The organism is Hydrogenophaga intermedia (assembly GCF_000723405.1).
Taxonomy (GTDB): domain Bacteria; phylum Pseudomonadota; class Gammaproteobacteria; order Burkholderiales; family Burkholderiaceae_C; genus Hydrogenophaga; species Hydrogenophaga intermedia.
Genome location: NZ_CCAE010000027.1, coordinates 1 through 53,773 on the forward strand (window position 1 = coordinate 1; position 53,773 = coordinate 53,773).

At 67.0% G+C, this 53,773-nt stretch carries 63 protein-coding genes, 1 tRNA gene and 1 pseudogene (1 of these 65 cut by a window edge); 19 read left to right on the forward strand and 46 right to left on the reverse strand.

All coding sequences use genetic code 11. The features are described 5' to 3' along the window. The coding region (locus BN948_RS15345; RefSeq protein WP_162182747.1) for a glutamine synthetase at positions 1 to 692 on the reverse strand (692 nt) is incomplete at its 3' end. A 116-nt stretch (positions 693 to 808) separates the two neighbouring features. Here BN948_RS15345 and BN948_RS27570 point away from each other — a divergent pair. Both BN948_RS27570 and BN948_RS27305 read left to right on the forward strand, forming a co-directional pair. Beyond that, a pseudogene (locus tag BN948_RS27570) lies at positions 809 to 985 on the forward strand (TniQ family protein); the annotation flags it as partial. 129 nt (positions 986 to 1,114) lie between these two features. Then, on the forward strand, positions 1,115 to 1,855 hold the full coding sequence (locus BN948_RS27305) for a hypothetical protein (RefSeq protein WP_035622440.1): 741 nt from the start codon (positions 1,115 to 1,117) through the stop codon (positions 1,853 to 1,855). Between the two features lie 181 nt (positions 1,856 to 2,036). On the opposite strand, the gene BN948_RS15355 is transcribed toward BN948_RS27305, so the two are convergent. From BN948_RS15355 to BN948_RS15480, 26 genes are all read right to left on the reverse strand, one after another. Next, positions 2,037 to 2,113: transfer RNA gene (locus BN948_RS15355), tRNA-Met, on the reverse strand. A gap of 17 nt (positions 2,114 to 2,130) precedes the next feature. Then, complete coding sequence (rplQ, locus tag BN948_RS15360) at positions 2,131 to 2,526, reverse strand: 50S ribosomal protein L17 (protein ID WP_009514907.1); 396 nt, start codon at positions 2,524 to 2,526, stop codon at positions 2,131 to 2,133. 91 nt (positions 2,527 to 2,617) lie between these two features. Next, positions 2,618 to 3,601 (reverse strand): DNA-directed RNA polymerase subunit alpha, encoded by a 984-nt coding sequence (locus tag BN948_RS15365; protein WP_009514909.1) that lies wholly within the window; start codon positions 3,599 to 3,601, stop codon positions 2,618 to 2,620. 105 nt (positions 3,602 to 3,706) lie between these two features. Continuing rightward, positions 3,707 to 4,330, reverse strand: coding sequence for a 30S ribosomal protein S4 (gene rpsD, locus BN948_RS15370; RefSeq protein WP_035622443.1), 624 nt, complete (start codon positions 4,328 to 4,330; stop codon positions 3,707 to 3,709). A gap of 170 nt (positions 4,331 to 4,500) precedes the next feature. Further along, positions 4,501 to 4,905 (reverse strand): 30S ribosomal protein S11, encoded by a 405-nt coding sequence (gene rpsK / locus BN948_RS15375; protein ID WP_009514913.1) that lies wholly within the window; start codon positions 4,903 to 4,905, stop codon positions 4,501 to 4,503. Between the two features lie 18 nt (positions 4,906 to 4,923). Next, a complete protein-coding gene (rpsM, locus tag BN948_RS15380; RefSeq protein WP_009514915.1) occupies positions 4,924 to 5,289 on the reverse strand; it encodes a 30S ribosomal protein S13 in 366 nt (121 codons plus the stop codon). Between the two features lie 22 nt (positions 5,290 to 5,311). Then, the gene (gene rpmJ / locus BN948_RS15385; protein ID WP_009514917.1) at positions 5,312 to 5,425 is read right to left on the reverse strand and encodes a 50S ribosomal protein L36; all 114 of its coding nucleotides are present in this window, start codon (positions 5,423 to 5,425) and stop codon (positions 5,312 to 5,314) included. Between the two features lie 42 nt (positions 5,426 to 5,467). After that, entirely contained in the window at positions 5,468 to 5,686 is a 219-nt protein-coding gene (gene infA, locus BN948_RS15390) for a translation initiation factor IF-1 (RefSeq protein WP_009514918.1), read from the reverse strand. 3 nt (positions 5,687 to 5,689) lie between these two features. Continuing rightward, positions 5,690 to 7,009, reverse strand: a complete 1,320-nt coding sequence (gene secY / locus BN948_RS15395; RefSeq protein WP_009514920.1) for a preprotein translocase subunit SecY — start codon at positions 7,007 to 7,009, stop codon at positions 5,690 to 5,692. 23 nt (positions 7,010 to 7,032) lie between these two features. Beyond that, the gene (gene rplO, locus BN948_RS15400; protein WP_009514922.1) at positions 7,033 to 7,470 is read right to left on the reverse strand and encodes a 50S ribosomal protein L15; all 438 of its coding nucleotides are present in this window, start codon (positions 7,468 to 7,470) and stop codon (positions 7,033 to 7,035) included. A gap of 14 nt (positions 7,471 to 7,484) precedes the next feature. Continuing rightward, the gene (gene rpmD / locus BN948_RS15405) at positions 7,485 to 7,667 is read right to left on the reverse strand and encodes a 50S ribosomal protein L30 (protein ID WP_009514924.1); all 183 of its coding nucleotides are present in this window, start codon (positions 7,665 to 7,667) and stop codon (positions 7,485 to 7,487) included. 11 nt (positions 7,668 to 7,678) lie between these two features. Next, positions 7,679 to 8,197: a 30S ribosomal protein S5 gene (gene rpsE, locus BN948_RS15410; RefSeq protein ID WP_009514926.1), complete on the reverse strand. Its 519-nt coding sequence runs from the start codon at positions 8,195 to 8,197 to the stop codon at positions 7,679 to 7,681. Between the two features lie 18 nt (positions 8,198 to 8,215). Then, positions 8,216 to 8,581, reverse strand: coding sequence for a 50S ribosomal protein L18 (rplR, locus tag BN948_RS15415; RefSeq protein ID WP_009514929.1), 366 nt, complete (start codon positions 8,579 to 8,581; stop codon positions 8,216 to 8,218). A gap of 11 nt (positions 8,582 to 8,592) precedes the next feature. After that, positions 8,593 to 9,126: a 50S ribosomal protein L6 gene (gene rplF / locus BN948_RS15420; RefSeq protein ID WP_009514930.1), complete on the reverse strand. Its 534-nt coding sequence runs from the start codon at positions 9,124 to 9,126 to the stop codon at positions 8,593 to 8,595. Positions 9,127 to 9,149: 23 nt separating this feature from the next. Beyond that, entirely contained in the window at positions 9,150 to 9,545 is a 396-nt protein-coding gene (gene rpsH / locus BN948_RS15425) for a 30S ribosomal protein S8 (protein WP_009514931.1), read from the reverse strand. An 18-nt stretch (positions 9,546 to 9,563) separates the two neighbouring features. Continuing rightward, positions 9,564 to 9,869, reverse strand: coding sequence for a 30S ribosomal protein S14 (gene rpsN, locus BN948_RS15430; protein WP_009514932.1), 306 nt, complete (start codon positions 9,867 to 9,869; stop codon positions 9,564 to 9,566). A gap of 8 nt (positions 9,870 to 9,877) precedes the next feature. Next, positions 9,878 to 10,417, reverse strand: coding sequence for a 50S ribosomal protein L5 (gene rplE / locus BN948_RS15435; protein WP_009514933.1), 540 nt, complete (start codon positions 10,415 to 10,417; stop codon positions 9,878 to 9,880). Between the two features lie 2 nt (positions 10,418 to 10,419). After that, a complete protein-coding gene (gene rplX, locus BN948_RS15440; RefSeq protein WP_009514934.1) occupies positions 10,420 to 10,737 on the reverse strand; it encodes a 50S ribosomal protein L24 in 318 nt (105 codons plus the stop codon). Between the two features lie 10 nt (positions 10,738 to 10,747). After that, a complete protein-coding gene (gene rplN, locus BN948_RS15445) occupies positions 10,748 to 11,116 on the reverse strand; it encodes a 50S ribosomal protein L14 (RefSeq protein WP_009514936.1) in 369 nt (122 codons plus the stop codon). A 197-nt stretch (positions 11,117 to 11,313) separates the two neighbouring features. Next, the gene (locus BN948_RS15450) at positions 11,314 to 12,855 is read right to left on the reverse strand and encodes a glycerol-3-phosphate dehydrogenase/oxidase (RefSeq protein WP_009514938.1); all 1,542 of its coding nucleotides are present in this window, start codon (positions 12,853 to 12,855) and stop codon (positions 11,314 to 11,316) included. Between the two features lie 63 nt (positions 12,856 to 12,918). After that, positions 12,919 to 14,649 (reverse strand): ABC transporter substrate-binding protein, encoded by a 1,731-nt coding sequence (locus tag BN948_RS15455; RefSeq protein WP_009514940.1) that lies wholly within the window; start codon positions 14,647 to 14,649, stop codon positions 12,919 to 12,921. Positions 14,650 to 14,736: 87 nt separating this feature from the next. Then, on the reverse strand, positions 14,737 to 15,045 hold the full coding sequence (locus tag BN948_RS15460; RefSeq protein ID WP_009514942.1) for a DUF2160 domain-containing protein: 309 nt from the start codon (positions 15,043 to 15,045) through the stop codon (positions 14,737 to 14,739). After that, positions 15,045 to 15,857 (reverse strand): carbohydrate ABC transporter permease, encoded by an 813-nt coding sequence (locus BN948_RS15465; RefSeq protein ID WP_009514944.1) that lies wholly within the window; start codon positions 15,855 to 15,857, stop codon positions 15,045 to 15,047. Before BN948_RS15465 ends, BN948_RS15460 begins: the two co-directional genes overlap by 1 nt. Next, positions 15,850 to 16,740 (reverse strand): carbohydrate ABC transporter permease, encoded by an 891-nt coding sequence (locus tag BN948_RS15470; protein WP_009514945.1) that lies wholly within the window; start codon positions 16,738 to 16,740, stop codon positions 15,850 to 15,852. The genes BN948_RS15465 and BN948_RS15470 overlap by 8 nt, the downstream gene beginning before the upstream one ends. Beyond that, positions 16,737 to 17,822, reverse strand: coding sequence for an ABC transporter ATP-binding protein (locus tag BN948_RS15475; protein WP_009514946.1), 1,086 nt, complete (start codon positions 17,820 to 17,822; stop codon positions 16,737 to 16,739). The genes BN948_RS15470 and BN948_RS15475 overlap by 4 nt, the downstream gene beginning before the upstream one ends. Next, entirely contained in the window at positions 17,822 to 18,892 is a 1,071-nt protein-coding gene (locus BN948_RS15480; RefSeq protein ID WP_009514947.1) for an ABC transporter ATP-binding protein, read from the reverse strand. Before BN948_RS15480 ends, BN948_RS15475 begins: the two co-directional genes overlap by 1 nt. Before the next feature lie 158 nt (positions 18,893 to 19,050). Here BN948_RS15480 and BN948_RS15485 point away from each other — a divergent pair, with 158 nt between their 5' ends. The 3 genes from BN948_RS15485 to proC are packed head-to-tail and all read left to right on the forward strand — an operon-like array spanning position 19,051 to position 22,217. Further along, positions 19,051 to 19,836, forward strand: a complete 786-nt coding sequence (locus BN948_RS15485; protein ID WP_009514948.1) for a DeoR/GlpR family DNA-binding transcription regulator — start codon at positions 19,051 to 19,053, stop codon at positions 19,834 to 19,836. Positions 19,837 to 19,848: 12 nt separating this feature from the next. Then, positions 19,849 to 21,348: a glycerol kinase GlpK gene (glpK, locus tag BN948_RS15490; protein WP_009514949.1), complete on the forward strand. Its 1,500-nt coding sequence runs from the start codon at positions 19,849 to 19,851 to the stop codon at positions 21,346 to 21,348. 41 nt (positions 21,349 to 21,389) lie between these two features. Further along, positions 21,390 to 22,217 carry a pyrroline-5-carboxylate reductase gene (proC, locus tag BN948_RS15495; protein WP_009514951.1) on the forward strand — a complete coding sequence of 276 codons (828 nt, stop codon included), beginning with the start codon at positions 21,390 to 21,392 and terminating at the stop codon, positions 22,215 to 22,217. Positions 22,218 to 22,332: 115 nt separating this feature from the next. Here the strand turns inward: proC and ubiA are convergent, their stop codons facing one another. Continuing rightward, positions 22,333 to 23,211, reverse strand: coding sequence for a 4-hydroxybenzoate octaprenyltransferase (gene ubiA / locus BN948_RS15500; RefSeq protein ID WP_009514953.1), 879 nt, complete (start codon positions 23,209 to 23,211; stop codon positions 22,333 to 22,335). After that, positions 23,208 to 24,167: a hydrogen peroxide-inducible genes activator gene (locus BN948_RS15505; protein WP_009514955.1), complete on the reverse strand. Its 960-nt coding sequence runs from the start codon at positions 24,165 to 24,167 to the stop codon at positions 23,208 to 23,210. Before BN948_RS15505 ends, ubiA begins: the two co-directional genes overlap by 4 nt. A gap of 129 nt (positions 24,168 to 24,296) precedes the next feature. Between BN948_RS15505 and BN948_RS15510 the strand changes: the two genes are divergently transcribed. Continuing rightward, a complete protein-coding gene (locus tag BN948_RS15510; RefSeq protein WP_138820285.1) occupies positions 24,297 to 24,977 on the forward strand; it encodes a hypothetical protein in 681 nt (226 codons plus the stop codon). Between the two features lie 22 nt (positions 24,978 to 24,999). On the opposite strand, the gene recG is transcribed toward BN948_RS15510, so the two are convergent. Then, entirely contained in the window at positions 25,000 to 27,090 is a 2,091-nt protein-coding gene (gene recG, locus BN948_RS15515) for an ATP-dependent DNA helicase RecG (RefSeq protein WP_009514958.1), read from the reverse strand. A gap of 72 nt (positions 27,091 to 27,162) precedes the next feature. Between recG and queA the strand changes: the two genes are divergently transcribed. After that, entirely contained in the window at positions 27,163 to 28,206 is a 1,044-nt protein-coding gene (queA, locus tag BN948_RS15520; RefSeq protein ID WP_009514959.1) for a tRNA preQ1(34) S-adenosylmethionine ribosyltransferase-isomerase QueA, read from the forward strand. Positions 28,207 to 28,218: 12 nt separating this feature from the next. Here the strand turns inward: queA and BN948_RS15525 are convergent, their stop codons facing one another. From BN948_RS15525 to BN948_RS15550, 6 genes are all read right to left on the reverse strand, one after another. Beyond that, positions 28,219 to 28,653 carry a c-type cytochrome gene (locus tag BN948_RS15525; RefSeq protein WP_009514961.1) on the reverse strand — a complete coding sequence of 145 codons (435 nt, stop codon included), beginning with the start codon at positions 28,651 to 28,653 and terminating at the stop codon, positions 28,219 to 28,221. A gap of 132 nt (positions 28,654 to 28,785) precedes the next feature. Further along, on the reverse strand, positions 28,786 to 29,103 hold the full coding sequence (locus BN948_RS15530) for a non-heme iron oxygenase ferredoxin subunit (protein ID WP_009514963.1): 318 nt from the start codon (positions 29,101 to 29,103) through the stop codon (positions 28,786 to 28,788). 19 nt (positions 29,104 to 29,122) lie between these two features. Next, positions 29,123 to 30,109 carry a Bug family tripartite tricarboxylate transporter substrate binding protein gene (locus BN948_RS15535; RefSeq protein ID WP_035622449.1) on the reverse strand — a complete coding sequence of 329 codons (987 nt, stop codon included), beginning with the start codon at positions 30,107 to 30,109 and terminating at the stop codon, positions 29,123 to 29,125. Then, positions 30,106 to 30,486: a chorismate mutase gene (locus BN948_RS15540; RefSeq protein WP_035622452.1), complete on the reverse strand. Its 381-nt coding sequence runs from the start codon at positions 30,484 to 30,486 to the stop codon at positions 30,106 to 30,108. Before BN948_RS15540 ends, BN948_RS15535 begins: the two co-directional genes overlap by 4 nt. Beyond that, complete coding sequence (locus tag BN948_RS15545) at positions 30,483 to 30,977, reverse strand: aromatic-ring-hydroxylating dioxygenase subunit beta (protein ID WP_009515904.1); 495 nt, start codon at positions 30,975 to 30,977, stop codon at positions 30,483 to 30,485. Before BN948_RS15545 ends, BN948_RS15540 begins: the two co-directional genes overlap by 4 nt. After that, a complete protein-coding gene (locus BN948_RS15550; protein ID WP_009515902.1) occupies positions 30,974 to 32,269 on the reverse strand; it encodes an aromatic ring-hydroxylating dioxygenase subunit alpha in 1,296 nt (431 codons plus the stop codon). The genes BN948_RS15545 and BN948_RS15550 overlap by 4 nt, the downstream gene beginning before the upstream one ends. Positions 32,270 to 32,375: 106 nt before the next feature. On the opposite strand from BN948_RS15550, the gene BN948_RS15555 reads away from it, so the two are divergent. The 3 genes from BN948_RS15555 to BN948_RS15565 are packed head-to-tail and all read left to right on the forward strand — an operon-like array spanning position 32,376 to position 35,723. Then, positions 32,376 to 33,293, forward strand: a complete 918-nt coding sequence (locus BN948_RS15555; RefSeq protein WP_009515901.1) for a LysR family transcriptional regulator — start codon at positions 32,376 to 32,378, stop codon at positions 33,291 to 33,293. 29 nt (positions 33,294 to 33,322) lie between these two features. Next, complete coding sequence (gene tgt, locus BN948_RS15560) at positions 33,323 to 34,495, forward strand: tRNA guanosine(34) transglycosylase Tgt (RefSeq protein WP_009515900.1); 1,173 nt, start codon at positions 33,323 to 33,325, stop codon at positions 34,493 to 34,495. A gap of 46 nt (positions 34,496 to 34,541) precedes the next feature. Next, a complete protein-coding gene (locus tag BN948_RS15565; RefSeq protein WP_009515899.1) occupies positions 34,542 to 35,723 on the forward strand; it encodes an MFS transporter in 1,182 nt (393 codons plus the stop codon). Here the strand turns inward: BN948_RS15565 and BN948_RS15570 are convergent, their stop codons facing one another. The 7 genes from BN948_RS15570 to BN948_RS26215 form a co-directional block, all read right to left on the reverse strand. Beyond that, positions 35,724 to 36,920 carry an osmoprotectant NAGGN system M42 family peptidase gene (locus BN948_RS15570; RefSeq protein ID WP_009515898.1) on the reverse strand — a complete coding sequence of 399 codons (1,197 nt, stop codon included), beginning with the start codon at positions 36,918 to 36,920 and terminating at the stop codon, positions 35,724 to 35,726. It lies immediately after the preceding gene. Continuing rightward, positions 36,917 to 38,647, reverse strand: a complete 1,731-nt coding sequence (gene ngg, locus BN948_RS15575; RefSeq protein ID WP_009515896.1) for an N-acetylglutaminylglutamine synthetase — start codon at positions 38,645 to 38,647, stop codon at positions 36,917 to 36,919. Before ngg ends, BN948_RS15570 begins: the two co-directional genes overlap by 4 nt. A gap of 26 nt (positions 38,648 to 38,673) precedes the next feature. Continuing rightward, positions 38,674 to 40,446 (reverse strand): N-acetylglutaminylglutamine amidotransferase, encoded by a 1,773-nt coding sequence (locus tag BN948_RS15580; RefSeq protein ID WP_009515894.1) that lies wholly within the window; start codon positions 40,444 to 40,446, stop codon positions 38,674 to 38,676. Positions 40,447 to 40,767: 321 nt separating this feature from the next. Then, positions 40,768 to 41,559, reverse strand: a complete 792-nt coding sequence (locus BN948_RS15585; RefSeq protein WP_009515892.1) for a DUF2145 domain-containing protein — start codon at positions 41,557 to 41,559, stop codon at positions 40,768 to 40,770. Positions 41,560 to 41,570: 11 nt separating this feature from the next. Further along, the gene (locus tag BN948_RS15590) at positions 41,571 to 42,035 is read right to left on the reverse strand and encodes a hypothetical protein (protein WP_009515890.1); all 465 of its coding nucleotides are present in this window, start codon (positions 42,033 to 42,035) and stop codon (positions 41,571 to 41,573) included. A 32-nt stretch (positions 42,036 to 42,067) separates the two neighbouring features. Then, entirely contained in the window at positions 42,068 to 42,586 is a 519-nt protein-coding gene (locus BN948_RS15595) for a YiaA/YiaB family inner membrane protein (protein ID WP_009515888.1), read from the reverse strand. Between the two features lie 121 nt (positions 42,587 to 42,707). Beyond that, positions 42,708 to 42,872, reverse strand: a complete 165-nt coding sequence (locus tag BN948_RS26215) for a DUF1328 domain-containing protein (RefSeq protein WP_009515886.1) — start codon at positions 42,870 to 42,872, stop codon at positions 42,708 to 42,710. 199 nt (positions 42,873 to 43,071) lie between these two features. Between BN948_RS26215 and BN948_RS15605 the strand changes: the two genes are divergently transcribed. Further along, on the forward strand, positions 43,072 to 44,568 hold the full coding sequence (locus BN948_RS15605) for a phospholipase D-like domain-containing protein (RefSeq protein WP_158515852.1): 1,497 nt from the start codon (positions 43,072 to 43,074) through the stop codon (positions 44,566 to 44,568). 9 nt (positions 44,569 to 44,577) lie between these two features. Here the strand turns inward: BN948_RS15605 and BN948_RS15610 are convergent, their stop codons facing one another. Further along, entirely contained in the window at positions 44,578 to 45,210 is a 633-nt protein-coding gene (locus tag BN948_RS15610; protein ID WP_009519597.1) for a response regulator, read from the reverse strand. Positions 45,211 to 45,461: 251 nt separating this feature from the next. On the opposite strand from BN948_RS15610, the gene BN948_RS15615 reads away from it, so the two are divergent. From BN948_RS15615 to BN948_RS15640, 6 genes are all read left to right on the forward strand, one after another. After that, a complete protein-coding gene (locus tag BN948_RS15615; RefSeq protein ID WP_009519598.1) occupies positions 45,462 to 45,704 on the forward strand; it encodes a CsbD family protein in 243 nt (80 codons plus the stop codon). 77 nt (positions 45,705 to 45,781) lie between these two features. Beyond that, complete coding sequence (locus BN948_RS15620; RefSeq protein ID WP_009519599.1) at positions 45,782 to 46,255, forward strand: BON domain-containing protein; 474 nt, start codon at positions 45,782 to 45,784, stop codon at positions 46,253 to 46,255. 33 nt (positions 46,256 to 46,288) lie between these two features. Continuing rightward, complete coding sequence (locus tag BN948_RS15625; RefSeq protein ID WP_009519600.1) at positions 46,289 to 46,609, forward strand: BON domain-containing protein; 321 nt, start codon at positions 46,289 to 46,291, stop codon at positions 46,607 to 46,609. Between the two features lie 150 nt (positions 46,610 to 46,759). After that, on the forward strand, positions 46,760 to 47,173 hold the full coding sequence (locus BN948_RS15630) for a response regulator (protein ID WP_009519602.1): 414 nt from the start codon (positions 46,760 to 46,762) through the stop codon (positions 47,171 to 47,173). Positions 47,174 to 47,185: 12 nt separating this feature from the next. Continuing rightward, complete coding sequence (locus BN948_RS15635) at positions 47,186 to 48,589, forward strand: CHASE3 domain-containing protein (protein WP_009519603.1); 1,404 nt, start codon at positions 47,186 to 47,188, stop codon at positions 48,587 to 48,589. Continuing rightward, on the forward strand, positions 48,586 to 49,968 hold the full coding sequence (locus BN948_RS15640; protein WP_009519604.1) for a sensor histidine kinase: 1,383 nt from the start codon (positions 48,586 to 48,588) through the stop codon (positions 49,966 to 49,968). Before BN948_RS15635 ends, BN948_RS15640 begins: the two co-directional genes overlap by 4 nt. A gap of 10 nt (positions 49,969 to 49,978) precedes the next feature. Here BN948_RS15640 and BN948_RS26695 read toward each other — a convergent pair whose 3' ends face one another. Further along, a complete protein-coding gene (locus BN948_RS26695) occupies positions 49,979 to 50,149 on the reverse strand; it encodes a hypothetical protein (RefSeq protein ID WP_009519605.1) in 171 nt (56 codons plus the stop codon). A 240-nt stretch (positions 50,150 to 50,389) separates the two neighbouring features. Here BN948_RS26695 and pyk point away from each other — a divergent pair, with 240 nt between their 5' ends. Further along, the gene (pyk, locus tag BN948_RS15645) at positions 50,390 to 51,817 is read left to right on the forward strand and encodes a pyruvate kinase (RefSeq protein WP_009519606.1); all 1,428 of its coding nucleotides are present in this window, start codon (positions 50,390 to 50,392) and stop codon (positions 51,815 to 51,817) included. A 3-nt stretch (positions 51,818 to 51,820) separates the two neighbouring features. Here pyk and BN948_RS15650 read toward each other — a convergent pair whose 3' ends face one another. Continuing rightward, positions 51,821 to 52,588: a DUF481 domain-containing protein gene (locus BN948_RS15650; protein ID WP_009519607.1), complete on the reverse strand. Its 768-nt coding sequence runs from the start codon at positions 52,586 to 52,588 to the stop codon at positions 51,821 to 51,823. Positions 52,589 to 52,798: 210 nt separating this feature from the next. On the opposite strand from BN948_RS15650, the gene fba reads away from it, so the two are divergent. Next, positions 52,799 to 53,773, forward strand: partial view of a class II fructose-bisphosphate aldolase gene (gene fba / locus BN948_RS15655; protein WP_009519608.1) — the 5' portion only. It continues 90 nt past the right edge of the window; 975 of the gene's 1,065 nt are visible here — the first part of the coding sequence; the start codon lies at positions 52,799 to 52,801; the stop codon falls past the right edge of the window.

Here is a 53,773-nt window from a genome sequence, read left to right on the forward strand (position 1 = left end):
CCGCCGTCCCCGCCGCGTAGAACCATCTTCAACACGCCGTCATCAACGGCGCAAGGTGGGTTCGCGGAACGTTTACAGAACAGTTCGAAGTACTCGCGATGCTCCCAGTCGGTGACGGGGTCGCCCGCCATGTCCACGTCGGCGCCTTCGGCGGCCACGAAGCGCGCCCATTCGCTGCGCCGCAGGTGCAGCCAGTAGTGGATGAACTCTTCGCCGAAGGCTTCGCGGAAGAAGCTGGAGCCCTCCAGCACGTCCAGCGCCTCGGCCAGGTTGCGCGGCAGGATCGGAACGTCGGCGGCATAGGGCGTTTCCTGCAGAGGGCCGGGATCGAGTTGGCGACGAATGCCATCGATCCCCGAGAAGAGCTGCGAGGCCAGATACAGGTAGGGGTTGGCCGCCGGCTCGCCGACCCGGTTTTCCACACGGCTGGCTGAGTCTTCTGGGGCGGCGATCACGCGCGCCATGGCGGCGCGGTTGTCCTCGGCCCAGGTCACCCGATCCGGGGCCAGAGAGAACGGGCGTCGGCGTCGGTAGCCGTTAACCGTGGGGGTGGTGAAGCTGGAGGCCGCACAGGCATGTTTGAGCAGGCCACCGACATAGGCCCGGCCCAGCGCCGACAGCGGCTCGCCCGTCTGCGGAACGAAGGCATTGACGCCGGAGTCGCGCGCCGCCAGCGACTGGTGCAGCCACAGACATGAGTCTCAGAGCTCCTTGCTGGCTGACTCCTTCGTGGTCCATCTACTCTGGCAGCTCCGTCAACGTCGAACTCCTGGACCTGCTCCAGAAGGCGACAGGCCAGTCGCTGGGCATGACGACCTTGGTTCGATTTGCCCACACGCTTTCCTTCTGCAAACTTCTCAACCATTCGAACTCCGGCCACGTCAGATACTGTCCGCTCTGCTTCGAAGAAGACCTCAAGGCCAAGAAGCTCCCGTACGGGCGCCTTCTGTGGGAGCTCAGGGGAGTCGACTGTTGTATCACTCACGGGGTAAGGCTTCATGCCACCAGCGGGTGCTGGGCTGACGTTGGTAAGCGCCTCGCTCTTCAAGAGAGACCACGTGCCATTGGGGTGTGCCCAGACTGCGGAAGTATCGGGCGCCAATGCGAGAAGCCCGTGCTTGCGAAAGCCGAGGCGTCAGATATTGTCATTGCCACCTGCCTTGCCAACGTGCTCGCGCTCAGCGAGCAGGAGTGTGCGAGCATCGACCGCGAGTCCGTGCGCGAGGGAGTTCGGGCGTTGGTGAACCATCAGTTCAACGGCAACTCGAACGCTGCAGCAGATGCGGCGGGAGTTGGCCGTGGAACCATGTGCAACTGGCACAAGAACGATGGCACTTTCAACTTTGCGTCACTGGCGCAGTTGAGCATCGCCGGCAAGGTTGACCTGTCCAGAATGCTTAAAGGTGAACTGTTCCTCACTGAGGGCGATGTACCGCCTCAAGAACTCAGGAGGCGGCTTGGCCGGGCCTATGTTCGCTCCAACACCACCGACGTCGACATGGTGCGGCACCTCAAAGAGGCTCTCGAGCAGGACGAGACACCTACTTTGAACAAGGTCGCAACTTCGCTGGGCGTCTCGATTCCTGCCCTACGGGCGAGCGCCCCTGCTCTCGCCAAGGCTCTCGTCGCCAAGAACCAGGTAGCCAAGGAGGCTCACCGTGGCAACGTCTACTTGGATGCAGCTCGAACCTACTTGCGGACTCGCCAGGCACTTGTGGACAGTGGCAAGACCGTCAACCAGAAGAACCTGCAAGTTCATTCTGGCCTCAGCGCGGACCTGGAGAGACAAGGTCCGAGGTACCGGGCCTTGCAAGCCGTCATAGCAACGCCTGAAAAGTTCGAGCTCAAGTACTGAAAAGTTCGTTTGCCCGGATCGGCCAAAAAGAAACGGAGTGGACCTCTCGGCTCACTCCGTTCTGTTTGATATCAAGGACTTACCTATACATCAGTGCCGGATCCCGTCAACCATATCTGGTCGTTTTCCGCCATCGGCTGCCGGAATCCACACTCATTGACAAGCAAGTGCTTGATTTTGTTGGTTGCGGAGGCAAGATTTGAACTTGCGACCTTTGGGTTATGAGCCCAACGAGCTACCAGGCTGCTCCACTCCGCGTCAAGCCAAAAATTATATCACGCTTTGTCCGCGTCACCGGCCTCTGCCGCCGGCTCGGCGCGATCAACCAGTTCCACCAGGGCCATGGGTGCGTTGTCGCCGACGCGGAAACCCATCTTGAGAATGCGGGTGTAGCCGCCCGGACGGGCCTTGAAACGCGGGCCGAGTTCGTTGAAGAGCTTGACCACCACATCGCGATCGCGCAGGCGGTTAAAGGCCAGGCGGCGGTTGGCCACCGTGGGCTCCTTGGCCAGGGTGATCATGGGCTCGACAACGCGGCGCAGTTCCTTGGCCTTGGGCAGTGTGGTCTTGATGGCTTCGTGCGTGAGCAGCGAATTCATCATGTTGCGCAGCATCGCCAAGCGGTGCTCGCTGGTTCGGTTGAGTTTGCGAAGTCCGTGTCCGTGACGCATGGTGTTTCCTTTCCGTCTTTTGCCGCCGGCCGGATCAGGTACCGGCGGTTCGTCATGGTCTGGCCCGAAGGCTCAGTGGGTTGAAAAACGATCAGTGCTTGTCGAGACCGGCGGGCGGCCAGTTCTCGAGCTTCATGCCCAATGTGAGGCCACGCGAGGCCAGCACTTCCTTGATCTCGTTGAGCGACTTGCGACCCAGGTTCGGGGTCTTGAGCAGCTCGTTCTCGGTGCGTTGGATCAGGTCACCGATGTAGTAGATGTTTTCGGCCTTCAGGCAGTTCGCAGAACGCACGGTGAGTTCGAGCTCATCCACCGGACGCAGAAGGATCGGATCGAACTGCTGCGAGCTGCGCTGCTGGGGTGCCTCGGTGAAGAGGTCAGCGCCTTCGAGCTGGGCGAACACCGCCAACTGCTCGACCAGGATCTTGGCCGAGGCGCGCACGGCTTCTTCGGGACCGATCGAGCCGTTGGTCTCGATCTCGAGCACCAGTTTGTCGAGGTCGGTGCGCTGCTCGACGCGCGCGCTTTCTACGGTGTAGCTCACGCGCTTGACGGGCGAGAAGGAAGCGTCCAGCACGATTCGGCCGATCGAACGGGCGACTTCGTCACCGCGGCGCAGGGTGCCCGGCACGTAGCCACGGCCCTTCTCGACCTTGATCTGCATGTCGAGCTTGGCGCCAGCGGACAGCGTGGCGATGACGTGGTCCGGATTGACGATCTCCACATCGTGCGGCGTCTGGATGTCGGCCGCCGTAACGACGCCTTCACCGTCCTTGCGCAGACTCAATGTCACCTCGTCGCGGTTGTGGAGCTTGAACACCACGCCCTTAAGGTTGAGCAGCAGGTTGACTACGTCTTCCTGCACACCGTCGATGGAGGAGTACTCATGCACCACGCCGGCTATGGTCACTTCAGTGGGCGCATGCCCCACCATGGACGACAGCAACACACGGCGCAGTGCATTGCCGAGGGTGTGCCCGTAGCCACGCTCGAAGGGCTCCAGGGTGACCTTGGCGCGATTGGCCGAGAGTTGCTCGACGTTGATGGACTTGGGCTTGAGCAGGTTATTCAGCATTCAGACTTCCTTCAGTACCCTCGGCTCGTTACACCGATAAGGCAGACGGAGCATGGAATGGCCCGGGAGGCACAGCGTACGCTGTGCCTGACCGGGGACGGGGTATTAACGAGAATAGAGTTCGACAATGAGCGACTCGTTGATGTCCGAGCCGAACTCATCGCGATCCGGGGCTTTCTTGAAGACGCCTTCGACCTTGTCGACGGACACGTCAACCCAGCCGGGGAAACCGATCTGCTTGGCCAGCTCGAGGGCTTCGATCACGCGGGCCTGCTTCTTGGACTTCTCGCGCACGGCAACCACGTCACCGGCCTTCACCAGGAAAGACGGAATGTTGACCGGCTGACCGTTCACGACGATGGCCTTGTGCGACACGATCTGGCGCGCTTCGGCGCGGGTGGAAGCGAAGCCCATGCGAAACACCACGTTGTCAAGGCGCGACTCAAGCAGGAACAGCAAGTTGGCGCCAGTGTTGCCGCGACGGCGGTCGGCTTCGGCGAAATAGCGACGGAACTGGCGCTCCAGCACGCCATAGGTGCGCTTGACCTTCTGCTTCTCGCGCAGCTGCACGCCGAAGTCGGAGGTGCGCTGACCCGAGGTGCGGCCGTGCTGGCCGGGCTTGGAGTCGAACTTGGCCTTGTCGCTGATTGAGCGGCGCGCGCTCTTGAGCAGCAGGTCACTGGCTTCGCGACGGGAAAGTTTGGCCTTGGGGCCGAGGTAACGTGCCACGTTGATTTCCTTTTGTTTCTGCCGCAACCCACAGCGGGCCGTGATTGCGGGAGCCATCCCGCGATGGCGGGGGCGGTGGGCTTAGCAAAAATGCCACCGCAGCGTGACTGCGGTGGCGCTCGAAGAACCCAGCATTCTAGCGCGAAGCCAGAACCAGGGTGACAGCTGTCTCAGATGCGACGACGCTTCTGGGGACGGCAGCCGTTGTGGGGCACAGGCGTCACGTCGGAAATCGACGTGATTCGGATGCCGAGGGCGCCCAAGGCGCGCACCGAAGACTCGCGACCTGGACCCGGACCCTTGATTTCGACGTCGAGGTTCTTGATGCCCTGTTCCATCGCGGCACGGCCGGCCACTTCGGAGGCCACTTGGGCCGCAAACGGGGTCGACTTGCGCGAACCCTTGAAGCCCTGGCCACCCGACGATGCCCACGACAGCGCATTGCCCTGGCGGTCGGTGATGGTGATGATGGTGTTGTTGAACGACGCGTGCACGTGAGCAATGCCGTCCGCAATGTTCTTGCGGACCTTCTTGCGAACGCGGGCTGCGGCGCTGCTGGAGGGGGACTTGGCCATGGTTTTCCTTCGAACCGATTACTTCTTCAGCGACTGAGCCGCCTTGCGCGGACCCTTACGCGTGCGCGCATTGGTCTTCGTGCGCTGGCCACGCATCGGCAGGCCGCGGCGATGGCGGAAGCCGCGGTAGCAGCCGATGTCCATCAGGCGCTTGATGTTCATGGTGGTCTCGCGACGCAGGTCACCCTCGATGGTGAACGTGCCCACTTGGTCACGCACCTTCTCGAGCTCCGCATCGGAGAGATCCTTGATCTTCTTGCTGTACGCAATGCCACAGGCGTCGCAGATCTGGCGAGCGCGGGTGCGGCCGATGCCAAAGATCGCGGTCAAGCCGATTTCGGCGTGCTTGTGCGGCGGAATGTTGATGCCTGCAATACGGGCCATGTGAATCCTCTTGACGAATCGATCAGCCTTGACGCTGCTTGTGGCGGGGATCGGTGCAGATCACGCGCACGACACCGTGGCGCTTGATGATCTTGCAGTTGCGGCACATCTTCTTGACCGAAGCCGAAACTCTCATTTTCTTCTCCTAGAAATCCGGTAAACGTTCAAAACAAGCGCTTCACTTGGCGCGGAACACGATGCGGGCACGCGTGAGGTCGTAGGGCGTGAGCTCCACTTTGACCTTGTCGCCTGGCAGGATGCGGATGTAGTGCATGCGCATCTTGCCGGAGATGTGACCGAGGACCACGTGCCCGTTTTCGAGCTTGACGCGAAAGGTCGCATTGGGAAGGTTTTCGACCACCTCACCCTGCATTTCGATCACGTCGTCCTTGGCCATGGTTCAGTTGCCGAGGGAAGTCTTGAAATTCGCCTTTTTCAGCAGCGACTCATATTGCTGCGACATCATGTAGTTTTGCACCTGCGCCATGAAATCCATGGTCACGACCACGATGATCAGGAGGGAGGTGCCGCCGAAATAGAACGGCACGTTGTACTCGAGGATCAGGAACTCGGGGAGCAGGCACACCGCGGTGATGTAGATCGCGCCGGCAAAGGTCAGCCGCAGCAAGATCTTGTCGATGTGGCGCGCGGTTTGATCACCAGGACGAATGCCCGGGATGAACGCGCCACTCTTCTTCAGGTTATCCGCAGTTTCCCGACTGTTGAAAACCAGGGCGGTATAGAAGAAGCAGAAAAAGATGATCGCCGCAGCGTAGAGCGCCACGTAGATCGGTTGCCCTGGGGACAAGGCACTGGCCAAGTCGCGCAGCCAACGGGTCGACTCACCCGTGCTGATCCAACTCACCACCGTGGTGGGCAGCAGGATGATGGACGACGCGAAGATCGGGGGGATCACGCCAGCCATGTTCAGCTTGAGTGGCAGGTGCGACGACTGGCCTCCGTAGACTTTATTGCCCACCTGACGGCGCGCGTAGTTCACCAGGATCTTTCGCTGGCCTCGCTCAACGAACACCACGAAATACGTGACAAGAACCACCAGCGCGATGATGAACAACGCGATGAGCACGTTCATGGCACCGGTGCGGACCAGTTCCAGCAGACCACCGATGGCGTTCGGCAACCCGGCCACGATGCCGGCGAAGATCAGTAGCGAGATGCCATTGCCCAAGCCACGCTCCGTGATCTGCTCGCCCAGCCACATCAAAAACATCGTGCCCGCCACCAAGCTCACCACGGCCGTCAGGCGAAATCCCATGCCCGGGTCGATCACGAGCCCCGCCTGGCCTTCCAGTGCCAAGGCAATGCCCATGGCTTGAAAGATCGCCAGGCCCAGCGTGCCGTAACGCGTGTACTGAGTGATCTTGCGACGCCCTGCCTCACCTTCTTTCTTCAGCTGCTCGAACGTGGGGACCACGTACGTCATGAGCTGCATGATGATGGAGGCCGAGATGTACGGCATGATGCCCAACGCGAACACGGTGAAACGCGACAGTGCGCCACCCGAGAACATGTTGAACAGGCTCAGGATGCCGCCCTGCTGCCCTTGGAAGAGCTGCTGCAGCTGTTCCGGATTGATGCCCGGCACAGGGATGTGCGCACCGATGCGGTACACCACCAGCGCCAGCAGCAGGAAAACCAGCCGGCGACGCAGGTCGCCGAACTTACCGGTCTTAGCCAGGGACGGAGAAGCGGTTGCCACGAGGTCCTTTCGAACGGGCGTGATCAGGCAGCAGCGATCTTGCCGCCAGCGGCTTCGACAGCGGCCTTCGCGCCCGCGGTCGGCACCACATCCTTGAGCGTCACGGCTCGCTTGAGCTCACCCGACTTGATCAGCTTCACCCGCTTGGTCAGTTGCGGCACCAGGCCCAACTGCTTTAGCGTGAGCACGTCGATGTCGGTGGCCTCGATGGCGTCGATCTGGTCCAGCGTCACTTCGGCGTTGAACTGCAGTTGCGCCGACTTGAAGCCGCGCTTGGGCAGACGACGCTGCAGAGGCATCTGGCCGCCTTCGAAGCCGACCTTGTGATAACCACCGGCACGCGATTTCTGGCCCTTATGGCCACGGCCCGCGGTCTTGCCCAGGCCCGAACCGATGCCACGGCCGACGCGCCGCTTGGCGTGCTTGGCGCCGTCAGCCGGCTTGATGTTGTTGAGTTCCATGTCGTCGTCTCCGATCAGAGGACTTTGACCAGGTAGCTGATCTTGTTGATCATGCCGCGCACGGCCGGGGTGTCCTGCAGTTCGCTGGTGCTATTGAGCTTGCGCAAACCCAGACCACGCGCGGTGGCACGGTGATCCTCTTTGCAGCCGATGAGGCTGCGCACGAGCTGGACCTTGACGGTATTCGTGTTGCTCATGGTGATTCCTCTCAGCCCAGGATGTCCTCGACCGTCTTGCCGCGCTTGGCGGCAACTTCGGCCGGGGTGGTGGACTTCTCGAGTGCGTCCAGCGTGGCACGCACCAGGTTGTAGGGGTTGCTCGAGCCGTGGCTCTTGGCCACAACGTCGGTCACTCCCAGCACTTCGAAAACGGCGCGCATCGGACCGCCTGCGATGATGCCAGTACCTTTGACGGCGGGCAGCATCATCACGTTGGAGGCACCGTGCTCACCGTGCACCGCGTGGTGCAGCGAGCCGTCCTTGAGCGACACCTTGATCATGTTGCGGCGAGCCTGCTCCATGGCCTTCTGCACCGCCACAGGCACTTCACGCGCTTTGCCTTTGCCCATGCCCACGCGGCCATCGCCGTCACCGACGACGGTGAGCGCCGCGAAACCGAGGATGCGACCACCCTTGACCACCTTGGTCACGCGGTTGATCGCGATCATCTTCTCGCGCAGACCGTCTTCGTTCGCTTCGTTCTTGATGTTTGCCTGAAACTTAGCCATGTCGTTGATCCCGTTTCATCAGAACTGCAGGCCGGCCTCGCGGGCGGCATCTGCAAGGGCCTTCACGCGGCCGTGGTAGGCAAAGCCAGAACGGTCGAACGCCACTTTCTCAATACCGGCGGCCTTGGCCTTTTCGGCGATGCGCTTGCCGATGACGGCAGCAGCTGCGGCGTTGCCGCCCTTGCCGGCAGCCCCGAGTTCGGCGCGCACTTCCTTCTCGGCCGTGGAGGCCGAGGCGAGGATGCGCGAACCGTCGGCGGACACGACGCTGGCGTAGATGTGCAGGTTGGTGCGATTCACCGTCAGACGCACTGCGCCTTGCTGGGCGATGCGGATACGGGTCTGACGCGCGCGGCGCAGGCGTTGTTCTTTCTTGGTCAGCATGATCGGACTCCTTATTTCTTCTTGGTTTCCTTGATCACGACCTTTTCATCCGCGTAGCGGATGCCCTTGCCCTTGTAGGGCTCGGGTGGACGCACGGCGCGCACTTCGGACGCGATCTGGCCGACGCGTTGGCGATCGGCACCTTTGATCACGATTTCCGTGGGCGCCGGCGTTTCGACCTTGATGCCAGCGGGCATGTCCATGATCACGGGGTGCGAGTAGCCCACCGTGAGGTTCAGCTTGGCGCCCTGGGCCTGGGCCTTGAAACCCACGCCCACCAGGCTGAGCTTCTTCTCGAAGCCCTTGTTGACACCGGTGACCATGTTGTTGACCAACTGGCGCATGGTGCCCGACATGGCGTTAGCCTCGCGCGACTCATCGACCGGCACAAAGCTCACCTTGCCAGCGTTGATCTCGATCTTGACCAGCGCGTTGACGGCCAGACTCAGGGCGCCATTCGCGCCCTTGACATTGATCAGGCCGTCCTTGACGGCGATCTCGACCCCGGTAGGCACCGTGATCGGCTGTTTTCCAATACGTGACATTCAGTCTCTCCTCAATGCCAGCATCAGGCGACGTAGCACAGCACTTCACCACCGACACCGGTGGCGCGCGCCTTGCGATCGGTCATGACACCGCGCGGGGTGGTCACGATCGCCACACCAAGGCCGTTCTGGACCTGGGGGATGGCGTTGCGACCACGGTAGACACGCAGTCCGGGACGGCTCACGCGCTCGATGCGCTCGATCACGGGACGGCCGGCGTAGTACTTCAAGGTGATGACCAGCTCGCTCTTGCCGCCCTCGTTGACCACTTTGAAGTCGTCGATGTAGCCCTCGTCCTTCAGGACCTGGGCAATCGCCGCCTTCACCTTCGACGCCGGCATTGCCACGGTGGCCTTTTCGACCATCTGGGCGTTGCGGACACGGGTCAACATGTCGGCGATAGGATCACTCATGCTCATGTGGGGTTCTCCTAAGGCTTACCAGCTGGCTTTGGTGATGCCGGGGATTTCGCCGGCAAAAGCCATTTCACGGACCTTGGCGCGGGCCAGGCCGAAGTGGTTGAAGGTGCCGCGCGGGCGACCGGTGATCTCGCAGCGGTTGCGCTGACGAGTCGGATTCGCGTTGCGGGGCAGCTTCTGCAGGGCGAGGCGAGCCGCGTCGCGCTCTTCGTCCGACTTCTTGGCGTCGCCGGCGGTGGACTTCAGCTCGTTGTATTTCTTGGCGAACTTGGCGGCGAGCTTCTCGCGCTTGAGTTCACGTTGGAGTAGTGCTTGTTTAGCCACGCGCCACCTCAGTTCTTGAACGGGAAACGGAAACCAGCCAGCAGTGCCTTGCACTCGTCGTCGGTCTTGGCGGTCGTCGTGATGCTGATGTTCAGGCCGCGCAGGGCATCGACCTTGTCGTACTCGATCTCGGGAAAGATGATCTGCTCCTTGACGCCGACGTTGTAGTTGCCACGACCGTCGAACGAACGACCAGAGATACCGCGGAAATCGCGCACTCGGGGCAGGGCCACGGTAACGAAGCGGTCCAGGAATTCGTACATGCGGGCACCACGCAGCGTGACCATGCAGCCGATGGCCTGCTGTTCGCGGATCTTGAAACCGGCGATGGCCTTCTTGGCCTTGGTCACGACGGGCTTCTGGCCTGCGATCTTGGTGAGGTCGCCCACGGCGTTATCCATCACCTTCTTGTCTGCCACAGCCTCGCTCACACCCATATTGAGCGTGATCTTGGTGATGCGGGGCACTTCCATCGGCGACTTGTAGCCGAACTTGGCGATCAGCTCGGGGACCACCTTCTCGCGATAGTGTTGTTGCTGTCGTGCCATGGTCATGCCACCTTGATTTGTTCGCCGTTGGACTTGAACACGCGCACGTTCTTGCCATCCACGGCCTTCACGCCCACGCGGTCGGCCTTGCCCGTCGCGGGGTTGAAGATCGCCACATTGGACTGGTCGATCGGCATGGTCTTTTCGACGATGCCACCGGTAATGCCCTTCATGGGGTTGGGCTTGGCGTGCTTCTTGACGAGGTTGACCCCCTCGACCACGACGTGCAGCTCGTCGGTGCGCGAAAGCACCTTGCCGCGTTTGCCCTTGTCGCGCCCCGCGATCACGATGACTTCGTCACCGGTACGAATCTTGTTCATGATGGCTTCCTCAGAGAACCTCGGGGGCCAGCGACACGATCTTCATGAACTTCTCGGTGCGCAGCTCGCGCGTGACCGGGCCGAAGATGCGGGTGCCGATGGGCTCCAGCTTGGCGTTGAGCAACACTGCCGCGTTGCCGTCGAACTTGATCAGCGCGCCATCCTGGCGGCGGATGCCTTTGGCGGTACGCACCACCACGGCGTTGTAGACCTCGCCCTTTTTGACGCGGCCACGCGGCGCTGCTTCCTTGATGCTGACCTTGATGACATCGCCCACGCTGGCGTAGCGACGCTTGGAGCCGCCGAGCACCTTGATGCACATCACGGACTTGGCACCCGTGTTGTCAGCAACATCGAGTCGAGATTGCGTTTGGATCATTTGATTTAAGTCCCAACTTGAATCGTGAAGGCCACCACGGCCAACAGCGATCAGTCTTGGGCCCGTCGTCGAGGGACATCCACTGCAAGCGGCTGCTGCCGCGGCGGATGCCACCCTTCGGTGGGCAGATGGCTTGCGCCAGACACATCACTCCAAAGGAGCGAAGCCGCGCATTATGGCATGGGAGCGAGACGACGTCAAACGCTGGTCGCGGCGTACCGACGGGTGAGGTTCAGGAAGTCATCGACGCGTGGGTCGGCCACGCCTTCCTCATGCAGGATGTCCGCCACGTCGGCCGCCATCCGCTCAGCCTGGGCTGCATCCAGAAAGAGTGCGCGCCATCGGCGTGCCAACACATCTTCAACAGTGAGTGCATGCTCACATCTGGCCGCGAACCGCACCATCGCGGCACGCAGGCCAAGGCCCAGGTTTCGATCGGCGCCTGGCAGCCCCTGGATCCGCTCGGCCTCAGTGCCATACAGGTGCCAGCCCGGAGCGGCATGGATGGGAACCGAAGCGCTGGCCGGCGCGCCCACCAGACGGTGATGGGCGCTTTGCCCACCGGAACGCGCGGGCAGGCGCCCGGCGTCGAAACACCGCTGGAGCACGTCTTCGGCCATGGCGCGGTAGGTCGTCCACTTGCCGCCGGTGACGGTGACCAGGCCGTTCGGATCGACCACCACGGTGTGCTCCCGCGACAAACCCTTGGTGCCGCTGCCGTCGCTTGGGGCCGCCACGAGCGGCCTCAGGCCGACCCAGACGCTGCGGATGTCGGCGCGGCGCACCGGGCGGCTGAGCGCGCGCGAGGATTCGTCAAGAATGAACGCCAGTTCCTGCTCGAACGGCTGCGGCTCACGTGCGAGGTCCTGCCGTGGCGTGTCGGTGGTGCCCAGGATCAGTTTCCCCAGCCACGGCACGGCGAAGAGCACTCGGCCGTCCCGCGTGCGAGGCACCAGCAGGGCGTGCTCGCCGCCCAGGAACTCGCGGTCGACGACCACATGCACGCCCTGGCTCGGGCTGACCATGTGCGAGGGCGTGCCCGCGGCTTCGCGCATGGCATCGACCCACACACCGGTGGCGTTGACAACGCAGCGGGCGCGCACCCGGTGCTCCTCGCCGCCCACTTGATCACGCACCGTGACCAGGTGGCCATCACCATCCGGGGCGATGGCGGTGACTTCGGCGTGGTTGAACATGAAGGCGCCCGCGGCTTCGGCGGTGCGCGCCAGGGCAATGGCCAGGCGGGCATCGTCGAATTGGCCGTCCCAGTAACGCACACCACCGCGCAGGCCCTGCGGGTTCACGCCGGGCAAGGCGGACAGCGTGCGCGCGCGGTCCAGGAATTCGGTGGGTCCGAGGCCGGCACGCCCCGCCAGCAGGTCGTACAACTTGAGGCCAATGCCGTAGAACGGCGTTTGCCACCACTGGTGGCTGGGCATCACGAAGGGCAGCGGCTGCGCCAGATGCGGCGCAATCGTCATGATGGTGGTGCGCTCGGCCAGCGCTTCGCGCACCAGCGCCACGTTGCCCTGGGCGAGGTAGCGCACCCCACCGTGCAACAGCTTGGTGGCGCGCGACGAGGTGCCACCCGCGAAGTCGTGCGACTCGAACAACGCAACGGAGAAGCCCCGCAGGCTGGCGTCGAGCGCCACGCCCAGGCCGGTGGCACCACCGCCCACGACCACGAGGTCGAAGCGGTCCGTGTCGGCCAGGGCAGTGAAGCGTTGTTCTCGGTTCATGTGGGCGGGAAACCAGCCCCCTGGTGCCCGTGGCAACCAGGGGAGCGGGCGGTGCAGCGTCGATCAGCGGACCTTGCCCGCCTTCCAAGCGTTGAGCAGCTGATCGTAGGCGATGGTTTCGCCCTTGGGCTTCTCGTTGGCCAGCTTCTTCCAGGGCGCGGCCTTGTCACTCAGCCACTTGTTGGGGTCGCCCTTGGCGTTGAGCTTGGGCGCGCAGCGCTCCATGCCGGCGCGCTCCAGGCGGGCCAGCACCTGGTCCATCTGGTCAGCCAGGCCGTCCATGGCCTGCTGCGGGGTCTTCTCACCCGTGACGGCTTGCGCCACGTTCTGCCACCACAGCTGCGCGAGCTTGGGGTAGTCGGGCACGTTGGTGCCAGTGGGGCTCCAGGCCACGCGCGCGGGCGAGCGGTAGAACTCCACCAGGCCACCGAGCTTGGGCGCCATGTCGGTCATGGCCTTGCTCTGGATGTCGCTTTCGCGGATCGGCGTGAGTCCGACGATGGTCTTCTTCAGCGAGGTGGTCTTGGCGGTGATGAACTGCGCATACAGCCAGGCCGCGGCCGTCCTGTTGGCGTCGTGGTTCTTGAAGAAGGTCCACGAGCCCACGTCCTGGTAGCCGTTCTGCATGCCCTGCTTCCAGTACGGGCCGTTGGGGCCGGGCGCCATGCGCCACTTGGGCGTGCCGTCGGCATTGACCACCGGCAACCCGGGCTTGGTCATGTCGGCGGTGAAGGCGGTGTACCAGAAGATCTGCTGCGCGATCTGACCCTGCGCGGGCACGGGGCCAGCCTCGCCGAAGGTCATGCCGGTGGCTTCCTTGGGCGCGTACTTCTTCATCCAGTCCACGTACTTGGTGAGTGCGTAGACAGCCGCAGGCGAGTTGGCCGCGCCGCCGCGCGACACGCTGGCGCCCACCGGCGTGCACTTGTCGTCGCCCACGCGGATACCCCACTCGTCGATCGGCAGGCCGTTGGGGTTGCCGATGTCGGCGGTGCCCGCCATCGAGAGCCAGGCGTCGGTGAAGCGCCAGCCCAGCGACGGGTCTTTCTTGCCGTAGTCCATGTGCCCGTAGATGGGCTTGCCGTCGATGGTCTTCACGTCGTTGGTGAAAAACTCGGCGATGTCCTCGTAGGCGCTCCAGTTCAGCGGCACGCCCAGGTCGTAGCCGTACTTGGCCTTGAACTTGTCCTTCAAGTCCTGGCGCGCGAACAGGTCGGCGCGGAACCAATAGAGGTTGGCGAACTGCTGGTCGGGCAACTGGTAGAGCTTGCCGTCGGGTCCGGTGGTGAACTTGGTGCCGATGAAGTCCTTGATGTCGAGACCAGGGTTGGTGAAGTCCTTGCCCGGGCCCGCCATGTAGTCGGTGAGGTTGAGGATCTGGCCGTAGCGGTAGTGGGTACCGATGAGGTCCGAGTCGCTGATCCAGCCGTCGTAGATGGACTTGCCCGATTGCATCGAAGTCTGCAGCTTCTCGACCACGTCGCCTTCCTGGATCAGGTCGTGCTTGACGGTGATGCCGGTGATCTCGCTGAACGCACGGGCGAGGGTCTTGGACTCGTACTCGTGGGTGGTGATGGTTTCGGAGACCACCGAGATCTCCTTGACGCCTTTGGCCTTGAGCTTGGCCGCAGCGTCGATGAACCACTTGAGCTCGGCCGTCTGCTGGGCCTTGCTCAGGGTCGATGGCTGGAACTCGCTGTCGATCCATCGCTTGGCGGCGGCCTCGTCGGCCCAGGCCGGCAACGCGGCCCCCGTCGCGATGAGCGCAGCGAGCGCCGTGTGTCGCAGTTTCATGTTGTCTCCTTGGATGTTGATGTGCCTCCCCGCCAGCGGATCGACACGGCACCGGGGAAGCGGCGGTCCGGTCGTTGGAAAACTTGCTCAGCCCTTGCGCATGACCAGGGCAAGCCAGAACACCGAGATCACGAAACCGATCCACACCGACGGCTCCTGCGCGAGGCCAAGTCGCTCGGCGATCCATCCGGCCAGGCCGACGAAGGCGAGGTTGATGTAGGCCGCGCCGAGCAGGCCGACGAAGAGCCGGTCACCTCGCGTGGTCTTCATGGGCAGAAAGCCCTTGCGTTCGATCGTGGGCGAGCGGATCTCCCACACCGTCATGCCGATGAGCATCAGCACGATGACGGTGAAGAAGACCGCCACCGGCAGGGTCCAGACCATCCAGGCAAACATCACACCCTCCCCATGGCAAAGCCCTTGGCGATGTAGTGCCGTACGAACCAGATGACGATGGCGCCGGGCACGATGGTGAGCACGCCGGCCGCCGCCAGCGTGGCCCAATCCATCCCCGAGGCGCTCACGGTTCGCGTCATCGTCGCGACGATGGGCTTGGCGTTGACACTGGTGAGCGTGCGCGCCAGCAGCAACTCCACCCAGCTGAACATGAAGCAGAAGAACGCCGCCACGCCCACGCCGGCCTTGATGAGCGGCAGGAAGATGGTGAAGAAGAAGCGCGGGAAGCTGTAGCCGTCGATGTAGGCGGTCTCATCGATCTCGCGCGGGATGCCGCTCATGAAGCCCTCCAGAATCCACACCGCCAGCGGCACGTTGAACAGCAGGTGCGCCAGCGCCACGGCGATGTGCGTGTCCATCAGCCCCAGCGTGGTGTAGAGCTGGAAGAACGGCAGCAGGAACACCGCGGGCGGCGTCATGCGGTTGGTCAGCAGCCAGAAAAAGACGTGCTTGTCGCCCAGGAAGCGGTAGCGCGAGAAGGCGTAGGCCGCGGGCAGCGCCACGGTGAGCGAGATGGCCGTGTTGATGCCGACGTAGATCAGGCTGTTGACGTAGCCCGAGTACCAGGAGGGATCGGTGAAGATGGTCTTGTAGTTGGCCCAGGTGAACTCGGTGGGCCACAGCGTGAACGAGGACAGGATTTCCTGATTCGTCTTGAAGCTCATGTTCACCATCCAGTAGATGGGCAGCAGCGCGAACACCAGGTAGGCGACCAGGAACAGCCAACGTGCCTTGAACTTGCTGTCACGCATGGCCTTGCTCCTTGTCGGACGTGCCCAGACTCTGCATCCAGTTGTAGAGCACGAAGCAGAACAGCAGGATGATGAAGAAGTAGATGAGCGAGAAAGCCGCCGCAGGCCCCAGGTCGAACTGGCCCACCGCCTTGGTGGTGAGGTACTGCGACAGGAAGGTGGTGGCGTTGCCCGGCCCGCCACCGGTGAGCACGAAGGGCTCGGTGTAGATCATGAAGCTGTCCATGAAGCGCAGCAGCACGGCGATCATGAGCACGCCGCGCATCTTGGGCAACTGGATGTAGCGGAACACGGCCCACTGGCTGGCGCCGTCGATGCGGGCCGCCTGGTAGTAGGCGTCGGGGATGCTGCGCAGACCGGCATAGGCCAGCAGGGCCACCAGCGGCGTCCAGTGCCACACGTCCATGATCAGCACCGTCCACCAGGCGTGCTGGGGGTTGCCGGTATAGCTGTAGTCCACGCCCAACTTCAACAAGGTGTGGCCCAGCAGTCCGATGTCGCTGCGCCCGAAGATCTGCCAGATGGTGCCGACCACGTTCCAGGGAATCAGCAGCGACAGCGCCACGATCACCAACACCACCGACGCACGCCAGCCGGCGGCCGGCATGGACAGCGCCAACGCGATGCCCAGTGGGATCTCGATCAGCAGCACCGCGAGGGAGAACTGGATCTGGCGCCACAGTGCCAGGTGCAACTCGGTGTCGCGCATCACCATGACGAACCATTCGGTACCCACGAACACACGCCGCTGCGGCGAGATGATGTCCTGCACCGAGTAGTTCACCACCGTCATCAGCGGCAACACCGCAGAGAAGGCCACGCACAGAATGACCGGCAGCACCAGCCACCAGGCCTTCTGGTTCACGGGCTTGTGGTTGTTCATGCGGTGCCCTCCACCAGTTGTTCGTCGCGGTAGAAGCAGGTGTGCGCGTCCAGCAGGCGCAGGTGCACGGTGTCGCCCTCGGCCGGTGGAGCGGCCTCGGCGCCCAGCCGGCTCTTGAGCGTGTGTCCCCCAAGTTCGCAAGTGAGCAGGAAATAGGTGCCGATGTCCTGCACCCGGCTCACGCGCGCGGGCAGCGAGCGGCCGTCGCCAGCCTGGCCCAGGCGCAGGTACTCGGGGCGGATGCCCAGCTTGACCGGTCCCTCGGGCAGGCGACGGTCCTCTTGAAAGGCCAGCGGCTGGTCGTTGACCAGCACGCCGCCGCGCACCGCCTGCGCGGGCAAGAAGTTCATGCCCGGCGAGCCGATGAAGTGGCCCACGAAGGTGTGCGCCGGGCGCTCGAACAGGTCTTCGGCGGCCCCCTTCTGCACCGCGCGCCCGCGCGACATCACCACCACCTCGTCGGCGAAGGTGAGCGCCTCGACCTGGTCGTGCGTAACGTAGATCAACGTGAGCTTGAGCTCGTGGTGAATCTGCTTGAGCTTGCGCCGCAGTTGCCACTTCAGGTGCGGGTCGATCACCGTGAGCGGCTCGTCGAACAGCACGGCCGACACATCCGATCGCACCAGGCCGCGCCCGAGCGAAATCTTCTGCTTCTGGTCGGCGCTCAGGCCGGCGGCGCGGTGGTCGAGCTCGCCGCTGAGTTCCAGCATCTCGGCGATCCGCCCCACGCGCTGACGGATCTCGGCCTCGGGCACCTTGCGATTGCGCAGCGGGAACGCCAGGTTCTGCGCCACGGTCATGGTGTCGTAGATGACCGGAAACTGGAACACCTGGGCGATGTTGCGCCGCTGCGGCGAATCGCGCGTGACGTCGCGGCCATCGAAGCGCACCGTGCCCTGCGACGGCACGAGCAGCCCCGAGATGATGTTGAGCATGGTCGTCTTGCCACAGCCCGAGGGCCCCAGCAAAGCGTAGGCGCCACCGTCGCGAAAAGCCATCTTCAGCGGCAGCAGCGCGTAGTCGTCATCCGAGCGCGGGTTGGGCACGTAGGCGTGCGCGAGATCGAGTTCGATCAGGGCCATCAGCGCACTCCTTGCGGCGCGCGCACCAGCGGGCCGCGCGCGTCGAATACGAACAGGTGGTCGGGGTTGAGGTGCAGCGTAAGGCGCGCGCCCAGTTCGAACTTGTGCACGCCCACGAGCTGAGCCACCAACTCGCCCACGTCGCTGCTCACGTGCACGAAAGTGTCGGAGCCCGCGATCTCCGCCAACTCCACCCGCGAGGCGATCGCCACGTCACCGGGCAACGCGCGCGCCCGCAGGCCACCGGCGCGGATGCCGAGCACGAAGCCGTCGTCGGCCTGCGCGGGCAGGTCCAGCGGCCAGTCCACCGAGTCGGCCACGCGCACGCCGCCTTGGGCGTTGCGCCGCGCGGCCATCAGGTTCATGGGCGGGTCGCTGAAGGCGCGCGCCACGCGCAGGCTCTGCGGGCGGTGGAAGACCTCGGCGGTGGGACCGTACTGCAGCAGTTCGCCAGCGTCCATCACCGCCGTGTGGCCACCCAGCAGCAGGGCTTCGCCGGGCTCGGTGGTGGCGTACACCACCGTGGCGTCGCCACTCGCGAACAGGTGCGTCAGCTCTTCGCGCAGTTCCTCACGCAGCTTGTAGTCAAGGTTCACCAAGGGCTCGTCCAACAGCATCAGCGGCGCCTGCTTGGCCAACGCGCGCGCCAGTGCCACGCGCTGCTGCTGTCCGCCCGACAGCTCGGCGGGCAGCCGGTCAAGAAAGGGTTCGATGTGCAGCCGCGCGGCCAACGCGCGCACGCGGGTGTCGATATCGCGCTCGCCACGCAGGCGCAGCGGCGAGGCGATGTTTTGCGCCACCGTCATCGACGGGTAGTTGACGAACTGCTGGTAGACCATGGCCACGTTGCGCATGCGCACCGATTGGCGCGTCACGTCCTGCCCGTCCACCAGCACGCGGTCCGAACTCGCCGTGTCCAGCCCCGCCATCACGCGCATCAGGCTGGTCTTGCCCGCCTGCGTGGCGCCCAGCAGCACCGTGACCGCGCCCGGCACGGGCGACAGGCTCATCGGGTACAGATGGACCGAACGCCCCACGGACTTGGTGATCGCTTCCAGTGACAGCTGCATAGGGAGGTGTGGTGTGCGGCCCGCTCGAAGGGCGGCAGCAGTGTTTTCGTTTCGGCGTATCTTTGTTCGTTTCTTTTCTTTTTATGTTCGGTACATACCCTTAGAACTCCATCAGTGTTTTCCGATATGTTCGAAACACGCCCGCCGCCCGCTCCTTCATGAACCTCAACCCCCGCCACACCCAACTGCTCGACGAGGTCCGCGCCCATGGGCCGCAAACCATCGAAGCCCTGGCCGAACGTTTCGGCGTCACCCTGCAGACCGTGCGCCGAGACGTGCAGCGCCTGGCCGAAGCCGGCTTGCTGGCGCGCTTTCATGGCGGTGTGCGTCTGCCCGGCTCCACCACCGAAAACATCGCCTACCGCCAGCGCCAGGCCCTGCAGGCCGAGGCCAAGCAGCGCATCGCGCGCGCGGTGGCCGCGCGCGTGCCCAATGGCTGCTCGCTGATCATGAACATTGGCACCACCATCGAGGCCGTGGCACGCGAGCTGCAGCGCCACCGCGGCCTGCGCGTCATCACCAACAACCTGCACATCGCCTCGCTCATGAGCACCAACCCGGATTGCGAAGTCATCGTCGCCGGCGGCCAGGTTCGTGCGGCCGACCAGGGCATCGTGGGCGAGGCCACGGTGGACTTCATGCACCAGTTCAAGGTCGACATCGGGCTGATCGGCATCAGCGGCATCGAGGCCGACGGCACCCTGCGCGACTTCGACTACCGCGAGGTGAAGGTGGCGCGCGCCATCGTGGCGCAGTCGCGCCAGGTCTGGCTCGCGGCCGACCACAGCAAATTCAACCGACCCGCCATGGTCGAGCTCGCGCGGCTGGATGAGCTCGACGTGCTGTTCACCGACGCGCCGCCGCCTGACCCCTTCAACGCACTGATCGAGCAGAGCCACGTGGAATGCGTGGTGACCGCCGAGCGCGAGGCCCTGGCCTCCTGAAAGTACCGACCGATGAACCCAACCCACCTGCTGGCCCTCGACCAAGGCACCTCCAGTTCACGCAGCATCGTCTTCGACCGCCAGGGCCGCGTGGTGGCCATGGCCCAGCGCGAGTTTCCGCAGATCTACCCGCAGCCGGGTTGGGTGGAACACGACCCGCGCAATCTCTGGAACACGCAACTGGCCACCGCGCGCGAGGTGCTGGCCACGGCCGGCCTGCGCGGCGACGGCGTGCGCGCCGTGGGCATCACCAACCAGCGCGAGACCACCCTGGTGTGGAACCGCCGCACCGGTGAGCCCGTCTACAACGCCATCGTCTGGCAAGACCGTCGCGCCGAGGACGCCTGCGCCAAGCTGCGCGAGCAGGGCCACGAGGCCCTGGTGCAGCGCAAGACCGGCCTGCGCATCGACGCCTACTTCGCTGGCACCAAGCTGCAGTGGATCCTGGACAACGTCGATGGCGTGCGCGCGCAGGCCGAGCGCGGCGAACTGGCCTTCGGCACGGTCGACAGCTGGCTGATCTGGCACCTCACGCGCGGCCAGCGCCACGTCACCGACCACAGCAACGCCGCGCGCACCATGCTGTTCAACGTGAACACGCGCGACTGGGACGATGAACTGCTGGCACTGCTGCGCATCCCGCGCAGCCTGCTGCCCGACACCCTGCCCTCCAGCGCCGACTTCGGCCAGGCGCACGCCGACTGGCTGGGTTCGGCCCTGCCCATCGGCGGCGTGGCCGGTGACCAGCAGAGCGCCCTGTTCGGCCAAGCCTGCTTCCAGGCCGGCATGGCCAAGAACACCTACGGCACCGGCTGCTTCATGCTGATGCACACCGGCGAGCGCTTCCAGACCAGCCAGAACGGCCTCATCACCACGTCCTGCGCACAAGCGGCCGGGCCGGCGCAGTACGCGCTGGAGGGCAGCGTGTTCATCGCCGGTGCGGTGGTGCAGTGGCTGCGCGACGGCCTGCGCGCCATCGACTCCAGCGGCGAGGTGCAGGCCCTGGCCGAGAGCGTGCCCGACGCGGGCGGCGTGGTGGTGGTGCCGGCCTTCACCGGCCTGGGCGCGCCCTATTGGCGGCCCGAGGCGCGCGGCAGCATCACCGGCCTCACGCGCGGCACCACCATGGCCCACATCGCGCGCGCCGCGCTGGAAAGCATTGCCTTTCAGAGCGCGGCCCTGCTGCAGGCCATGAGCCGCGACGCCGTGGCCGCCGGCGGCGTGCCCGTGAGCGAGCTGCGCGTCGATGGCGGCGCCAGCGTGAACGACCTGCTGATGCAGATCCAGGCCGACCTGCTGGGCATTCCCGTGGTACGGCCCGAGGTGGTGGAGACCACCGCGCTCGGCGCGGCCTACCTGGCGGGCCTGCACGCCGGCGTGTACCAGGGCACGGACGAACTGAGCGCGCAGTGGCGCGCCGAACGCCGCTTCGAGCCCCGGCTTTCGCGCGAGCAGGCGGCCGAGAAGATGGCGGCCTGGGAGCATGCCGTTCGCCAGACAACCGCTGCCTGAGAACCGCCTGGCCTGCCCGACGCGCGGCGACAATCGCGCGCATGAACACGCCCTCCTCCCCCCTCATCACATTCATCGGCGGCGGCAACATGGCCAGCGCCATCGTCGGCGGCCTGCTGCGCCAGGGCCATGCGGCCAGCGGCATTCAGATCGTCGAGCCCTGGGACGAGCAGCGCGCGCGTCTGGCGCAGCAATTCCCCGGCGTGACGCTGTTCGGTGCCGCGGTCGCGGACCTCAAACCCTCGGACCTCGTGGTCTGGGCCGTGAAGCCGCAGACCTTCAAGGACGCCGCCCTGGCCGCCGGCCCTCACCTGGGCGGCGCGCTGCACCTCAGCGTGGCGGCGGGCATTACCAGCGAAAGCATGGCCGCCTGGCTGGGCACGCAACGCATCGTGCGCGCCATGCCCAACACGCCCGCGCTCGTGGGCCTGGGCATGACAGGCCTGTTCGCGCGCGACGGCGCCTCGGCCGACGACCGCGCGCTGGTCGAGCGCGTGGTGCGCACCACGGGCGAGCTGGTCTGGGTGGCCACCGAGCGCGACCTCGATGCCGTGACCGCGATCTCCGGCTCGGGCCCGGCCTACGTCTTCTACTTCCTCGAAGCCATGCGCGACGCGGGCGCGCGCATGGGCCTGCCGGCCGAGACGGCGCTGCAACTGGCCATCGGCACCTTCGTCGGCGCCTCCACATTGGCGCAGCGCTCGAACGAGCCGCCGCAGGTGCTGCGCGAGCGCGTCACGTCCAAGGGCGGCACCACCTACGCGGCGCTGACGGCGATGGACGCGGCGGGGATGAAGGCTTCGTTCGAGGCGGCGCTGCAGGCCGCGCAGAAACGCGCCGAGGAATTGGGCCGCGAATTCGGCAAGTAAGCCACGTCCTGCGCGGCACCTCGCGAGCGTAGCCAGACGCTCATCCTCAGCATCACGCCGGCTCGCCCATCGCGTCCGCAGGCATGCGAAACACCGCGACAGAAACGCCGCGCACTCAGACCAAGCTGAGCGCCACCCCGACAAACAGCGTGAACCCCAGCCAGTGGTTCGCGCGAAACGCCGCGAAGCAGCCCTCGCGCGAGCGCGTGCGGATCAACGTGAAGTGCCACACCACCTGGCCCAGCGCCACCGCCAGCGCGGCCAGCCACACCGTCTGCCGCAGTTGCGGCCACAGCACCACCGTCCAGATCGCCAGGTGCAGCAGGTAGAACGCCGTCACCGCCGCCACGTCGGCGCGGCCGAGCGTGATCGCCGAGGTCTTCATGCCGATGCGCAGGTCGTCGTCGCGGTCGACCATGGCGTACTCGGTGTCGTAGGCCAGCACCCAGAACAGGTTGCCCAGCAACAGCACCCAGGCCAGCGCCGGCACCGCGCCCTGCACGGCCGCAAAGGCCATGGGGATGCCGAAGCTGAAGGCCACACCCAGCACCGCCTGCGGCATCGACAGCACGCGCTTGGCGAACGGATAGGCCAGCGTGATCGCCAGCGCGGCGAAGGACAGCGCGATGGTCAGCGCGTTGGTGGTGAGCACCAGCGCGAACGCGGCGAGCGCCAGCACTGCGCCCACCGCCAGCGCCTCCTTCACCGACACCTGGCCCGACGTCACCGGCCGCTGCGCCGTGCGCTTGACGTGACGGTCGAAGTCGCGGTCTGCCACGTCGTTCACGCAGCAACCCGCGCTGCGCATCAGGATCGTGCCCAGCGTGAACACCAGCAACAAATGCCAGCCCGGAAAACCACCCGCGGCCACCCACAGCGCCGACAGCGTCGGCCACAGCAACAACAGCCAGCCAGCGGGCCGGTTCCAGCGGATCAGATCGAGCCAGAGAGAGAGGCGCGAGGGCGCGTGCGGCGCCGGTGCAATCGTGGTCACGACAGCCTCTTCACGCCCGGCAGTTCGCAGGCGTAGATGGCATTGCGCAATTCGGCGATGGCCTCGTAGCGCGTGAAGCTGCGCCGCCAGGCCAGCACCACGCGACGCGTGGGCGCCTCGCCCTCGAACGGCAGGTAGCGCACGTAGGGCGAATCGCCCAGGTCGTCGCGAGCCGACACCGCGCCATTGAGCGCCGAGCGCGGCACCGACAGGCGTGGCACCAGCGTCACGCCCATGCCGGCGGCCACCATGTGCTTGATGGTCTCCAGCGAGGAGCCCTCGAAGCTCTTGCGGATGCCCTCGGTGTCGTTGGAGAACCGCGCGAACTCGGGGCATACCTCCAGCACGTGGTCGCGAAAACAATGGCCCGTGCCCAGCAGCAGCATGGTCTCGCGCTTGAGCTCCTCGGCCGTGATGTGGCTCTGGTTGGCCAGCGGGTGGGTGTGCGGCACGGCGGCCATGAAGGGCTCGTCGTACAGCGGCGCGATGGCCAGGTTGGTGTCGGGGAAGGGTTCGGCCAGCACGGCGCAGTCGATCTCACCCAGGCGCAACTGCTCCAGCAGCTTGGTGGTGAAGTTCTCCTGCAGCACCAGCGGCATCTGCGGCGTGCGGTCGATCACCTGGCGCACCAGCTCCGGCAGCAGGTAGGGGCCGATGGTGTAGATCACGCCCAGCTTGAGCGGGCCGGCCAGCGGATCCTTGCCGCGCTTGGCGATCTCCTTGATGGCGGCGGCCTGCTCCAGCACCGTCTGGGCCTGGCGCACGATGTCCTCGCCCAGGGGCGTGACGGCGATCTCGCTGGCGTTGCGCTCGAAGATCTTCAGTTCGAGTTCTTCCTCGAGCTTCTTGATCGCCACCGACAGCGTGGGCTGCGAGACGAAGCAGGCCTCGGCCGCCTTGCCGAAGTGCTTCTCGCGGGCCACGGCCACGATGTACTTGAGTTCGGTGAGCGTCATGCGGGCTATTGTGCGACAGCCCCCCCGCCATCGGTCAATTGGCCGGGGCGAATTCGTGCATTGGCGGCATGGCATGGCGCTGCACGGTGCGACAGCATCGCGCTACGCCCCCGTTCACCGATCGCTCCGATGCCCAACGCCGTCTCCGCCCTGCGCGCGCCATCGCGCCATGTCCTGGCCTTTCTTCTGCCACTTGTCCTCGGTCTGACGGCCTGCGGCGGTGGTGGAGACTGCGTCGAAGAAGATCCGACGACAGCCGCACCGATCGGCGCGCCTTCCGCCCCATCCTCGCCGCCTGCGTCTCCTCCCGCCGACGACCCCGTGGCGGTCTACCTCGGTCAATGGGCGGGACCGTGCGACGAGATCCTCACCGAGACCTTCATCACGATCCCGGGACGGATCTACTGGATTGGCGAAGTGATGGTGCAGGAGCCGGACACCATCGTTTCTCAATGGGTGTCCAGCGGTCGCTCGGACCGGACAGTCATCGAGATCGTGCCGGCACGTCCTGGCGTGCTCACGATGATCAGCACGAAACGCGTCTACGGCAACCCCACCTGCAACGGCGCCCCCGAAGAGATACAGCAGTCCCTCACCTCGGAGGCGGCATTCTTGGGCACGAAATTCATCGACGGCCGGGACGCCGACAAGTTCGAGATCCGGAATGCCAATGGCACAAGGCTTCAGTTGATGCGGACAGAGGACGATCGGATCTATGAAGGCGACTTCAGCTTCGGCGGTGATCCGGAGGGATACCCGTACACGATGAAGCGCGACCCGTCCCTCGAGCGCCTGCCCGCCGCGCCTTGAGCGGTCGTCCCAGCGCTGGCTTTCAGGCTTTAAGGTATTCGGCCTTGCTGCCCAGCCAGCGCGCCAGGTGCTGCTCGGCCTCGCGCGGGTGGTGTTCCAGCATGGCGTGCGCGGCCTCGCGGGCCCAGTCGAGCAGGTGGGTGTCGGTGGCCAGGTCGGCGAAGCGCAGCAGCGGCGCGCCCGACTGGCGCGCCCCCAGGAACTCACCCGGGCCGCGGATTTCCAGGTCGCGCCGCGCGATCTCGAAGCCGTCGTGGGTCTCGACCATGGCCTTCAATCGCTCGCGCGCCGTCTCGCCCAGGCGCCCCCCTTCGGGCGGCGAGTACATCAGCACGCAGGCCGAGGCTGCCGCGCCGCGCCCCACGCGCCCGCGCAACTGATGCAGTTGCGACAGGCCGAAGCGCTCGGCGTGCTCGATCACCATCAGCGAGGCATTGGGCACGTCCACGCCCACCTCGATCACCGTGGTGGACACCAGAACGCCCATCTGCCCCTGCTCGAACAGCGACATCACCGCCTTCTTTTCGGCCACCGCCATGCGTGAGTGCAGCAGGCCCACCAGCACACCCGGCAAGGCCTGCGACAGCTCGGCGTGAGTGGCGGTGGCGTTGCTCAGGTCCAGGGCCTCGCTCTCTTCGATCAAGGGGCACACCCAGTACACCTGCCGACCTTCCCCGATCTGACCGCGGATGCGTTCCACCACCTCGGCGCGGCGCGCGTCGCTCACCACCTTGGTCACGATGGGCGTGCGCCCGGGCGGCAGCTCGTCGATGGTGGAGACGTCCAGATCGGCGTAGTAGCTCATGGCCAGGGTGCGCGGGATGGGCGTGGCCGTCATCATCAGCAGGTGCGGCTCCAGCCCCGCCGTGGTCTTGCCGCGCAGCGCCAGCCGCTGTGCCACGCCGAAGCGGTGCTGTTCGTCGATGAGCGCCAGCGCCAGACGCTGGAATTGCACCTGCTCCTGGATCACCGCGTGCGTGCCCACCACCAGCGCGGCCTCGCCGCTGGCGATGAGTTCGAGCATCTCCGTGCGTTGTTTCTTTTTCTGGCTACCGGTGAGCCAGGCCACGCGCTTGCCCAGCGGCGCCAGCAGCGGCTCCAGCCAGCCGATGAGCTTGCGAAAGTGCTGCTCGGCCAGAATCTCCGTCGGCGCCATCAGCGCGCACTGCCAGCCCGCGTCGATGGCAATGGCCGCCGCCAGCGCCGCCACCACCGTCTTGCCCGACCCGACGTCACCCTGCAGCAACCGGTGCATGGGCACCTGGCGCCCCAGGTCGTGCGCGATCTCCTCGCCCACGCGGCGCTGCGCGGCCGTCAGCGCGAAGGGCAGCACCGCCAACAGTTGTTCGTGCAGGCCCTCACGGCGCAGCGGCAGCGCGGGCGCGCGCAGGGCGTCGCGCTCGCGCTTGGAGACGGCCTGGGAGAGCTGCTGCGCCAGCAGCTCCTCGGCCTTGAGGCGCTGCCACGCGGGGTGGCTGCCGTCCTCCAGCGCGGCCAGGGACGCGTTGGGCGCCGGGTGATGCAAGTGCTGCAGACACTCGCGCAGCGTGGGGCTCACGCGCGCCACGCGCTCCAGCGAGGCCAGCAACTCGGGCGGCAGGGTCTCGCGCAGGTCGGCGCGCGCCAGCGCGCTCACCACGGCCTTGCGCAGATAGACCTGCGGCAGTTGCGCGCTGGTGGGGTAGATGGGCGTGAGTGCGTTCGGCAGTTCCCCCCCCGCCGCCTTGAACGAGGGGTGCAGCATGGTGTACCCCGCGAATCCACCCTTGAGTTCGCCGCGCGCGCGGATGCGCGCGCCCACCGCCAGCGTCTTCTGGTGCGAAGGGTAAAAGCTGAAGAAGCGCAGGGTGCAGGTGTCGCTGCCGTCGTCCAGCGTCACCAGCAACTGGCGCCGGCCGCGAAACTGCACCTCGCTGTGCGTGACCGTGCCCTCGATCTGCACCACCGTGCCGTCGCGCGCGTCGCGCAGTGCCACGATGCGGGTCTCATCCTCGTAGCGCAGCGGCAGGTGCAGCGCCAGGTCGATGTCACGCCGCAGGCCCAGCTTGTGCATGGCCTTCTGGGGCGCGGACAGGGCTTTGGTGGGGGCAGCGGTGCTGGCGGGTTCGGCCATGGGACAATTCTGCCTTCGCCTTTCACACTTTCTCCCCCTCCTTGGAACGGGTCCGTCCGGCCCTCAAGCGACATGACAATTTCATCAGCCCCCCGCGCCTTCACCCTGAGCGACTTCGACTTCGCTCTGCCCCCCGAACTCATCGCCCAGCACCCCGCGCCCGAACGCAGCGGCTCGCGCCTGCTCGATGGCAGCGCCACCGCGCCGGTGGACCGCGTGTTCCGCGAACTGCCCGACCTGCTGAACCCCGGCGACCTGCTGGTCTTCAACGACACCCAGGTCATCAAGGCGCGCCTGTTCGGCCGCAAGGCCACGGGCGGCGCTCTGGAGCTGCTGGTGGAGCGCGTGCTGCAGAACCACGAGGTGGTGGCGCACATGAAGGTTAGCAAGAAGCCCCTGGTGGGCGCGGTGGTGGAAATGGACGGCGGCTTCACCGCCGAACTGCTGGGCCGCTGGCCCGACGACGACGGCACCCTGTTCCGCTTCCGCTTCAGCGGCGAACCCCACGCCCTCATGGCCGCGCACGGCCATGTGCCGCTGCCGCCCTACATCGAACACGGCGACACCGCCGAGGACGAGCGCCGCTACCAGACCGTGTTCGCCAAACACCCCGGTGCCGTGGCCGCGCCCACTGCCGCGCTGCACTTCGACGAGGCCCTGCTGGCCGCGCTGCGCGCGCGCGGCGTGCACATGGCCGAGGTCACGCTGCACGTGGGCGCGGGCACCTTCCAGCCCGTGAAGACTGAGAACATCGCCGAGCACACCATGCACGCGGAGTGGTACCGCGTGCCCGAGCCCACCATCGCCGCGATCGAGGCCTGCCGCGCGCGCGGCGCTCGCGTGGTGGCGGTGGGCACCACCACCGTGCGCACGCTGGAGAGCTGGGCCGCCTTCGGCCACACCGAGGGCGACACGCAGATCTTCATCACGCCGGGATTCCGCTTCCAGGTGGTGGACCGGCTCATCACCAACTTCCACCTGCCCAGGAGCACGCTGATGATGCTGGTGAGTGCCTTCGCAGGATACGAGCGCGTGATGGCGCTCTACGCCCACGCCATCGCCCAACGCTACCGCTTCTTCAGCTATGGCGACGCGATGCTGCTGCAACGGCGCTGAGCCCGCGAAGGCTCAAGGCGTCTGCAGGCGGCTGATGTACTCGATCAGCGTCAGGATGCGCGCGCGCACCACCTCGGCCGGTTCGTAAAGACCGCGCGCTTCGCGCAGACGCTGCCCCTCTTCGATGCGGTACTCGCGCCCCCAGATCGGCATGTCGCGCACGCCGTGGCTGGGTATGGCGGCCGTGCCTTCGATCACCGCGTACATGCGGTTGACCGGCAATACACCACCGTTCTTCTTCGCCAGTTGCGACAGATCCGGCGGGCTCTTCTGCAACAGGCCACCGAGCGGGCCGTTGCCCTTGCCGTCCACGCCGTGACACGCAGCGCAGTTGTCGGTGAACTCCAGCTTGCCCAGATCGACGCTGGCCTGCGGCGCCTGCGCCTGTGCGGCCAGGGCGCCCAGCAGGCCGGCGAGCAAGACGGTGCCTTTGATCGTTCTTTCCATGAGATGCCTCCAGTGGGGTTGAATCGAAGGCATCACCATCAAACCGTGGCGATGAACCCTCGAATTCATCCTAGGAGGCGCGCACCCCGCCCATGTTGACGCGGCGCAAGTTGCGCGTGCACCCCGCTGGCGTCAGCCCAGGGCCAGATAGACCCGCCCGCCCTCCACCTTCACCGGCCAGGTCCGCAGCGCCTCGGTCGCCGGCGCGCAGGTGGGTGCGCCGCTGCGCACGTCGAAGCGGCCCTGGTGAAAGGGGCACTCGATCTCATGCCCCTCCAGAAAGCCGTCGCACAGCTTGGCGTGGCCGTGCGTGCAGACGTTGTCGGTGGCGAAGACCTCGCCATCGATCGCGAACAAGGCGATGTCGTGCCCCACGGGGGCGACGGGAATGCCCGCGCCCTCGAACAGCTCGGCCTCGGCGGCCACGTCGGTCCATTGGGTGGTGGTCATGGTGTTCGCCTCCGTGACATCAATCGGGCCGCAGGCCGGCGCGCTGGATCACCGGGCGCCAACGCGCCTCTTCCTCGCGCATGAAACGCCCCAGCTCCTCGGGCGTGCTGGCGATGACATCGAAGTACTGGCCCTTGAGCTTCTCCACCACCTCGGGCTCGCGCAGCACGGCCACCAGGGCCTGGTTCATGCGTTGCACGATGGCCGGCGGCGTGCCGGCCGGTGCCATGTAGGCAAACCAGGGCGCGGCCTGGATGTCGGGCACACCGGACTCCTTGAGCGTAGGCACGTCGGGCAGCAGCGCCGAGCGTTCGGCTGAGGTGATGGCCAGCACCTTGAGCTTGCCGGCCTTGGCCTGCGGCATCACCGTGGCGCCCGGCAGGCAGGCGAAGTGCACGTCGCCCTGCAGCATGGCGGTGACGGCCTGGCTCGACGAGGCATAGGGGATGTGCACCGCGAAGGAGTTGGTCTTCGCCTTGAGCAGCTCCACGCCCAGGTGGGAGATGGAGCCATTGCCGGTGGAGGCGAAGTTGAACTGGCCCGGCTTCGCGCGCATGGCATCCAGCCAGCCCTTCACCGAATCCACGCCCATGCCGATGGAAGCGGCGCAGACGTTGGGCGAGCTCACGGCCAGCGTGACGGGCGTCAGTTCGCGAAACGGGTCGTAGCGCAGGTTCTTGAAGAGGATGGTGTTGTAGACCAAGGGCGCGTTGACCGACAGCAGAAAGGTCTGCCCGTCGGGCGTGGCTTTGGCCACGTGCTCGGTGCCCGCGTTGCCGCCGGCACCGGGCCGGTTTTCCACGATGAAGCTCTGGCCCAGGCGCGCGCTCAGGCGCTCATTGACGATGCGCGCCAGGATGTCGGGTGAGGAACCGGGGCCGTAGGGCACCACCACGCGCACGGGGCGCTGCGGCCAATCGGGCGCTTGCGCCTGGGCCAGCGCGGCGAAGCCGCCCAGCGCGAGGCCGGCGAGCAGCGCGGCGCATGTCCTGTTGAATCGTGTCATGTCTTGTCTCCTGGTTCGACGTCGCTCATCTCGGTGAAGTCCCGCTGTTCACGGGCGATGAAGCCCGCAATCAGCGCGCGGTAGCAGGCCTCCACCACCTCGGGGTAGGCGCCGTGCCGCTCGGCCAGGGCGATGACCTTGTCGATCACCTCCTGCTGGCGCGCCGGCGCCGACACCTGGAAGGCGTCGCGCTTGAAACGCGCCGCGTCCTTCACATAGCGGCCCCGCTCGGCGAGCAGGGCCACGATCTTTTCGTCCAGCGCGTCGATGTTCTCGCGCACCTCGGCCAGGTGGCGGCACAGCGGCACGTAGGTCGGGTCATTGAACCGCCGCAGCGGGCCGCCGTGGGGATCGGGCTCCTGCCTGTTCCGGGTCATATCGGGTAGATGATGGCGTTGGGGATCATTTCGCTGTCGTACACACACAGGCGCTGCGCGAACTTCAGGCCCTGTGGGGTGCGCACCACCACGTCGAGGTAGCGGCCCACGTTGAACACGGTGCTGGGCCCGTCGAGCTTGGTGCGGAACACCGCGTAGTTGGCCTCGCAGTGCAGCGCGCCCTGCCCGTCCACGCGGCGCACCAGCGGCGCGCCGACCACATGGCGCTGGTAGTACGGGTCGTGGAACAGCGTCTCCTTGATGCCGTAGACGCGGTCGCGCAGCATGGCCTGGCTCTCGAAGGACAGCGTGGCCAGCGGAAAGCCGCGTTCGTGGTTCTCGCGCGGCTGCAGCTTGTAGACACAGTCCTCGGTGAAGAAGCCGGGCCACAGGTCCCACTGGCCGCTGTCCACCGCCGAGGCGTAGTCGGCGTACAGGGCCTGCAGCTCGTGGTACAGGCCCAGGTCCAGGGGGGCGGCGTCGCGGTTCATTGCGGGGCCTCCATCACCTGGCGCCAGTAGGCGTACATGCCGCGGATGAGCGTTTCGGTGACCATGTGGTCGGTCTCGCCCACCTCGCGCCCGCCCAGTTCGGCCAGCGCGCGGTGCGCCGGCTTGCTGTCGAAAGCCTGCTGCGAGAACTCGATCACCTCGCCGTCGTCGGCGCTGACGAAGCCGGCCGGGCCAAACAGGTTGGCCTGGCGAAGGCGGCGCTGGGTCATCTCGGGCGTGTCGTCCTCGAAGCCGAAATGCGTCCAGACGAAGTCGAAGGCGCCGTGCCCGTCGGGCTGGATGTGCCGCGTGGACACGCTGTTGACCTGCTGCTGGAAGATCACGCTGGGAAACAGCGTGGTCATGACCGCCGTGGGGCCGCCCCACCAGGGCTCGGGCACGATGTCGAGGAAGCGCGGGTCCTCCAGCTGCATGCTGGATTTGAAGCTGGAGACCTGGGTCACCTGCGCGGCGTTGCCCGTGGCCTGGCCCGCGCTGCCGCGCGTGGAGATCATGGCCGCGTGGCGGTGGTGCGCGTCCATGCGAAGCTCGGACTTGTTGTCCGCGCGCCAAAGCCCGAAGGTGACGAACCAGGTGTGCAGCAGGCCCGGGTGGTACGGGTCCTTGATGTTCTCTTGCATCAGCTTCCAGTTGCCCGGAATGCGCTGGCGGTTGTAGCCCAGGATCTTGAGTTTTCGGCCGTCGAACAGGCGGTCGAAATAGCGCAGGATGGTCGGCCCCATGTAGTCCTCCAGCGACTCGACTTCATGGTCGAAGGAGGCGAACACCACGCCGCCACGCACGGCCACCTTCAGCCGCGTGAGGTGGTGCTGCTTCGGGTCGAAGTCCGCCGGCATGCCGCCCTTGACCTGCCCGTCCTGGCGCACGCCGCGGCGCAGCGGCACGCCCTGCAGGCTGCCGTCCAGCGCGTAGCTCCACTGGTGGTAGGGGCAGACGAATTCCTTCCTGTTGCCGTGGCGTTCGCGGCAGAAGCGCATGCCGCGGTGGGCGCACACGTTCTCCACCACATGCACCGCGCCGTCCTCGGCGCGCACCATGATCACGGAACGCTCGCCCACCACCGAGCGGCGGTAGTCGCCCGGGTTCGGAATCTCCGCCTCCAGGCCCACGTAGCACCAGTGGCCCCGGTAGAAGAAGCGCTCGAGCTCGCGCTGGTGGCGCGACGGATCGGTGTAAACGGCGAAGGGGATGCGGCTGGTGTCGCCGGCTTCCCAGTGCAGGGCGTCGGGCGCGTCGCCGGGGCACGCGCCGTTGGCGGGCGTGGGGTTCATGGTCTTGTCTCCTCGGTGGGGCGAGCGGCTATGGTGGCGCGCTCCACGTCATCCGGCAACGGAATCCGGGTGATACAAGATATTCACAAATAGAATACCTACCCCCATGGAGCTGTCCGAGATCGACCTGAACCTGCTGGTGGTGCTGCACCAGCTGCTGCGCGAGCGCAATGTCTCGCGCGTGGCGGCCAGCCTGGGGCAGAGCCAGCCCGCGGTGAGCAACGCGCTGCGCCGCCTGCGCGAATGCCTGGGCGACGAGCTGTTCCTGCGCAAGCCGCACGGCATGGAGCCCACGCCCTACGCCCAGCAACTGGCCGAACCCGTGGCGCAGGCCCTGGGCACGCTGCGCGAGGCGCTCAACGTGCGCGCCTCCTTCGACCCCGCGCGCGGCCAGCGCTGCTTCACCCTCGCGCTCACCGACGTGGGCGAGATCTACTTCCTGCCGGTGCTGATGGACGCGCTGGCCGCCGAAGCGCCCGGCGTCACCCTGCGCTGCGTGCCCGTGGCGCACGACGCCCTTCGCGAGGAGATGGCCAGCGGCCACGTCGATCTGGCGCTGGGCTCACTGCCGCAGTTGCAATCGGGCTTCTTCCAGCAGGCGCTGTTCCGTCAGCCTTACGTGGCGCTGATGCGCGCCGGCCACCCGCTGGCGGCCAGCCGCAAGCCCCTGGGCGCGGCGCAGTACCGCCAGGCCGCGCACGTGCGCGTGGTGGCCGCCGGCACCAGCCATGGCCAGGTCGACACCGCGCTGGAGCGCCTGGGCGTGGCGCGCCACGTGCACCTCACGGTGCCGCACTACGTCGCGCTGGGCCACGTGCTGGCCGACACCGACCTGATCGCCACGGTGCCCGAGCGCTTCGCCCAGCGCGCGCTGGGGCCGTTCAACCTGGTCATGCGCGCGCTGACGCTGCGCCTGCCCACCAACACCATTCACCAGCTCTGGCACGCCCACCTGCACCGCGACCCCGGCCACCTGTGGCTGCGCGGGCTCGTGGCGCGCCTGTTCGGCGACCTGCCGGCCTGACGTTCACCCCACCGTTTCAAGAGACCCCCATGCTGAAGTTCGAGGTGCTGACCACCGACCCCACCAGCCACGCGCGCCGCGCCACGCTCACGCTCAACCATGGCGTCGTGCAGACGCCCATCTTCATGCCCGTGGGCACCTACGGCACGGTCAAGGGCGTCACGCCCGCCAGCCTGGAGGCCATGGGCGCGCAGATCATCCTGGGCAACACCTTCCACCTGTGGATGCGCCCGGGCCAGGACGTGATGAAAAGCTTCGGTGGCCTGCACGCCTTCGAGCGCTGGAACAAGCCCATCCTCACCGACTCGGGCGGCTTCCAGGTCTGGTCGCTCGGCGAGATGCGCAAGATCACCGAGCAGGGCGTGCACTTCGCCAGCCCCGTCAACGGTGACAAGCTCTTCATGTCGCCCGAGGTGAGCATGCAGATCCAGACCGGGCTCAACAGCGACATCGTGATGCAGCTCGACGAGTGCACGCCCTACGAGACCAAGGGCCACATCACCACCGAGGCCGAGGCGCGCCAGAGCATGGAGATGAGCCTTCGCTGGGCGCAACGCTCCAGGGCCGAGTTCGAGCGCCTGGAGAACCCCAACGCGCTCTTCGGCATCGTGCAGGGCGGCATGTTCGAACACCTGCGCCAGGAGTCGCTGGACGCGCTGGTGGCGATGGACTTCCCCGGCTACGCCGTGGGGGGCGTGAGCGTGGGCGAACCCAAGGACGAGATGCGCCGCATCATGGCGCACACCCCCCACCGCCTGCCCGCGCACAAACCGCGCTACCTGATGGGCGTGGGCACACCCGAGGACCTGGTGGAAGGCGTGGCCTGCGGCGTGGACATGTTCGACTGCGTCATGCCCACGCGCAACGCGCGCAACGGCACGCTGTTCACACGCTTTGGCGACCTGAAGATCCGCAACGCAAAGCACAAGACAGACCACCGTCCGCTGGACGAGACCTGCACCTGCTACGCCTGCGCCGGCAGCAGCGGCGTGAGCTGGGCCGACGGCGGGCGCGAGGGCTTCAGCCGCGCCTACCTGCACCACCTGGACCGCTGCGGCGAGATGCTCAGCCCCATGCTCACCAGCATCCACAACCTGCACTACTACCTGAACCTCATGAAGGAGGTGCGGGCGGCGCTGGACGCGGGCACGTTCGGCGAGTTCCGGCAGCGCTTCCACGCGGAACGCGCGCGCGGTGTTTGATCCGCACCGAAGCGAAATCCCATCGCGCGCGATTAAGCTGCGCGCGATGAACACGCCCGCGATCCCCCGCCAAGTCCTCCCCGTCCTGGTCTTTGCCCAGTTCGCGGGCACCTCGCTCTGGTTCGCGGTCAACGCGGTCATGCCCGATCTGCAGCGCGAGCTGGGCTGGGCCACCAGCGCCGTGGGCACGCTCACCTCGGCGCTGCAGTTCGGCTTCATCGCGGGCACGCTGGTGTTCGCGCTGCTGGCCATCGCCGACCGCTTCCCGCCGCGCCTGGTGTTCCTGGTCTGCGCGCTGGCGGGCGCGGCCTGCACCGTGGGCGCCTGGTGGATGGTGCGCGAGTACACCGCCCTGCTGCTGTGGCGCTTCGCCACCGGCTTCTTCCTCGCCGGCATCTACCCCGTGGGCATGAAGATCGCCGCTCAGTGGTACAGCAAGGGCCTGGGCGGCGCGCTGGGGCTGCTGATCGCCGCGCTGGTGGTGGGCTCGGCGAGCGCTCACGCGCTACGTGCTCTCGGTGACGCCCTGCCCTGGCCCACGCTGATGCTGGGCGTGGCCGCACTGGCGGCATTCGGTGGTGTGTTGCTGTACCTGGCCATCGGCGACCCGCCCGGCGCACTGGCGCGCGTGAGCCAGTTGCAGTGGCGCGCGCTCGGCACGGTGTGGACGGACGCGCGCGTGCGCTCTTCGGTGCTGGGCTACTTCGGCCACATGTGGGAGCTCTACACCATGTGGGTCATGGTGCCGCTGATCCTGGCCACGCGGCTGACGGGCACCGACCTGTCCTGGGCCGCGTTCTGGGTGCTGGGCGCCGGCGCCATCGGCTGCGCGGCGGGCGGCTGGGTCGCGCAGCGCTGGGGCAGTGCGCGCGTGGCGGGCACGCAGCTCGCCATCAGCGGCGCCTGCTGCCTGGCCGCCCCGCTGCTGCTGGGCGCGCCCGACGCGGCCTTCTACGCCTGGCTGGTGCTCTGGGGCATCACGGTGTCGGGCGATTCGCCGCAGTTCAGCACGCTGACCGCGCGCAACGCGCCGCCGCAGGCCGTGGGCAGCGTGCTCACGCTGACCAACAGCATCGGCTTCGGCATCAGCATCGTCAGCATCCTGCTGTTCGTGTGGCTGGCCGAATCCGTGTCGATGGGCGCGCTGCTGCCCTGGCTGGCCATCGGCCCCGTGCTGGGCTTGTGGGCGCTGCGCCCGCTGCTGGCCGAGGAACGCGCCGGGCGCTGATCATTCGTCCTTGGCCTCCAGGAATTCCTGCGGATCCGGCAGCGGCGTGGTGTTGACCTGCATCTCCTCGGGCCGCAACTGCTCGGTGAAGCCTTCGATCGAGCCCATGCTCTTGCGGTCTCGCCGCGCCACCGGCTCGGACATCAGGTAGGCCACCGACAACTGCCCCAGCGCGCGCAGCGAGTCGACGTGCGTGCGCTCCTGCGCGTGCGAGGCGTCGGCGCCGAAGCCGATGAGGGCGGTGCGGATGTCGTTGCCCGCTTCCACCGCGGCGGCCGAGTCGCTGCGGTAGAACTTGAAGACGTCGCGCCGGTGCGTGATGCCGTGCGATTGCGCCAGCTTGATGAGCTTGTGCGAGAGGTGGTAGTCGAACGGGCCCGACAGGTCTTGCAGGCAGATGGTGACGGCGCGTTCGTCTGTGGCCTGGCCCGGCGCGGCGATGGCGATGTCCAGGCTCACCATCTCGGCGATGTCGCCGTGCAGCGCGGCCGATGCCCCCGATCCCACCTCCTCGGTGATGGTGAACAGCGGGTGCACGTCCACCGGCAGCGGCGCTCCGCTGTCCCTGATGGCCTTGCAGGCGGTGAGCAGCACGGCCACGGCGGCCTTGTCGTCCAGGTAGCGCGCGTTGATGTAGCCACCGGGCTGCACCTCGGGCTGCGGGTCGAAAGCGATCCAGTCGCCCACGTTGACGCCGGCCTCGGCGAGATCGGCCGCGCTGGACGATGGGAGGTCCAGCCGCACCTCGACGTTGTCCCAGGTGTTCGGCTGGGTGTTGATGGCATCGCCGAAGGCGTGGCCCGAGGTCATCAGCGGCAGGCAGGTGCCGCGGATCTGCTGCGTGTCGGTGAACAGCGTGAGCCGCGCACCCTCGGAAAAGCGCGAGGACCAGGTGCCGATGGGCACCACGCCCACGCGGCCATTGGGCTTCAACTCGCGCACCATGGCGCCCAGCGTGTCCAGGTGGGCCACGATGGCGCGCGCCGGGTGTCGCTCGCGGCCCTTGAGCGTGGCGCGGATGGCGCCGCGGCGCGTGATTTCGTAGGGAATGCCCAGCCCGTCGAGACGGCCCGCGACATAGCGCACCACGGCGTCGGTCAGGCCCACGGGGCTGGGGATCGCCAGCAGTTGCAGCAGGGTCTCTTCGAGGTACGCCTCGTCGAGCGGCGGCAAGGGTTCAAGGGTCCTCTCATTCATGGGGCTGCGACCTCCGTTGGCGCGGTGCCGGGAAAGAGCAGATCGACGAAGCGCTGCGCGGTGGGCTGCGGTTCGTGATTGGCCAGGCCCGGCCGTTCGTTGGCTTCGATGATCACGTAGTCGGGCGCTTCGACCGAGGGCACGAGGAAGTCCAGCCCCGTGACCGGAATGTCCAGCACGCGGCTGGCCTGCTCCGCCGCGGTCTTGAGCGCAGGGTGAAGGCGATCGGTCACGTCGTGGATGGTGCCGCCGGTGTGCAGGTTGGCGGTGCGCCGCACGGGCAGTGATTCACCAAAGGGCAGCACATCGTCGAGCGCCTTCCCCTGGCCCGCCAGGCAGCGCTTCGTCTCGCTGTCCACCGGAATGCGCGACTCGCCGCCCGTGGCCGCGGCGCGGCGTCGGCTCTGTTTGTCGATGAGCTCGGCGATGGTGGACTGGCCGTCGCCCACCACGGTGGCGGGCTGACGCACGGCCGCTGCCACCACCTGGTGGTTGATGACGACGATGCGCAGGTCCTGGCCTTCGCAGAACTGCTCCAGCAGCACGCCGCCGCCGAACTGCGCCGCGTGTTCGATCGCGGTCTCCACTTCCTCGATGGAGGTGAGGTTGACCGCGATGCCCTTGCCCTGCTCGCTGTCCACCGGCTTGACGACGATGGCGCCGTGCTGGCGCAGGAAGGCCTCATTGTGCTCGCGGTCGCTGGCGGTGGCCTGCGCGGGCACCGCCAGGCCCGCGCGTTCCAGCAGGCGCGCGGTCACGCGCTTGTCGGCGCAGCGGCTCATGGCCACGGCGCTGGTGAGTTCGCTGAGCGATTCGCGGCAGGTGACGCCGCGTCCGCCGTGCGTGAGTCGGAAGTAGCCGTGCTCGGCGTCGATCACCTCGACGCGGATGCCGCGCCGCTGCGCCTCGTCCACGATGATGCGGGCGTAGGGGTTCAGGCCGTCGCGGTCGGCGCCCTCGGTGAACAGGGGTTCGTTGATGGCGTTGCGCCGCTTCACGGCGAACACCGGGATGTTCTGGAAGCCCAGCTTCTTGTAGAGCGCGATGGCCTGGCTGTTGTCGTGCAGCACCGACAGGTCCATGAAGGCCCGCCCGCGCGCGATGAACAGTTCGGCCAGGTAGCGCGTGAGCGCCTCGCCGATCCCGGGGTGGCTGGCCTGCGGCGCCACCGCCAGCGCCCAGAGGCTGCTGCCGCCGTTGTCGTCGCCGAAGGCGTCGGCGTGGTCCAGGCCCATGGCCACGCCCAGCACCTCGCCGCTCTGGCGGTCTTCGGCCAGCACGTAGACGCTGGTGCGGTCGCCGCGGTCGCTCCACACGCGCGCCGGGTCCACCGGCACCATGCGGCGCGAGCGGTAGATGGCGTTGATGGCCGCCACGTCGGCGCGCGAGCGCAGGCGGCGGATGGTGAAGCCCTGGCGGCGCGCGCGCTGGGGCGTGTAGGCGTTGAGTGGCAGGCGGAAGGTCTCGGAAGGATCGACAAAGAGCTGCTGCGGTGCGTGCGACACCACCACGTGCGGCTTGTCCAGGTAGAAGGCGATGTCGCGCTCGCCGGGCTTCTCTTGCAGCAAGGCCTGGGCGATGGCAGCCGGGTCCTCGAAGGTATGGCCACCGATGAGGCGGCCCCAGCCGCAGTGCACGATGGCATCGCGGCGCTCGGTGGCCTGGTGGGGAAAGGCGGAGCGCTCCAGGCGCAGGGCGCGCGGCGCGTGCTGGCGTACGGTGCTCATGTCGGGTGTCTCCTGTCTTCTGTCGTTCAACGCAGATGGGTCTGCAGCCACAGCTCCAGCAGGCCGAGCTGCCAGAGCTTGGAGCCTCGCAGCGGCGTGATGTGCTCGCCTGGCGCGGCCAGCAGCGTTTTCACGTAGCCCTCGCGGAACAGACCGCGCTCGCGCGCGGCGCGGCTGTGCAGGGCGTCTTTCACCATCTCCAGCACGCGCCCCTGCAGGTGCTTGAGCGCCGGTACGGGGAAGTAGCCTTTGGGCCGGTCGATGACCTCGCGCGGCACGATGCGTCGAGCCACCGCCTTGAGCACGCCCTTGCCGCCGTCGGCCAGCTTGTGGCGCGCGGGAATGCGCGCCGCGAGTTCGACGAGCTCGTGGTCCAGGAAAGGCACACGCGCCTCCAGGCCGAAGGCCATGGTCATGTTGTCGACGCGCTTGACCGGGTCGTCCACCAGCATCACGGTGGTGTCCAATCGCAGGGCCTGGTCCACCGGGTCGCGGGCACCGGGGGCGTGCAGGCGCTCGCTGATGAAAGCACGCGTGTGGTCCTCGCCCAGCCAGGGGTCCTGCAGCACGCCGCGCATCTCGGTCTGGTCGCGGTCGAGGAAGGCAGTGGCGTAGTCGTCCACCACGCGCTGGCTGCCCGCCAGCTTGGGGTACCAGTGGTAGCCGCCAAAGACCTCGTCCGCGCCCTGGCCGCTCTGCACCACCTTGCTGTGGCGCGCCACCGCCTCGCTCAGCAGGTAGAAGCCGATGCAGTCGTGGCTGACCATGGGCTCGCTCATGGCCTCGATGGCGGCGGGCAGGCGGTCGAGCAGTTCGGCCTCGGGCACGAAGAGGCGCTCGTGCGCGGTGCCGAAGTGGCTCGCCACGATGTCGGCGTACTGGAACTCGTTGCCGATCTCGCCGCCGACGTCTTCGAAGCCCACGTTGTAGGTGCGCAGATCGCGCACGCCCTGCTCGGCCATCAGGCCCACGATGAGGCTGGAGTCCACGCCACCCGAGAGCAGCGCGCCCACGGGCACGTCGGCCACCAGGCGGCGCTTCACGGCGGTGCGCAGACTGTCGAGCAGCAGCTCCTGCCAGTCCTCGAAAGAGCGCTGCTCGTCGGTGGCGTCCCGCTCGAACGACAGCGACCAATAGCGTTCCTCGCGCTGTTGCCCGTCGGGCTCCACGTGCAGCAGCGTGCCGGGCGCCAGCTTGCGCACACCGCGCAGCAGGGTGTGCGGCGGCGGCACGATGGCGTGCAGCGACAGGTAGTGGTGCAGGCCGATGGCGTCGATGCCGCTGTCCACGTCGCCCGCGGCCAGCAGCGCCGGCAGCGTGGACGCGAAGCGCAGGCCACCCGGCACCGGCGCCAGGTACAGCGGCTTGATGCCCAGGCGGTCGCGCCCCAGCAGCACCTTGCCGCTGTCGCGCTCCCAGATCGCAAAGGCGAACATGCCCTGCAGGCGCCGAACGAAACCCGGCCCCCAGGCGTGGTAGGCCTTGATGAGGACTTCGGTGTCGCCGCTGGAGTGGAACTTGTAGCCGCGCGCGACGAGGTCCTCGCGCAGCTCGTGGTGGTTGTAGATGGCGCCGTTGAAGACGACGCCCAGGCCCAGCATGGGGTCCACCATGGGCTGCTGCGCGGCGTCCGACAGGTCCATGATCTTCAGGCGCCGGTGGCCGACGCCAAGCCGGTCGAACACCAGCAGGCCTTGGCCATCGGGCCCGCGGGCGCTCTGCCGGTCGTTCATGCGCGCGATGGCGCCGGGGTCGACGGCGCGGCCGTCAAAACGTATCTCTCCTGCTAGTCCACACATGGCGGTGCTGCCCTCCTGTTCGGATGGCCGATTGGCGCCAAGGCAGTGCTTCGGAAACGGCGGTCGGACCGGTCAGCGCCGGACAGAACCAGGAAACAGCGGGGAGTAGGCGTCGATCGGCCGGTGCACGTCCGCGGCGGGCGGCTCGCCAGGGGCAGGCCATGCGGGAAGCGAATCGCCCGAAGGCGCCCGGCGATGCCGGGGCTCCCCCCACACGGTGACACGGGGTGCACGCGGGTTGATGATGGGGTGGAACCCGGCATTATATGAATTTGTGAATAAAAGTCAAGTTTCAATGTTGATATTTCATATTATGAAGACTCAAAGCACGAGGCGCTGAACCGGACCCGAGAGGCCGGTGGCCGGCATCCAGTCCCACACCGAATCGACGGTGACGGTCTCGATGCGGTCGGCGAACCGCTTCTCGTTCGGGTGGTCATCGAAGGCGATGTGCGCTGTGCCGACGCGCGCGCCCAGCCGCGTGAAGGCGCTCAGGCGCAGCGTGGTGGGCTGGTAGCCCTTGAAGCGCAACCAGGCCTGGGCCTGCTCGCGCGCGCGCACCTGCGGCTCGGCCGCGGCGGCCAGCAATTCGATGCCCCACTGGTTGCTCTGCTGGTAGCGCGTGCTCCACGGGTAGCTCAGCATGTTGTAGTCGCGCGTGTGCAGCGCGCGTGGGCGCTCGGGGTCGTTCAGCGCGGCCAGCAGCGGCGCCTGCAGCGCCGGCGCGGGCACCAGCCAGCTGGCCTCGTGGCGCCACAGGTCGTCCAGGAAAAACTCGCCCAGGCCCTGACGGTAGAGCGCACCCACGGCCGTGCCGCACTGGTTGAGCTTGTGCACCACACGCCAGGGGCCCTCAGGTGTCTTGTAGGCCCAGCCCAGGTGCGAGTAGCGCAGGCGGTACTGGCTCAGGTCCTGCCCGGCGCGCGCCAGCACCACCACGCGCGCGCCGCTGCGTGCGTGCTCGGCGTCCAGGGCATCGCTGGTGCGCTGGGCCAGGGTCAGGCCGCGCTCCAGCGTGGCGGCGGTCAGGGGGCGAGACTCGCAGGAGCGCCCGGCGTGGGCGGTGGGCAGCAGCGCGGCCAGCAGGGCCAGGGCGATGAATGTCTGCTTCATGTTCATGCCCCTCAGTACGTCAGGCGCTCGTTGTGCAACAGCGCACGGCCGAGTTCATTGGGGATGAAGGCCAGCACCTCGCCGACGGTGGACAGCACCACGCCGGCACCGATGACGCTGACCGTGACCAGCGTGCCCACGCCGATGGCGGTGGCAGAGGCCGCGCGGCCCGAGACTTCCACGCTCACGCGGGCGCCGTCCGCGGCGCGTTCGAGCAGGTAGACCGTGCCGGTGGCGCTGGCCTCCACGGCCTTGACGGTGAGCACGGCACCACCCACCGACAGCGCGACGGGCAACGCACTCACCGCGGCGACCGCGCCCGAGGCGGCCACGCCCGAGGCCACCACCGAAGCGACGGGCAAGAGGGACAGCGCAGCGGAGGCCTCGCTCTGGGCGCGCGCCGGCGCGGCCAGCAGTGCGAGGGACAGGCCCGACACCAGGGCGCAGCGATTCAGGAAGGCAAGAAGGGTTTGCATGAGCGTTCTCCTGGGCGTGATGTGGCGTGGGCTCAATGGCTCTGGCCGCGTTCGGCGAGGTCGGCCTCGAAGCGGTCGCGCAGGGTCTTGGCCAGCGTGAACGCGGTGGTGACGAGGTAGAGCCAGCTCACGCCCAGGTAGGCGCGGTAGGTGGGGTTGATGTCCATGCGCAGCAGGCCCCAGGCGGTGAGGCCCATGGCCACGCCGAAGCCGCCCCAGACCACCAGGCGCCAGAACGGCGTCTCGGGCCGGCGCTCGAGCCGGGCCTGCTCGCCGTCGCGGATGGCCTTGGCCAGCACGAACACGCTGCTGAGGCAGAACACGTAGCCCATCACCATGAAGGCGCGGTCCAGCGCCAGGCCGGGCAGCCAGGCCAGGCCCACGGCGCACAAGCCCACCGCGAGCGCGAAGGACACCCAGACCTGCAGTTGCCAGGCGCGGGTGTCGCGCACCACGCGCACAGGACGTGGTGCTTCTGTCGCATAGGGGGTGTGCTGCGCGCGCTCGCTGCGGGTGTCGTTGGCGGAAGAAGATGCATCTGACGCGACCATGAATCACCTGTGGGGGTGGTTGAAGAGGCCGCCATGGTCTGGGTGAACAGGTCAAAAAAGAACCGGCTTTGTGAACCGGTTCAATTGGGGGAGACAACGGGTATGAAAAATCGCTACTCTTCTATCGCCCTCGGAACAGGCCCAGCAGCATCGAGCCGAGCGCCAGCACCAGGAAGATGACGAAGAGGATCTTGGCGATGCCGGCCGCGCTGGCGGCGATGCCGCCAAAGCCCAGCACGGCAGCGATCAGGGCGATGACGAAGAAAACCACGGCGTAATGCAGCATGTCTGGCTCCTCTGCGAGGCCGTTGCGGCGACCTCCGCGTTGCGTTCACAACGACCACCGTTGTGATGGCTTCACTGTAGAAAACTCGGGTGCGCCGCGCTGCAAGCGTGCACCGCGTCCCCCTGTAGGACCGCACCGACGAACGGGCTCCGTGTCGGCCCCGTCCGACGCGGGCCTGGCTCGCACGCCGACAGGCGCCATGAGGCTCGCCGCCGCACACTGCTGGCGACCCCACTTCCCCACCATCACCACCATGCGCACCGATGCCCCCGATCGCCCGCAGCCCCTGCCTCCCGCCCGCTGGTGGTTCGCCCTGTCCTGGCTGTGCGCGCTGACGCTGCTCGCGTTGGTGGGCTGCAGCAGCCTGCCGCCGCGCGAACCGCCGCTGGCGCAGGCCGGCGGACAAGGCCTGGTCACGGTGCGCGGTGCCGACGGCGTGGTGGCCGGCGCGCAGAAGCGTCAGACCCTGCAGCAGCTAGGCAACGAGGGCCGGCACGAACTGCTGCGCCACCACCTGCGCACCCTCACGCAGACCGGCGACGCCGACCTCTACCGCGGCAACCGAACGAAATTGCTGGTCGACGGCCCGGCCACCTTCGCGGCCATGAAGGCCGCGATCGCCAAGGCGCGCTCGCGCGTGCTGCTGGAGAGCTACATCTTCGAGGACCAGGGCGTCGCCGCCGAGATCGCCGACCTGCTGCTGCAGCGCGCCGCCGATGGCGTGACGGTGGCGGTGATCTATGACGCGGTGGGCTCCATCACCACGCCGACGGAGTTTTTCCAGCGCCTCACCGACGGCGGCGTGGCCGTGTGCGAGTTCAACCCCATCAACCCTGCGCGGCGCCCTGGCTACTGGGGCATCACCCACCGAGACCACCGCAAGCTGCTGGTGGTTGACCAGCAGGTGGCGTTCACGGGCGGCATCAACATCAGCCGCGTCTACGGTTCGGGCTCGGCGTCCTGGCGGCGCTCGGCGCGCACATCGGGCGGCGCGCCGATCGACGATGGCTGGCGCGACACGCAGATCGAGATGCGCGGACCGGTGGTGCCCGCGCTGGCAACGGTGTTCGAGGCCACCTGGCGCGAACAGGGCTGCAAGGGCGAACTGGGCGGGACGCCCGACCAGCCGCTGGCGGCCGAACCGGGCGATCGCGTGGTGAAGATCCTGGCGAGCGATCCGCGCGATGAGACCAACCGCATCTACACCGCGCTGATCGCTGCCATCGACGCGGCGCAGGTCGAGGTGCACATCTCGATGGCCTATTTCGCGCCGGGGCAGGTGTTCGTTCAGGCGCTGTGCGACGCGGCGCGGCGCGGGGTGTCGGTGGAGCTCGTGCTGCCAGGGCGCAGCGACTCGTCACTGGTGCTGCACGCCGGGCGCTCGTACTACACGCAACTGCTGCAGGCAGGCGTGCAGATTCACGAGATGGACTTGGCGGTGATGCACGCCAAGACGGCGGTGATCGACGGCGTGTTCTCCACCGTGGGATCGAGCAACCTGGACTGGATCAGCTTCGTCGCCAACAACGAGCTCAACGTGATCGTGCTGGGCGAGGAGTTCGGCGGGCAGATGAACGCGCTCTTCGAGCGCGACCGCAAGGACTCGCGCGCCGTGACGCTGGAGGCATGGGAGCGCCGCGGCCTGGGCGGACGCCTGATGGAGGGCGTGGGGCGGCTGTTCGAGCGGTGGCTGTGAACGCGCCTTCTACTGAATCAAGCCGTTCTTCAGCGCGTAGTACGTCAGCTCGCTGTTGCTGGTGAGCTTGAGCTTCTCCAGCACGCGCGTGCGGTAGGTGCTCACCGTTTTCACGCTCAGGAACATGGCCTCGGCCATGGCGCCCACGGTCTCGCCTTTGGCCAGGCGCAGGAACACCTGCAGTTCACGCTCGGACAGTTGCTCGTGCAGCGGCCGCTCGGCGTCACCCACGGCGTTGTCGGCCAGCAGCTCGGCCACCGACGGGCTGATGTAGCGCCGCCCCCGCGCCACCAGACGGATGGCGTTGACGATTTCCTCGGGCTCGCATTCCTTGTTGAGGTAGCCGCTGGCACCGTAACGCAGCAGCGTGGTGGCGTACTGCGCCTCGGGGAAGCCGCTGAGGATGAGCACGGGCAGATCGGGAAAGCGCGCCTTGATGGCCTGCAGCGCGTCCACGCCGCTGTGGTCGGGCATGGAAATGTCCATCAGCAGCACGTCCACCTCGCCGCCGCGCACCAGATCGAGCGCCTCGCGGCCGTTGTTCGCTTCGCCCGTGACCTTCAGGTCCACGTGCTCGCCGAGGAACTGACGCAGGCCGGACCGCACGATTGCGTGGTCGTCGACGATGCCTACCTTGATCATGGGGGGTTCTCGTGGTGAAGGAAGCGACGCATTTTGGCAGGCCTGCGGCGCCATGCGCGTCGGACGCCTCCTACACAACCCCAGGCTGGCATCGGCGCAGTCCTACACACGCGCGGCGAGCCGCCCGACATCGTCCGCGGCCACGATTTCCTACAGTGACTCCACGGCTCGACGCCATGCGCAGCAGCCGACGCCCCTCACCCGATGGGCGTGTCCAAAACGGCACAACGCCAACCACCAAGGAGCCACACATGAACTGGGATCGCATCGAAGGCAATTGGAAGCAGATCAAGGGCAAGATGACCGAGCAGTGGGGCAAGCTCACCGACGACGACCTCGACGTCGTGGCCGGCCGCCGCGATCAACTCGCCGGCAAGATCCAGGAACGCTATGGCATTGCCAAGGACGAAGCCGAAAAGCAGGTCGCCGCTTGGGAACGCACCGTAAGCGACGACTGGTTCGACCCCCCGGGCAGCCCGCGTCGCCCGCACTGACGCACTGACCACGGCGCACCATCCCCTTCACCTTCCGGACCGGCCACCGCGCCGGTCCCTACGAGAGGAAACCCATCATGAAACCGAGTACCCGATACACCACCCTCGCCGCCGCCATCCTCGCCTCCACGCTGGTCGTGGCCTGCGGTGAACGTGAAGACGCCACCGTGGGCGAACGCCTCGACGGCACGGTGAACGAGGCCCAACAGGCCGGCAGCGAGATGCGAGAGGACGCGCGGCAGGCCGGCACGGAAATGCGCGAAGACGCCCGCCAGGCCGGCCAGGACATTCAGGCCGCCGGCAAAGAAGCCGCCGACACCATCGCCCGCGATGCCGCCGACGCGAGCATCACCGCCAAGGTGAACGCCGCCCTGGCCGCCGACACGCAACTGAGCGCCCTCGCCATCGATGTGGACACCTCCAATGGCCAGGTCGAACTCAAGGGCACCGCCCCCACCGCCGCGGCCAAGGATCGCGCCACCACCCTCGCCGCCGCCGTTGAAGGCGTGGTGAAGGTCGACAACCGACTCACCGTCGAAGCCACGAGCTAATAAACACCCCCCGAGCAACAACAGGAGATTTCCATGATTTCCAGCAAACTGACTCACGCCGTTCTGGCCGCCTCGGCCGCCCTGATGGTGGTCCAGGTCACCGGCTGCGCCGTCGCACGCGACCAGCAGACCGTGGGCTCCTACATCGACGACACGACCATCACCACCCGCGTGAAGGCACGTTTCGCCGAAGACCCGGCGGTGAGCGCGATGTCGCTCAACGTCGAGACGCTCAAGGGCACGGTGCAGCTGTCGGGCTTCGCCAAGTCGGAAGCCGAGCGCAACGCCGCCGGCCGCCTGGCGGCAAACACCCCGGGCGTGAAGTCGGTGAAGAACGACATCGTCGTTCGCTGACCCCGCTGCGGGGCTTCCCCCGCTCCAGTAGGACGTGTCCTACAACACAATCAGCGGACAGGAGGCCCCGGCGGGCACGCGATCACGGCATGATGGCCGTGTTCGCGCTTCACCCGCCGAACCCTTGCCCGCCAACGCCCCCATCGCTCCGTGTCTCCGCTTCGCACTTTCATCGTCGAGGACAACAAGGTCATCTACGACAATCTGGTGTCCACGCTCCAGGAGCTGGCCAACGTCGAGGTGATCGGGCACGCCCGCAACGAGACGGAAGCGGTGAACTGGCTCAGCAAGGTCAACGCCGACGACGCCCGCTTCGACCTCATGATCGTGGACATCTTCCTCCTCACCGGCTCGGGCCTGGGCGTGCTCAAGGCCGCGCAGGACGCCCACCTGCCGGGCCGGCGGGTGGTGCTCACGAACTACGCCACCCCCGACATCCGCAAGCGCTGCGCCCAACTCGGTGCCGACCGCGTGTTCGACAAGTCTTGCGAACTCGAGGACCTGATCAGCTACTGCGAGCGCATCTCCGACGGTTCGGCCACCGCCCCTGGCGATCTGCAATAAGGCGCGGCAGCCATGCCGACGCCCGCCCCCAGCCCCTGGCGCCAGGCCCTCTGGCGCACGCCCCTGGCTGTGGGCCTGGCGGCACTGCTGGCCATGGGCGTGTTCATCGGGGCCGAGTGGACCTACCAGCGCGCGCTGGAATCGCTGGTGAACCTGGGGGGCCGCGACACCGCGCGCAACGCCCTGCAGACCGTGATGCGGCGCCTGCTCGACATCGAGACCGCGCAGCGCGGCTACCTGCTCACCGGCAGGGTGCAGTACCTGGCGCCTTACCAGGCCGCGCGGGGCGACCTGATCAACGCCATCGGCCGGCTGCACGAACACTACCGTGGCGACCCCGAACTCAGCCGCCTGGTCGAATCCCTGGAAGAAACCGCGCTGCAGAAGGTGTCGGAGGCGGCCGAGACCATCTCGCTCTACGACGCCGGCTCGCACGACGCCTGGCGCGGTCTGATGCTGACCGACATCGGGCGCGAAAAGATGGAGTCGGTGCGTCGCATGGCCGACGTGCTGCTGGGCAACGAGGAGCGCCGCATCGCGCGCGAACGCGCCGCCATCTACCGCACGCTGGAAGTGGGCCGCCTGGGCGTGCACGGCCTGGCGCTGCTGAGCCTGCTGGCCTACGTGTTCTTCCTGCGCAGCAACGCCGAGCTGCAGGCCAGCCAGGCGGCGCACGCGCGGCAGTTGCAGGCCGAGCGCGACACCCTGGAGCAGCAGGTGCGCCAGCGCACGGAGGAGCTGAACCTGCTCAACCTGGGACTGCAGGAACTGCGCGAGGGCGAGCGCGGCGGCCTGGCACGTGCCCTGCACGACGACCTGGGCGCCCTGCTCACCACCGCCAAGCTCGACCTCACGCGGCTGCGCCACGCCCTGCCCACCGCCAGCGCCGACGTGAGCGCGCGCCTGCAGCACCTGAACGCCACGCTGGACCAAGGCATTGCCACCAAGCGCCGGCTGATGGAAGGCCTGATGCCCTCCACTCTGCAGAACCTCGGCCTGCAGGCGGCGCTGGAGCAGCGGGCCGATGAGCTGCATGAGCGCATCGGCGTGGCGGTCGAGCTCGACCTGCAGGCACTGGAACTCGAGTCCTCCATCCGGCAGGCGCTCTTCGCCGTGGCGCAGGGAGCGCTGTCCAACGTGGAACGCCACGCTGGCGCCAGCCGCGTGTCGCTGAGGCTGACCAGCGAGAACGGCACCGTCATGTTGGCGGTGGCCGACAATGGCCGCGGCTTCGTGGACGGCGGCGGATCGAACTCGGGGCGGGGCCTCAAGCTCCTGCGCCACCGCATCGAATCCCTGGGTGGCACCTTCACCGTATTCAGCGCGCCCGACGATGGCACCCGCGTCGAGGTGCGCCTGCCCGAACGCCATGCCCACGCCGCGCCAGCGGCACCGATGGAGAACCCACGCGCATGAGCCTCATCAAGTCGTCGCTGGAGCGCGCCGCACGCACCCGCTGGGTGATGCCTCTGATCGTGGCCCTGGCCATCGTGGTCATGGCCATCAACGAGAGCAGCTACCGGCATTCGAGCAGTTCGCTCAAGCAGGGCATCGCGCTCACCGACGCCCGCATGCAGGCCGCGCGCACGCTGCAGGCCCTGACCGACGCCGAGACGGCGGCGCGCGCCTTCATCGCCAGCGGCAACCCGGGCGACCTGGCCAACTACCGCGCGGCCGTGCGCGACATGGCCATCGTGCGTCCGGGGGCCTTCGAATGGCTCGTCCAGCTCGACCCGCAGCGCAAGGCCTCCATCGACACCGTGCGCCAGCGCGTGGTGGAGCGCAACGCCATGCTGGCGCTGTGGGTGGAGATGACCGAGAAAGGGCAGAACACGCAGGCCCAGGTACTCGCCAGCGGCGAACACGGGCGTCAGCTCTACGCCGACCTGCGCGAGGAGTTCGACGGCGTGCTGGAGCGCGCCAGCGCCATCCAGGGCAAGGCGCGCACCTCGCTGCGCGACGCCATTCTGATCAACCGCGTGGCACTGCACGGGCTGGTGCTGATCTCGCTGCTCGCGCTGGGCCTGTTCATGCGCCAGATTCGCGAGTCCGACGAGCGCAAGGCGCAGGACGCCGCGCGCAAGGCCGAGGAAAACGAACGCCTGGCTCAGCAGGTGGCCCTGCGCACCACCGCGCTGCGCAATCTGGCGGGTCACCACGTGAACGCGCGCGAGGACGAGCGCGGCCGCGTGGCGCGCGAACTGCACGACGAAATGGGCGGCCTGCTCACGGCGATGAAGCTGGAGTTGGCGCGCCTGCGCCGCGTGCCGGACCTGCCCGACGCGGCCAAGGACCGCCTGGCCGGCCTCGACCAGCGCGTCAACGAAGGCATCGCGGTCAAGCGCCGCATCATCGAGCACCTGCGGCCCTCTTCGCTCGACCAGCTCGGCCTGGTCCCCGCGTTGGAGATGCTGTGCCAGGAGGCCGCGGGCCGGCTGGGCATTCCGGTGCACACGCAGTTCTCACCGGTGGCGCTCTGCAAGGACTCCGAACTCACGGTCTACCGGCTGGTGCAGGAGTCGCTGACCAACGTAAGCAAGTACGCCCAGGCGCGCGAGGTCTGGGTGACGCTGGAACAGGCCGGCGACACGGTGCGTGTCACGGTGCGGGATGACGGCCGGGGATTCGACGTGGACGACGTGCCCGCCGGCCACCACGGGCTGCTGGGCATGCGGGTGCGCGTCGAGTCGCACGCGGGGCAGTTGCACATCGCCAGCGCGGCGGGACAGGGCACCCGTGTGGAAGCCGAACTGCCCGCCCGGCCGCCCGAACCCACGGACCCGCCGCCCGCCTGAGCCGGTGCCCTCAGGGCCAGGACAGCATGTCCGTGGCGGCCTCGCTGAGTTCCGCGACGGCCCGGAGGAAGTGGCGCTCGGGCTCGGCGCCTGGGTGCGACACCGCGGCCACCACCGCAATCACCAGGGTCGCGAGATACGCCACGATGGCGGAAACGGCGCTGTACAGGACGCTGTGCATTGGGGCTCCTCCGTGCGCGGGCCGGGTGCTGGGCGCTTGGCATCTCCGGCCGCAAGGCCCCACTGTAGGCAGGGGTGCGGGCGCGCCCGGCCGGACAAAGGCGTCTCGGAGCGTCAGCGCAGTCCTACAACACCGGCACCACACCGTGCCCCGCGTGTAACCACGCCGAAATCGCTTCATGGATAATTGAAACCAAATTACATGCCCGCCGGTGTTCCGGCCCCTCAGGAGACTGCGTCCATGCTCACGCGCGCCACCAAGATCGTTGCCACCCTCGGCCCCGCCTCCAGCGACCCGGACCTGCTCGAAGCCATGATCCGCGCGGGCGTCAACGTGGTGCGGCTGAACTTCTCGCACGGCACCGCGCAGGACCACATCGACCGCGCCCGCCTGGTGCGCGAAGCCGCGCAACGCGCCGGCCGCGAGGTGGGCATCATGGCCGACCTGCAGGGTCCCAAGATCCGCGTCGGCAAGTTCACGCAGGGCAAGATCCAGTTGGTGCCGGGCGAGAAGTTCGTGCTCGACGCCGCCCGCACCGAACCCGGCGACCAGGACGGCGTGGGCCTGGACTACAAGGAACTGCCGCGCGACGTGAAGCCGGGCGACACGCTGCTGCTCAATGACGGCCTGATCGTGCTCACCGTGGATTTCGTGCAGGGCCCGGCCGTGCACACCACCGTCAAGCTCGGCGGCGAGCTGTCCAACAACAAGGGCATCAACAAGCAGGGCGGCGGCCTCACCGCGCCCGCGCTCACCGCCAAGGACATGGACGACATCAAGACCGCCATGGGCCTGAAGGCCGACTACGTGGCGGTGAGCTTCCCCAAGAACGCCACCGACATGGAACTGGCGCGCCAGCTCTGCGCCGTGGCCGGCGGCGGCCACAAGCCGGGGCTGATCGCCAAGATCGAGCGCGCCGAGGCGATTCCCGAACTTGCCAACATCCTCAAGGCCTCCGACGGCATCATGGTCGCGCGCGGCGACCTGGCGGTGGAAGTGGGCAACGCGGCGGTGCCGGCGCTGCAGAAGCACATGATCCGGCTGGCGCGCGAGATGGACAAGGTCGTCATCACCGCCACGCAGATGATGGAAAGCATGATCGTCAATCCCGTCCCCACGCGCGCGGAGGTGAGCGACGTGGCCAACGCCGTGCTCGACGGCACCGACGCGGTGATGCTCAGCGCCGAGACCGCCGCCGGCAAGTACCCGCTGGAGACCGTGAAGGAAATGGCCGCCATCTGCCTGGAGGCCGAGAAGGCCGACCGACACGAGCTGGGCGCGGACTTCCAGGGCAAGACCTTCACGCGCATCGACCACAGCATCGCCATGGGCGCACTGTTCACCGCGCACCACCTGGGCGCCAAGGCCATCGTGGCCCTCACGGATTCGGGCTCCACCGCGCTGTGGATGAGCCGCCACATCGTGCGCATCCCCATCTACGCGATGACGCCCAACCTGACCACGCAGCGCCGCATGACGCTCTACCGCAATGTGCGCCCGCTGCTGATGGACAACAACGCCGACCGCGACAACGCCCTGGTCGACGCCGAGTCGCACCTCAAGAAGCGCGGCATCGTGCAGTCCGGCGACGTCTACGCCATCACCGTGGGCGAGCCCATGGGGCAGCCCGGCGGCACGAACACCTTGAAGATCTGCCGCGCGGCCTGAACCTCAATCGAAGCGCATCGACACACCGGTCACGAACATCGCGTCGGTCTTTTTCAGGTTCGTGCCCGGATCGCTGTCGTAGCGGTAGTTCAGGCCCGCGGTGAGGTTCACGGTCTGCGTCATGGCCACCGTCAGGCCCACGTCGAACACCGCGCGGTATTTGCCCGACTCGCGCAGGTCGGGAAACAGCGAGAACTTCTGGCGCAGGCTGGTGGAGTCGGTGAGCTTGTGGCTCGATTCCTCCGACAGCACCAGCTCCATGCGGCCGTAGCGCTCGCGCGTTTCGCCCGCGATGTTGGTGGGCGTGATGTACCGGTCGTGGGTGTAGCCGATACCACCGGAGACATCGAAGAAGCCGCTGTCGTCGCTCCAGATGTGGCGGCCCACACCGGTGGCGACGGAATAGCGCGCGGCGATGTTGGCCAGCCGGTCGCGCTGCCACTCGCCCGAGCCGAAGCCGAACCAGTCGATCGAGAAGTCGCGGTTGTACTGGGTGCGCAGGCCGTAGCGCTCCACCGTGTCCACGTCGTTGCTGCGCGCGCGATCGGCCTTCGCGTTCCAGGTCCACTTGTCGAAGGTGGTCTGGCGAGCGCCCTCGGCCGCCACGTTCACGGTCGCTGCGTCGTTGTTGCCGGACGAGAAGTTGGCGCCCGCTGTCAGCAGGTACCTCCACTGCCCGTCGGGCTTGAGCGTGACCTGGGCCTGCGAAAGCGCGGGCATCAGCAGCGCGGCGGAGGTAAGGGTCGCGATCCTCAGGTGGCGACGTGACATGGCGCTTCCTTTCTTGTTGTGCCGAAAGCCTGAACGTGTGCCTTTGCGGGCCCACAGTTCCCCACGGGGTTGTGACGATTGGTGACATGACCAACGTGTGAAAGCACACGTAAGGCACCGGGGGCATGGGAACCGGCGCGCGCAGGTCGAAAGTTAAAATCCCGGGTTACACCACGGTTACCAACGACTCAACGCACCAAGAGGAATCCCATGGCACTCGTCTCCATGCGCGAACTGCTCGACCACGCCGCCGCCAACACCTACGGCATCCCGGCGTTCAACGTGAACAACCTCGAACAGGTGCAGGCCGTCATGGCCGCAGCCGACGAAGTGGGCGCTCCCGTCATCCTGCAGGCCAGCGCCGGCGCGCGCAAATACGCGGGCGAACCCTTCATCAAGCACCTGATCCAGGCCGCCATCGAGATGTACCCGCACATCCCGCTGGTCATGCACCAGGACCACGGCCAGAGCCCCGACGTCTGCCAGGGCGCGATCAACCTGGGCTTCTCCTCCGTGATGATGGACGGCAGCCTGGAAGCCGATGGCAAGACCATCGCCAGCTACGACTACAACGTGGACGTGACGAAGAAGGTCGTCGACATGGCCCACAAGCTGGGCGTCACCGTCGAGGGCGAACTGGGCTGCCTGGGCAGCCTGGAGACCATGAAAGGCGACAAGGAAGACGGCCACGGCACCGATGCCACCATGACGCGCGAGCAGCTGCTCACCGACCCCGAGCAGGCCGCCGACTTCGTGAAGAAGACCCAGCTCGACGCGCTGGCCATCGCCATCGGCACCAGCCACGGCGCCTACAAGTTCACCCGCAAGCCCACGGGCGACATCCTGGCCATCGAGCGCATTGCCGAGATCCACCGCCGCCTGCCCAACACGCACCTCGTCATGCACGGCTCGTCCAGCGTGCCGCAGGAGCTGCTGGCCCAGATCAACCAGTACGGCGGCAAGATGAAGGAGACCTACGGCGTGCCCGTCGAGGAGATCCAGAAGGCCATCAAGTTCGGCGTGCGCAAGATCAACATCGACACCGACATCCGCCTGGCCATGACCGGCGCGGTGCGCAAGTTCCTGACCGAGAACCCCGACAAGTTCGATGCCCGCGAGTGGCTCAAGCCCGCGCGCGAGGCCGCCAAGCAGATCTGCAAGCAGCGCTACATCGAGTTCGGCTGC

Coding starts and splice junctions, on each gene's coding strand:
- rplQ (WP_009514907.1), bottom strand. CDS start 2,526: ATGCGTCACGGACACGGACTTCGCAAACTCAACCGAACCAGCGAGCAC.
- BN948_RS15365 (WP_009514909.1), bottom strand. CDS start 3,601: ATGCTGAATAACCTGCTCAAGCCCAAGTCCATCAACGTCGAGCAACTC.
- rpsK (WP_009514913.1), bottom strand. CDS start 4,905: ATGGCCAAGTCCCCCTCCAGCAGCGCCGCAGCCCGCGTTCGCAAGAAG.
- rpsM (WP_009514915.1), bottom strand. CDS start 5,289: ATGGCCCGTATTGCAGGCATCAACATTCCGCCGCACAAGCACGCCGAA.
- rpmJ (WP_009514917.1), bottom strand. CDS start 5,425: ATGAGAGTTTCGGCTTCGGTCAAGAAGATGTGCCGCAACTGCAAGATC.
- infA (WP_009514918.1), bottom strand. CDS start 5,686: ATGGCCAAGGACGACGTGATCGAAATGCAGGGTGAGGTGGTCGAAAAC.
- rplO (WP_009514922.1), bottom strand. CDS start 7,470: ATGGAACTCAACAACATCAAGCCGGCTGACGGCGCCAAGCACGCCAAG.
- rpmD (WP_009514924.1), bottom strand. CDS start 7,667: ATGAGCAACACGAATACCGTCAAGGTCCAGCTCGTGCGCAGCCTCATC.
- rpsE (WP_009514926.1), bottom strand. CDS start 8,197: ATGGCTAAGTTTCAGGCAAACATCAAGAACGAAGCGAACGAAGACGGT.
- rplR (WP_009514929.1), bottom strand. CDS start 8,581: ATGCTGACCAAGAAAGAACAACGCCTGCGCCGCGCGCGTCAGACCCGT.
- rplF (WP_009514930.1), bottom strand. CDS start 9,126: ATGTCACGTATTGGAAAACAGCCGATCACGGTGCCTACCGGGGTCGAG.
- rpsH (WP_009514931.1), bottom strand. CDS start 9,545: ATGAGCATGAGTGATCCTATCGCCGACATGTTGACCCGTGTCCGCAAC.
- rplE (WP_009514933.1), bottom strand. CDS start 10,417: ATGGCACGACAGCAACAACACTATCGCGAGAAGGTGGTCCCCGAGCTG.
- rplX (WP_009514934.1), bottom strand. CDS start 10,737: ATGAACAAGATTCGTACCGGTGACGAAGTCATCGTGATCGCGGGGCGC.
- rplN (WP_009514936.1), bottom strand. CDS start 11,116: ATGATCCAAACGCAATCTCGACTCGATGTTGCTGACAACACGGGTGCC.
- BN948_RS15450 (WP_009514938.1), bottom strand. CDS start 12,855: ATGAACCGAGAACAACGCTTCACTGCCCTGGCCGACACGGACCGCTTC.
- BN948_RS15455 (WP_009514940.1), bottom strand. CDS start 14,649: ATGAAACTGCGACACACGGCGCTCGCTGCGCTCATCGCGACGGGGGCC.
- BN948_RS15460 (WP_009514942.1), bottom strand. CDS start 15,045: ATGTTTGCCTGGATGGTCTGGACCCTGCCGGTGGCGGTCTTCTTCACC.
- BN948_RS15465 (WP_009514944.1), bottom strand. CDS start 15,857: ATGCGTGACAGCAAGTTCAAGGCACGTTGGCTGTTCCTGGTCGCCTAC.
- BN948_RS15470 (WP_009514945.1), bottom strand. CDS start 16,740: ATGAACAACCACAAGCCCGTGAACCAGAAGGCCTGGTGGCTGGTGCTG.
- BN948_RS15475 (WP_009514946.1), bottom strand. CDS start 17,822: ATGGCCCTGATCGAACTCGATCTCGCGCACGCCTACGTGCCCAACCCG.
- BN948_RS15480 (WP_009514947.1), bottom strand. CDS start 18,892: ATGCAGCTGTCACTGGAAGCGATCACCAAGTCCGTGGGGCGTTCGGTC.
- BN948_RS15485 (WP_009514948.1), top strand. CDS start 19,051: ATGAACCTCAACCCCCGCCACACCCAACTGCTCGACGAGGTCCGCGCC.
- glpK (WP_009514949.1), top strand. CDS start 19,849: ATGAACCCAACCCACCTGCTGGCCCTCGACCAAGGCACCTCCAGTTCA.
- proC (WP_009514951.1), top strand. CDS start 21,390: ATGAACACGCCCTCCTCCCCCCTCATCACATTCATCGGCGGCGGCAAC.
- BN948_RS15505 (WP_009514955.1), bottom strand. CDS start 24,167: ATGACGCTCACCGAACTCAAGTACATCGTGGCCGTGGCCCGCGAGAAG.
- BN948_RS15510 (WP_138820285.1), top strand. CDS start 24,297: ATGCCCAACGCCGTCTCCGCCCTGCGCGCGCCATCGCGCCATGTCCTG.
- recG (WP_009514958.1), bottom strand. CDS start 27,090: ATGGCCGAACCCGCCAGCACCGCTGCCCCCACCAAAGCCCTGTCCGCG.
- queA (WP_009514959.1), top strand. CDS start 27,163: ATGACAATTTCATCAGCCCCCCGCGCCTTCACCCTGAGCGACTTCGAC.
- BN948_RS15525 (WP_009514961.1), bottom strand. CDS start 28,653: ATGGAAAGAACGATCAAAGGCACCGTCTTGCTCGCCGGCCTGCTGGGC.
- BN948_RS15530 (WP_009514963.1), bottom strand. CDS start 29,103: ATGACCACCACCCAATGGACCGACGTGGCCGCCGAGGCCGAGCTGTTC.
- BN948_RS15535 (WP_035622449.1), bottom strand. CDS start 30,109: ATGACACGATTCAACAGGACATGCGCCGCGCTGCTCGCCGGCCTCGCG.
- BN948_RS15540 (WP_035622452.1), bottom strand. CDS start 30,486: ATGACCCGGAACAGGCAGGAGCCCGATCCCCACGGCGGCCCGCTGCGG.
- BN948_RS15545 (WP_009515904.1), bottom strand. CDS start 30,977: ATGAACCGCGACGCCGCCCCCCTGGACCTGGGCCTGTACCACGAGCTG.
- BN948_RS15550 (WP_009515902.1), bottom strand. CDS start 32,269: ATGAACCCCACGCCCGCCAACGGCGCGTGCCCCGGCGACGCGCCCGAC.
- BN948_RS15555 (WP_009515901.1), top strand. CDS start 32,376: ATGGAGCTGTCCGAGATCGACCTGAACCTGCTGGTGGTGCTGCACCAG.
- tgt (WP_009515900.1), top strand. CDS start 33,323: ATGCTGAAGTTCGAGGTGCTGACCACCGACCCCACCAGCCACGCGCGC.
- BN948_RS15565 (WP_009515899.1), top strand. CDS start 34,542: ATGAACACGCCCGCGATCCCCCGCCAAGTCCTCCCCGTCCTGGTCTTT.
- BN948_RS15570 (WP_009515898.1), bottom strand. CDS start 36,920: ATGAATGAGAGGACCCTTGAACCCTTGCCGCCGCTCGACGAGGCGTAC.
- ngg (WP_009515896.1), bottom strand. CDS start 38,647: ATGAGCACCGTACGCCAGCACGCGCCGCGCGCCCTGCGCCTGGAGCGC.
- BN948_RS15580 (WP_009515894.1), bottom strand. CDS start 40,446: ATGTGTGGACTAGCAGGAGAGATACGTTTTGACGGCCGCGCCGTCGAC.
- BN948_RS15585 (WP_009515892.1), bottom strand. CDS start 41,559: ATGAAGCAGACATTCATCGCCCTGGCCCTGCTGGCCGCGCTGCTGCCC.
- BN948_RS15590 (WP_009515890.1), bottom strand. CDS start 42,035: ATGCAAACCCTTCTTGCCTTCCTGAATCGCTGCGCCCTGGTGTCGGGC.
- BN948_RS15595 (WP_009515888.1), bottom strand. CDS start 42,586: ATGGTCGCGTCAGATGCATCTTCTTCCGCCAACGACACCCGCAGCGAG.
- BN948_RS26215 (WP_009515886.1), bottom strand. CDS start 42,872: ATGCTGCATTACGCCGTGGTTTTCTTCGTCATCGCCCTGATCGCTGCC.
- BN948_RS15605 (WP_158515852.1), top strand. CDS start 43,072: ATGAGGCTCGCCGCCGCACACTGCTGGCGACCCCACTTCCCCACCATC.
- BN948_RS15610 (WP_009519597.1), bottom strand. CDS start 45,210: ATGATCAAGGTAGGCATCGTCGACGACCACGCAATCGTGCGGTCCGGC.
- BN948_RS15615 (WP_009519598.1), top strand. CDS start 45,462: ATGAACTGGGATCGCATCGAAGGCAATTGGAAGCAGATCAAGGGCAAG.
- BN948_RS15620 (WP_009519599.1), top strand. CDS start 45,782: ATGAAACCGAGTACCCGATACACCACCCTCGCCGCCGCCATCCTCGCC.
- BN948_RS15625 (WP_009519600.1), top strand. CDS start 46,289: ATGATTTCCAGCAAACTGACTCACGCCGTTCTGGCCGCCTCGGCCGCC.
- BN948_RS15635 (WP_009519603.1), top strand. CDS start 47,186: ATGCCGACGCCCGCCCCCAGCCCCTGGCGCCAGGCCCTCTGGCGCACG.
- BN948_RS15640 (WP_009519604.1), top strand. CDS start 48,586: ATGAGCCTCATCAAGTCGTCGCTGGAGCGCGCCGCACGCACCCGCTGG.
- BN948_RS26695 (WP_009519605.1), bottom strand. CDS start 50,149: ATGCACAGCGTCCTGTACAGCGCCGTTTCCGCCATCGTGGCGTATCTC.
- pyk (WP_009519606.1), top strand. CDS start 50,390: ATGCTCACGCGCGCCACCAAGATCGTTGCCACCCTCGGCCCCGCCTCC.
- BN948_RS15650 (WP_009519607.1), bottom strand. CDS start 52,588: ATGTCACGTCGCCACCTGAGGATCGCGACCCTTACCTCCGCCGCGCTG.